Annotated in this window: 29 protein-coding genes and 6 pseudogenes (1 of these 35 running past the window's edge); 14 read left to right on the top strand and 21 right to left on the bottom strand. The window is 68.6% G+C overall.

Annotated features, from left to right (window positions below):
* Nucleotides 1-199 precede the first annotated feature (199 nt).
* Both ACFCZ1_RS26170 and ACFCZ1_RS26165 read left to right on the top strand, forming a co-directional pair.
* A pseudogene (locus ACFCZ1_RS26170) lies at nt 200-364 on the top strand (helix-turn-helix domain-containing protein); the annotation flags it as partial.
* Nucleotides 343-741, top strand: coding sequence for a hypothetical protein (locus ACFCZ1_RS26165; protein WP_376680700.1), 399 nt, complete (start codon nt 343-345; stop codon nt 739-741). The pseudogene ACFCZ1_RS26170 and the gene ACFCZ1_RS26165, both read left to right, overlap by 22 nt.
* 45 nt (nt 742-786) lie before the next feature.
* Here ACFCZ1_RS26165 and ACFCZ1_RS26160 read toward each other — a convergent pair whose 3' ends face one another.
* From ACFCZ1_RS26160 to ACFCZ1_RS26145, 4 genes are all read right to left on the bottom strand, one after another.
* The gene (locus tag ACFCZ1_RS26160; RefSeq protein WP_376680699.1) at nt 787-2,283 is read right to left on the bottom strand and encodes an FAD/NAD(P)-binding protein; all 1,497 of its coding nucleotides are present in this window, start codon (nt 2,281-2,283) and stop codon (nt 787-789) included.
* A gap of 995 nt (nt 2,284-3,278) precedes the next feature.
* Entirely contained in the window at nt 3,279-4,601 is a 1,323-nt protein-coding gene (locus ACFCZ1_RS26155) for an MFS transporter (protein WP_376680698.1), read from the bottom strand.
* A 620-nt stretch (nt 4,602-5,221) separates the two neighbouring features.
* Nucleotides 5,222-5,470, bottom strand: coding sequence for an acyl carrier protein (locus ACFCZ1_RS26150; protein ID WP_376680697.1), 249 nt, complete (start codon nt 5,468-5,470; stop codon nt 5,222-5,224).
* A gap of 271 nt (nt 5,471-5,741) precedes the next feature.
* Nucleotides 5,742-8,792 carry an AMP-binding protein gene (locus tag ACFCZ1_RS26145; protein ID WP_376680696.1) on the bottom strand — a complete coding sequence of 1,017 codons (3,051 nt, stop codon included), beginning with the start codon at nt 8,790-8,792 and terminating at the stop codon, nt 5,742-5,744.
* 496 nt (nt 8,793-9,288) lie between these two features.
* Here ACFCZ1_RS26145 and ACFCZ1_RS26140 point away from each other — a divergent pair.
* Nucleotides 9,289-9,438, top strand: a pseudogene (locus ACFCZ1_RS26140) (transposase); the annotation flags it as partial.
* A gap of 128 nt (nt 9,439-9,566) precedes the next feature.
* On the opposite strand, the gene ACFCZ1_RS26135 reads toward ACFCZ1_RS26140, so the two are convergent.
* The 4 genes and pseudogenes from ACFCZ1_RS26135 to ACFCZ1_RS26120 all read right to left on the bottom strand — a co-directional run.
* The gene (locus ACFCZ1_RS26135; protein ID WP_376680695.1) at nt 9,567-9,809 is read right to left on the bottom strand and encodes a hypothetical protein; all 243 of its coding nucleotides are present in this window, start codon (nt 9,807-9,809) and stop codon (nt 9,567-9,569) included.
* Nucleotides 9,810-10,074: 265 nt separating this feature from the next.
* Entirely contained in the window at nt 10,075-10,380 is a 306-nt protein-coding gene (locus ACFCZ1_RS26130) for a 4a-hydroxytetrahydrobiopterin dehydratase (RefSeq protein ID WP_376680694.1), read from the bottom strand.
* Between the two features lie 256 nt (nt 10,381-10,636).
* A complete protein-coding gene (locus tag ACFCZ1_RS26125) occupies nt 10,637-10,960 on the bottom strand; it encodes an acyl carrier protein (RefSeq protein ID WP_376680693.1) in 324 nt (107 codons plus the stop codon).
* Between the two features lie 150 nt (nt 10,961-11,110).
* Nucleotides 11,111-11,290 (bottom strand): annotated as a pseudogene (locus ACFCZ1_RS26120) (ISAzo13 family transposase); the annotation flags it as partial.
* 136 nt (nt 11,291-11,426) lie between these two features.
* Here ACFCZ1_RS26120 and ACFCZ1_RS26115 point away from each other — a divergent pair.
* The 3 genes and pseudogenes from ACFCZ1_RS26115 to ACFCZ1_RS26105 form a co-directional block, all read left to right on the top strand.
* Nucleotides 11,427-11,954 (top strand): hypothetical protein, encoded by a 528-nt coding sequence (locus tag ACFCZ1_RS26115; protein WP_376680692.1) that lies wholly within the window; start codon nt 11,427-11,429, stop codon nt 11,952-11,954.
* Nucleotides 11,955-12,018: 64 nt separating this feature from the next.
* On the top strand, nt 12,019-12,273 hold the full coding sequence (locus tag ACFCZ1_RS26110) for a transposase (RefSeq protein ID WP_376680691.1): 255 nt from the start codon (nt 12,019-12,021) through the stop codon (nt 12,271-12,273).
* 715 nt (nt 12,274-12,988) lie between these two features.
* A pseudogene (locus tag ACFCZ1_RS26105) lies at nt 12,989-13,201 on the top strand (transposase); the annotation flags it as partial.
* Nucleotides 13,202-13,530: 329 nt separating this feature from the next.
* Here the strand turns inward: ACFCZ1_RS26105 and ACFCZ1_RS26100 are convergent.
* Entirely contained in the window at nt 13,531-14,655 is a 1,125-nt protein-coding gene (locus tag ACFCZ1_RS26100) for an SMI1/KNR4 family protein (RefSeq protein ID WP_376680690.1), read from the bottom strand.
* 168 nt (nt 14,656-14,823) lie between these two features.
* Here ACFCZ1_RS26100 and ACFCZ1_RS26095 point away from each other — a divergent pair.
* Nucleotides 14,824-15,456, top strand: a pseudogene (locus ACFCZ1_RS26095) (transposase family protein); the annotation flags it as partial.
* 93 nt (nt 15,457-15,549) lie between these two features.
* On the opposite strand, the gene ACFCZ1_RS26090 reads toward ACFCZ1_RS26095, so the two are convergent.
* Nucleotides 15,550-17,454: a hypothetical protein gene (locus tag ACFCZ1_RS26090; protein WP_376680689.1), complete on the bottom strand. Its 1,905-nt coding sequence runs from the start codon at nt 17,452-17,454 to the stop codon at nt 15,550-15,552.
* Between the two features lie 816 nt (nt 17,455-18,270).
* On the opposite strand from ACFCZ1_RS26090, the gene ACFCZ1_RS26085 reads away from it, so the two are divergent.
* From ACFCZ1_RS26085 to ACFCZ1_RS26065, 5 genes are all read left to right on the top strand, one after another.
* On the top strand, nt 18,271-18,960 hold the full coding sequence (locus ACFCZ1_RS26085) for a Crp/Fnr family transcriptional regulator (RefSeq protein ID WP_376680688.1): 690 nt from the start codon (nt 18,271-18,273) through the stop codon (nt 18,958-18,960).
* Between the two features lie 227 nt (nt 18,961-19,187).
* Nucleotides 19,188-20,012, top strand: coding sequence for a hypothetical protein (locus tag ACFCZ1_RS26080; protein ID WP_376680687.1), 825 nt, complete (start codon nt 19,188-19,190; stop codon nt 20,010-20,012).
* Nucleotides 20,009-22,240, top strand: a complete 2,232-nt coding sequence (locus tag ACFCZ1_RS26075; RefSeq protein WP_376680686.1) for a hypothetical protein — start codon at nt 20,009-20,011, stop codon at nt 22,238-22,240. The genes ACFCZ1_RS26080 and ACFCZ1_RS26075 overlap by 4 nt, the downstream gene beginning before the upstream one ends.
* A 116-nt stretch (nt 22,241-22,356) precedes the next feature.
* Complete coding sequence (locus tag ACFCZ1_RS26070; protein ID WP_376680685.1) at nt 22,357-23,334, top strand: hypothetical protein; 978 nt, start codon at nt 22,357-22,359, stop codon at nt 23,332-23,334.
* Between the two features lie 14 nt (nt 23,335-23,348).
* Nucleotides 23,349-23,735 (top strand): hypothetical protein, encoded by a 387-nt coding sequence (locus ACFCZ1_RS26065; protein WP_376680684.1) that lies wholly within the window; start codon nt 23,349-23,351, stop codon nt 23,733-23,735.
* A 135-nt stretch (nt 23,736-23,870) separates the two neighbouring features.
* On the opposite strand, the gene ACFCZ1_RS26060 is transcribed toward ACFCZ1_RS26065, so the two are convergent.
* The 11 genes and pseudogenes from ACFCZ1_RS26060 to ACFCZ1_RS26010 all read right to left on the bottom strand — a co-directional run.
* The gene (locus tag ACFCZ1_RS26060; protein ID WP_376680683.1) at nt 23,871-24,731 is read right to left on the bottom strand and encodes an immunity 49 family protein; all 861 of its coding nucleotides are present in this window, start codon (nt 24,729-24,731) and stop codon (nt 23,871-23,873) included.
* Between the two features lie 270 nt (nt 24,732-25,001).
* The gene (locus ACFCZ1_RS26055) at nt 25,002-25,856 is read right to left on the bottom strand and encodes an immunity 49 family protein (RefSeq protein WP_376680682.1); all 855 of its coding nucleotides are present in this window, start codon (nt 25,854-25,856) and stop codon (nt 25,002-25,004) included.
* Complete coding sequence (locus tag ACFCZ1_RS26050; RefSeq protein ID WP_376680681.1) at nt 25,853-28,726, bottom strand: hypothetical protein; 2,874 nt, start codon at nt 28,724-28,726, stop codon at nt 25,853-25,855. Before ACFCZ1_RS26050 ends, ACFCZ1_RS26055 begins: the two co-directional genes overlap by 4 nt.
* On the bottom strand, nt 28,723-29,136 hold the full coding sequence (locus tag ACFCZ1_RS26045; RefSeq protein ID WP_376680680.1) for a DUF6507 family protein: 414 nt from the start codon (nt 29,134-29,136) through the stop codon (nt 28,723-28,725). The genes ACFCZ1_RS26050 and ACFCZ1_RS26045 overlap by 4 nt, the downstream gene beginning before the upstream one ends.
* Before the next feature lie 112 nt (nt 29,137-29,248).
* Nucleotides 29,249-29,560, bottom strand: coding sequence for a pore-forming ESAT-6 family protein (locus ACFCZ1_RS26040; RefSeq protein ID WP_376680679.1), 312 nt, complete (start codon nt 29,558-29,560; stop codon nt 29,249-29,251).
* Between the two features lie 100 nt (nt 29,561-29,660).
* Nucleotides 29,661-29,993 carry a hypothetical protein gene (locus tag ACFCZ1_RS26035; RefSeq protein WP_030763942.1) on the bottom strand — a complete coding sequence of 111 codons (333 nt, stop codon included), beginning with the start codon at nt 29,991-29,993 and terminating at the stop codon, nt 29,661-29,663.
* Nucleotides 29,994-30,110: 117 nt separating this feature from the next.
* A complete protein-coding gene (locus tag ACFCZ1_RS26030; protein ID WP_376680678.1) occupies nt 30,111-31,529 on the bottom strand; it encodes a DUF6177 family protein in 1,419 nt (472 codons plus the stop codon).
* Between the two features lie 16 nt (nt 31,530-31,545).
* Complete coding sequence (eccCa, locus tag ACFCZ1_RS26025; RefSeq protein WP_376680677.1) at nt 31,546-35,520, bottom strand: type VII secretion protein EccCa; 3,975 nt, start codon at nt 35,518-35,520, stop codon at nt 31,546-31,548.
* Between the two features lie 66 nt (nt 35,521-35,586).
* Nucleotides 35,587-36,792: a MinD/ParA family protein gene (locus ACFCZ1_RS26020; RefSeq protein ID WP_376680676.1), complete on the bottom strand. Its 1,206-nt coding sequence runs from the start codon at nt 36,790-36,792 to the stop codon at nt 35,587-35,589.
* Nucleotides 36,793-36,852: 60 nt separating this feature from the next.
* Nucleotides 36,853-38,208, bottom strand: coding sequence for a type VII secretion integral membrane protein EccD (eccD, locus tag ACFCZ1_RS26015; RefSeq protein ID WP_376680675.1), 1,356 nt, complete (start codon nt 38,206-38,208; stop codon nt 36,853-36,855).
* Nucleotides 38,209-38,418: 210 nt separating this feature from the next.
* A pseudogene (locus ACFCZ1_RS26010) lies at nt 38,419-38,718 on the bottom strand (hypothetical protein); the annotation flags it as partial.
* A 260-nt stretch (nt 38,719-38,978) separates the two neighbouring features.
* Between ACFCZ1_RS26010 and ACFCZ1_RS26005 the strand changes: the two are divergent.
* Nucleotides 38,979-40,217, top strand: coding sequence for a serine hydrolase domain-containing protein (locus tag ACFCZ1_RS26005; protein ID WP_376680674.1), 1,239 nt, complete (start codon nt 38,979-38,981; stop codon nt 40,215-40,217).
* Between the two features lie 86 nt (nt 40,218-40,303).
* Nucleotides 40,304-40,679, top strand: partial view of a GNAT family N-acetyltransferase gene (locus tag ACFCZ1_RS26000; RefSeq protein ID WP_376680673.1) — the 5' portion only. The gene runs 149 nt beyond the window's last position; 376 of the gene's 525 nt are visible here — the first part of the coding sequence; its start codon is at nt 40,304-40,306; its stop codon lies beyond the right edge, outside the window.

Below are 40,679 nucleotides of genomic sequence, written 5' to 3'. Positions count from 1 at the left end.
TCACGTCACGGATATAGACCCAGCCCTCAGCACTCCCAGCTCACTCCGCTAACCAAACGGCTGCCAAACACCCCTGTTGGGACAAAACGCTCTTTGAGAGCGCGTTTGAGATTTCGGGAGGGTTCCGGCTGGAGGGGCTGACGCGGATGCCCTCGGCGCGGGCCGGTGCAGCGGGCGCGGACCCCGTTGCTGGCAGCCGGACGGCGTGTCCGACACGGACATCGCCGCCCAGCTGGGGATTTCGCGTCCGACCGTGCTCAAGTGGCGTGAGCGATATGGGACATCGGGCATCGGGTCGCTCGGAGACCTGCCGCGTACGGGCCAGCCAGGACGGTGGGTGAGGTGGCCGCTCGCCTGGGGGTGACGCACTGGCCGTCGCGACTGCTTGGCCGGGAACTGGGGCTGTCCTTCTCGGCTGTTCAAGGTGTGGCGAAGGTCTGCACCCAGCCGCACCGGGTGCAGACCTTCAAGTTCTCCACCGACCCCGAGCTGGAGTCGAAGATCCGCGACATCGTCGGCCTGTGCCCGGCTCCGCCGGAGAAGGCGGTCGTGGTCTGCGTGGACGAGGAGACCCAGATCCAGGCACTGGATCAGACCGCTCTGCCAGCAGTGGATGACATGGGCGTCGTACCCCTCGCATGCGGTGCTGAGGGCGTGCAGGGAAAAACTTGTGGGTTTTGGAACTTGAACGCCCAGGTCAGCGCGCCGCGTGCCCGCATATTGTTCCCCGGCGTGCCCTGAGGCTGGTCCCGGTGGACGTGGGGTCGACGACGATGACGGGGCGGTTCATGCTTCTTGCTTCCTGGTGTGGGAGAGGACGGTGGCCGCGACGTGATCGGCGACCATTTCGACCCGGCGAGTGATCATGCCGAGCGAGCTGGTGTAGTACAGACAACCAGCTGCGAGCTGCCCCAAGGCGAACACCGGGGCGGGCTGGGACGAATCCGCCGGGATCAGCCGGTTGTCGGCGGTGTCGATGGTGAGGCCGCCGAACGGGTCGTACTTTCCCAGGCCTGCCCCGACCACCGAGGCGCACAGTGCGGATGCCGCGGTGGGCGGGGCAGCCTTCTCGCTCTTGGCCGAGTTGATGATCGCGTCCGTTGTGAAGCTCGTGTCCCGGCAGGTGACGGTGAAGCCGTCAGTGGTCGCCGTCACGTCCTCCACGCCGCCGGTCACCCGCAGCTGACCGGCCTCGATGGCCGAGAGCAGCCGGCCGGCGGTGGGCATCGGCATCGGGTGCACAAGGCTCTGGAACACATGGTGGTATTCACGAAGGTACCTGTGGCGCTCCGTGTCCGACCAGCGCGACCACACGAGTTCGATCAGATCGTTCGCGGCGTTGATGAGCAGGGGATGCCACAGTTCTTCGCGTTCGGCCAGGTCCAGATGCCGGGCGAGGCGGTCGGCCGGAGCCTCGGCCGGGTCGGCTTCCTGGCTGAGGATTTCGGGGGCGATGCCGTGCGCCTCCAGCTCGGCGCACATCAGGCGCAGCACCGCGGCGAGCGACAGCCCTTCCGGTGCGGCGGCGGCCTCGAGGACGGCAGCGTCGGTGAGGACGGACGCGGTGAGATCGCGGTAGCGCTGGCGAACGCCGGGCAGCAGGCCGCGCCGCGACACCATAGTGATGGGCCCACGATGGCCCCGGTGGAGCAAGGCCAGCACGATGTCCACCGCGGTCAGGCCCGTCCCGAGCACCGTGACATGCTCGTTGGGGTCGATCGTCTCGACGGTGATCCGCAGCGGATAAGGATCATGGGTGTAGCGCAGGTGACCCGCCAGGCCGTAGAAGTCCGCCGGTGCGGTGGTGCCCACGCACAGAGCCGCACCATCGTATTCCCGCACGCTGCCGTCGGCCGCGGTCAGCCGTACGCGTGCGCCGTCGGTGGCCAGCGACATATGAACGGCGCTCTGGGTGATCACCTCAATGGGCCGGCCGTTGGCATGCCAGGCTTCTTCGAGGTGCCCGAATGAATCGGAAACGTAGTCGCCGAAAAGATGGCGTGGGGCGAAGGAGCCGGAGCGGGCGTGTTTGCGCGCCTGTGGGTCATGATGCCGACTCAGCCATTCCTGAAAATGTCTGGGTTCGTTTCGTCGGATCGACATGAACTCAATCTCCCCATTCAGCAGGGACGAGCTCAGGTCGGGGCGGTAGGCGTTCCCCTGGCCTATTTCTTTCCCCGGTTCATATATGACCAGGTCGAGCTCGTGCGTCAAACCCCGGCGGGCCAGGGCGTCTGCCAGGCTCACGCCCGTGGCGCCACCGCCAATAATTGCGAATTTCACTACGTCCTCTACCTGCCGAGAGAATTCCTGTGGATCTCGCCAGCGTAACTCAATCTCCCCGGAGCGTGTCCGGGGCGGGATTTTGGCAACGTGAGTATTGGCTGCATGCGGCGAGATTTGTCAATCGCTTTCGCGTTCGGATGCCGGATCGCCGCGGGTGCCGGTAGTTCGCAAAACCCGGCGGTAGCGAAGGTTGACGATGCGATGGACTCGCCGTAGGCCGGCAGCGGGAGTCCAACTACCTTGCTGGGGGCTGTAGATGACCTCCCGAGTTCCGTGTCCGCCCGCGCCGGGTCCGTGGGGGCGGTACGCGGCCCGGTTTGACGATGTGTTCGCCACTCTGGCCCAGCGGCGGGGGTCTCGCGCGAGTGCCTTGCCGGGCTGCTCGCGCCATAGGACTGGAACAAGACGATTACGTGTCTGGCCGGGGCAGGACCGGGCGACGGCGCGGGCGGTGCGGCGGTACAGCGGCTGCAGTTCTTCATCTCGGAGTCCACCTAGGACGTCGACCGGCTCAACGACCGGCGCCTGGAACTGCTGGCGGCAGGTGGCAGCCGCTCTTCGCGGACTGGAGACCGCAGTACCGCAGGACTACGTCACGCTCATCGACCGCTGCAGGGAGGCCATTTGGAGTGACTGGCTGCGCTTCCTCACACCGCTCCGCACCTCCGACCGAGAGCAGCGTTTCCTCGTCACCATCGAGGAGGTCCTGGACGGCTACCGGCACACCTCAGGGCCCCCACCCGGACCAGTACCCCCTGGCCGTGTAGCCCGAGCCGGGCGGCTTCCTCCCTTTCGCCAACTCCATGGACGGGGACTACCTCGGCCGACTTGCTGAGGGCGGATGCACCGACAACCCGGCGCCCTCACAACTGAGGGCCTGCCCCGGGCCTCGACCAGGACGACGCCCCCGTGGAGTGCGCCGGATTCTCCGCCTGGGACAGCCACACCTATGGGTGCGCCCGTCCCTCCAGAGGAGTCACACCCAACTCAATCTAGGCATGCTCAACAGGGCGGACATTGCTGGATTCGGTCCTGGCAACCGCCTTGCCAAGCGAGCGTTCGGCGGCGCGTGCCACGGACGGGGTGGCGACGGCTGCAAGGCCGACGATGGCGGCGATGGTGAGCCAGCCCGACATGTGCCAGTTCATAGCAAGATAGGTGTAAGCGGCTGGCGCCCACACGGTACCGATCGTATGGCCGACTTGGTTTACGCCCTGGTATTCGCCGCGCCGAGCGGGATCGGACAAGAGCGCCGTGAATCCCCAGCCCGCCGCAGCCTGGAAGAGCTCGGCACCGGTCAATACGATGTGCGCCAACCAAACCAGAGCGATGGTCAGCCACTCGACGCTGCCATCAGTGAACACGACGATCACGCAGGAGGCGACAAAGCAAGCGGCGCTCCGGTATGTCGCCCGAATCGCCCCCGACAGTGTGTCGGTGCCGCGGGCAGTCATGGTCTGCAGAGCTACCGTCATGAGGGTGTTGGTCGCGAGCAGTCCTGCTAGGAGCACCCGAGGCGCGTTGGTGTCCTCCACCAGCCAGAGCGGAATGACGACGAAGAGGATCACTTGGTTCGTAGACAGCACACCGCCCAGGACGGAGAGGGCGAAAAACGGACGATTGGTCAGCGCGCCACCCCACTTCCGATGCTCGCGCCCTTCCGACTGGGTAGGATCCTGGACGGGGCTAACCGCCTTGGGCAGTCGGAAGATCACCGCTGAATTAATCAGCATCACTACTCCGACGAACAAGGGAAGCATCCGGATGGCCGTCTCGCTTCCCGTTGCTAGGGCCAGGCCGCCAAGTCCCGCGCCGATGGTGAACCCGGCGTTCACTGCACTTCGGTTGTAAGCGAGCCCCGCGATACGCTCCTTGTCGGTGTAGAGGTTGAGCACATACGCGCCATAACCTGCAGAACCGGCGGCGTTGCTCAGCCCGAGGGCTATGACGATCACCAGAAAGCCGGTGAACCCGCGAGCCGCCGGGTAGGCCAGGTAGCAGGCCGCCTCCGTGAGAGACGCCAGAGCCCACACGGTCTTCGGGCCGACCCGGTCAGCGGCCCGGCCCAACGGCACAGCAGCGAGGAAAGCGCCGATTCCGGCAATCGTCAGGCCCAGGCCGACAGCGGCAGCGGAGAGGCCTACAATTTTGGTGAAAAAGACTGCGTTGGTGGTGAGGTAGCTGCCGGTGCCAAGCCCGTAGAGCAGGCCCTGAGCACTGACTCGCCCCGCAGTCGGCGACGGCGGGGCTATTCGCCGGAGCAGGCGAGCGAACGAGCTGCGAGGAGGCGGTATGTCTGAGGTGCATCGAGGCATACGCGTACGGTAACGGAGAGGTTGGTGCGCGTCTCCTGACATGGGACAGGTCTCCGGCGTTGCGAGTGGGCGTCAAGGGCTCGCAGGGAATCAAGTGTTGCTTCCCGTGGACGGGCTCGTTCACGCGGTAGGCGCATATCTGATGAGACCCGAAATCAACTCGTCCTGAAGTTCGTGGTGTTGTTCCCGCATCTGGACGAGCGGTAGCGGCGGCTGATGATGGGGGCCGAGGCTCGGGTCCTGGGGCACGGAGGCAGCCGGTGCCAGCCTCCTCCAGAAAGGTGCCGTAGACGTCCGCGTGCAGCGCGAAGTCGTTTACGCCCAGCACCCGCAGGGTCGCTGCCGCCGGAGGCGGCGAGTGCATCGAATGGGACAGCACGCTCGTCCGCGACAGGGCACTTTCAGGATCTGCAGGGGCCGGGCGCCGCCGCGGCCGGCGAGCAGGACCCCGGCCATCTGCACCAGGTGCTGCAGCAGCGGACTGCGGCGCTGATAGCGCACTGTCAGCCCCTCTCGCACTTCGTCACTCAACAACTCGAAGCGTGGAGAACTGCCGCCCCGGCTGTTCCGGGGAGACCGCAGATCAGCAGGTCGGGTGACAGCCGAGGTGAAACACCAGGCTAAGCCTGGGAGCTGTCGATGAATGCCGCCAGACTCTGCGGCGAGGCGTGCGCGAAGACGTCGCGCAGCCGGACGTCCACACCGAGGACGTCGTAGATCTTGCCGACGATCTGAAGGAGATGCAGGGACGTACCGCCGCTGTCGAGGAGGTCCGAGGTCTCGTCGAGGTCCTCCTCCCCAAGGACTTCGCGCCAGATCTCCGTGAGTGCGGCTGTGCGGTCCGAGACGTTCTGGTATTCGGTCTTCATACTTGGCGGCTCCTTTGATTGTCGTCATCGAAGAGGTCTTCGATGCCCGCTTGCTGATGTCGGGGAAGTAAGAGTCCAGCTCCCGCGTCGCGAAACTCCTCGGCAAGGTCAGGTGCTTGCGCGGAGAGTTCGGCGTAGGTCGGCGTCGTGGATCCTGATGTGAGTGCGACGCCGTCCGGGCAGGTGCAGACATTGGGCATGCGCGGGGCCTCACTCCTCGTTTACTGCGAGGCCCACCGTCCCGGCGAAGCGCTCCGTCAGCTGCCCCTGCTCATACGCCACCTGACCCTCCGCTTCCGCTTTGGCTGCCACTCTCTTCCGTGAGCCGGGCGACCATACGCGCGCTGACGTTCCGGGCCATGCTCTCGGTCACCAGCGCGGTTTCGTAGGTGACCCGCACCGTCGACGCGATGCCGTCGTCCGCGAGCAGTTCGACGAGCAGGGGAGCCTGGAGGCGGATGTACGGCTGCTCGATCCCGTGCACCGCACAGCCGTCGAGCTGGAGCTCAGCGCTGGGCGAGTCCTGCACCGCGCCGATGACTTGATACAACTGCTGCCCTGCTTGCCCGGCGATCCGGGCCACCTCGGCGATGGACAAGTCGCTGTTGCGCAGGCCATCGAGAACTGCGCTCTCGGCCTGGGCTGCGGCATCGTGAGCTGTGGTCTTCCGCACTCTGACGCACATCATGTCGATCAGGCAGGCGATGGTGTCCTGCAGAACCGGGGTGGAACGCTGGTTGATCGGAATGCCGATCGCGACATCCTCGGCACCGGTGACCTCAGACAGCGTGCCGCCAAGCGCGTCGATGAACAGCGGGAGGAGGCCGCCACCGATGGAGTACCGACCCAGGAAGTCCACCTGCTCCGGCGTCAGGGGCACGTCGATCTTCGTCACGCCGGCTTCCGTGCACAGCGCGGGCGTGACCCACGGTGCAGGGTCGACCGGAAGCTCAGCCAGTTCCTTCGCCCAGTAGTCCCGTTGCGCCGCGAGGTCCGCCAAGCCCCGGATCCGCTCCATCTCCGCGTATATCTCCGACGGTGCGGCGACCAGATGCGCGAACCGTGGCTCGCGCCCCTCACACCGCGCGCGGTACGCCTCGGCCAGATCCTCCGCGAAGATCCGCTTGGACCATCCGTCGAACGCGATGTGGTGAACGGACATGCCGAAGATCCATCGCTCGGGCTCCTCGAGCTCGCAGAGCACCGCGCGCCAGACTTCTCCTTCGAACAAGGAGAAGGTCCTGTCGAGTACTGCCTTCAACTGCGGTAGGGCCGTCTCCTCGTCCGGGGCCCTGAGGTGCTCGACCGTGGCCGGGCGGTCGGAGCGATTCCACATGGCCAGGTCCTCGAAGGCGTAACGGCCCTGGAGGTACAGGTGGCGGCGGTGGACGTCTTGCAGCGCCTCAACGAAACGGTCGGTGTCGAGCGCGCCCTCGATGCGCCAGGCCAAGTAGAGGTGATTGTGCGTGTCGTTGCCGTCGAAGTGCGGCAAGAGGAATCCGGCCTGCATCCCAGTCAGCGGTGACGGCGCGGCCGCGTCCGCGCTGTGCGCTGCGTCTGTCCCGTTCGCACCGTCCGGCCTCGCTACGGACTGCTTGGCGATCCAGTCCCGCATCTCGTTGACCGACGGGTGGCTGCGCACGACCGATACCGGAATGCTGAGACCGGTCACCCTGCTCAGGGCCGTGCACAGACGAACCGCGCCCAGCGATGTGCCGCCCAGGTCGAACAGCGAGGCGTCGGGATCCACCTTTGTGCCACCGAGAGCCCGGCTGAACGCGGCTTCGATCGGATCGCTGGAGTTGGCCTCTGCGCGAGCCATGGTCAGCTCTACGACGGCGGAGTGCAGCGCGACCATGTCGAGCTTCGCGTTGCGGGTGAGCGGCAGTGCCGCCACCCGGACGACCGTATCCGGAGCCCACCCCGGAGGCAGGCCCGCCGCCAACGCAGTCCTCAGGCCCTCCTCGTCGAAGTGGTCCCTGGCCGAGACCACAGCGAGGGCGAGTGACTCCGGCCGGCCGGAGAGGCCGAGCATCGGGACCACGGCGCACTGTGCGACTCCGTCGAAAGCGGCTGCTGTTCGCTCGATCTGGCCCGCGTCGATCCGGTGTCCACGGATCTTCAGCTCGCGGTCGCGTCGCCCCGCGTACGTGAACAAACCACTGGCGGTCCTGCTGCCGTAGTCCCCGGTGCGGTACACCCGCAGACGTCGGCCTCCGATGAACACCTCGACGAACTTGGCCGCGGTCAAAGCCTCGTCACCAAGATATCCAGGAGACACTCCGTCGCCTGAGATGCACAGCTCCCCGATCTCGTCCGGGCCGCACTCCCGCTCGCCGTCCAACACGTGCACGCCGGTGCGGGGTATGGGCTGGCCCAGCGGGATGGCGCCGCGGGTGTCGTCGAGCGTTACTCGGTGCATCAAAGCGATGCACGTCGACTCGGCGGGGCCGTAGCCGTTGATGAAGGGGATGTCCGGGTGCGCGGCCAGGAAGCGCCCAACATGCGCGGGGGAGAGAGCTTCGCCGCCGGCCATGGCGACGCGCAGTCCTTCGAACGCGGACACGTCCTCGTCGACCAGAACGTTGAACAGCGAAGAGGTGACGAAGAGGGTGTTCAGGCCGTGGTCTGCGATCTCGTGACGCAGCTCGTCGGGCGTGAGTGCCCGATGCTTCCGGAGCAAGGAGGCGCCTCCGCGCAGGAGCGGGCCCCACACCTCGAACGGAAGCGCGTCCCAGTTCGAGGAGCCCAGGTGCGCCAGCACGGTCTCGCCGTCGATGGAGGCGATGCCCTCCCCGGTGAACATGCGGAGGGTTGCCTCGTGCGTCGAGAGCACCGCCTTCGGCTCGCCGGTGCTGCCCGAAGTGAAGAAGACCGTTGCGACATCGGTGCCTGCAACGGAGACCGTTTTCCAGACGTGGTCCGCAGAGTTCTCAGAAGGCTTGTCGAAGCCGGGCAACTCGATCTCACGCCGGAAGCAGCCGCTGGACCGGCCCGGCGCGGCGACCGCGAGGGCGCCGCCAAGAATCTCGTCGATCCGCCGCAGACGCCGCGCGTTCCACTCCAGATCCATGACCGCGTAAGCGGCGCCGAGCTTCAGCACACCGAGGGCTGCGGCGATTAGTGCAGTTGATGTCTCCATCTGAAGGGGGACGATGCTGCCAGCTCGGACCCCCTCCGCTGCCAGCCACTCGGCGATGGCGTCTGACCAAGCATCGAGCTGACCCCGGCTGACGACCTCATCGCCGTTGATCAGTGCGGGACGCGCAGGATCCGCCTGAGCAAGGTCATACAGAACCATATGGATGGACACGGCGCTCATGACTCAGCCAGCTTCCTTCGTCAAAGTGGAGACAGTTCGTGCACTGAAGCAGCAAATGCGAACGGGTTGGCTACATGCCGGGAGCAAGGGCGCTTCCCTTACACCACTAAGTGACGAATGCAGATGCAACCTAAGTAAGGCACCAGGGCCGCGGCGCCCTTTCGTTCGCCCGCTCTTTCGTCATCCTGCGGTAGCCAAGCTCGTCCGGTCGGCGCTGTGAGCACGACGGAGTGGCTGCAGGCGCCCGATGCAAAGCAGACAATTCGTCAGGGGGTCGGGTTCCTTGGCCCGTCGAGAAACTAATGGCGTACTGCTCCGACGTGCAGCGATACGGTGCAACATCCACCACTTAACTTATCGACGGGCCACTGAGTCTAAGCCAGGTCGTCCTGCGTCGCCCCTGACATATGGCAGTGACCGAGCTGGCACGCCTTGGACCTGTCCCGCGCCTCCGTCGACGGCTCCCACCTGCGGGCTCTGAAGGGCGGACGTCCTCGGCATACCCCTGGCCGCCACCGTGACCGGTGGCAACCGCAACGACGTCACCCAGCTCCTGCCCCTGATCCACGCCGTACCGCCCATTCGCGGCAAGCGCGGACGCCCCTGTCAGTGCCCCGACGTCCTCTACGCCGACCGCGGTTACGACCACAACCTCGTGCAGTTCAGCGGCGCGGCCGCCCCCGATACCTGGACGATCTACCTCGACGAGGGATGGGTCTAGCCAACTCGTTCAGGTCACCTCGCCGACCAGATAAGTGGCGTCACTTCTCACATTCAGATCGCGCCCTTGAGGCCCCTGAACGGAGTCAGAGGTGACCTCCCGCTGGAGTCAGTTATCACTGACACAGCCAATGCGGTGTAGGCCCGATCGAAGTCCCCGGTCCCCTCCAGGCCGGCGCGACGTAGGAACTCAATGAGGTCTCTGTCGTTGTGGGCCAAGCCGAGGATCTGGCCGTGAGCAGTGACTCGCCGGCCGCCGCTGGGGGAGGGCCGGTGCACGACTATCGGGGCTGCCATATCTCCAGGGTGCTGAGGCGGCCTGGAGATGTCATGTTGACCTACTCGCCGTCGAGATGCGCGCGGGCACCGTCACGGCTGCAACGTCAACGACCGCGGTCGGGTTCCTGCCGATGTCCGCTCGCCATACGAGAAGGCCAACGCCTAACCTGTACATAGGAGAAGGTCCAGGCCGAGGATCGTGTCGGCGGCGGCCAGGGCGCGGGGTTCGCCGCTGCGGGTCGCGTCGCACTGCGTGGCTTCCTGGTCGTAGTCGAGCACGCGGTCAGACCGCCGCGTGGGACTCGGACAACTGCTCCACCCGCTCGGCGAGTTGGAAGTCCTTCGCGGTGACGGCGCCGCCCGCTTCGTGCGTGTTCACGGCCAGCGACACCGTGTTGTAGCCCAGGGCCACCTCGGAGTGGTGGTCCAGCTCCTGCTGGATCTGGGCGATGTGGACGACGAGCGCGGTCGCGGCGAAGTGGTCGCCGAGGCGGTAGGTGCGGGTGATTCGGTCGCCGTCGAGGGACCAGCCGGGGAGCTCGGCGAGGCGGTCCTCGATCTCCTTCTGGGAGAGCGTTTCTGTAGGCATGCCTCCAGCGTGCCACCGATGCCGGGTTAAGGTCTCCCCATGACGACTGCGGGCGCGCAAGAACACGTCCGAGATGGGCCGTGTGCTGCGGGGCTGGCGCGAGCAGCGGCGGATCAGCCAGTTACCACGCGTCCGTTGACCACCCTCGGCCTCAACTGACGACTTTGCCGGAGCCCTGGCCGTCGGGCGGAGCTGCACCCCCCCCAAAAAATCGAGGACCCGGCATAGCCCTGACCGCCGATGCGCCGGAATCGCGCTACCGGCCGCCCTGCTCTGCGATCCGCTCGTAGAGCAGGGCCGACTCCACCTCGAGTTCGCGCGGGGACGAGAACTTGAACAGGAGACTCACTGGCGGCCGCCAACCCGAAAGCGACTCGTAGCGCAACAACAGCCTCGGGACCAGCAGCGAATGGCCGCCCGCCTGGAAGAAATTGGTGTCCTCATCGATGTCGGCGGAGTCAAGAACCTCACGAAATACTTGGAGCCAGGCCGATTCGGAAGATTCTGCACTGTCAGGCTGTGGTGTGCCAGGTGTGAACACGAGGTCTCCCAGGTAATGCGAACGATGCTGAGCAGGCATCCTCGAACGGTGGCCGGAGGGGATGGTGGAGCAATCGGGAGCGACCCTTTAGCGGTCAGTCGCCATGAACTGATTGCTGAGGCTATGGCACCGACCGGACGCGTACGTACTGGCACCAGTCAGGGTCTCCTCCTAAGGGCTTGCAGATCATTAACACGTAGTCTTGATCTCGTTGTTGGGTTCGCCGGTCTGGGAGAGGACCCTGGCCTGGAGGGCCGCGAGGGGTTCTGCGGCCAGGGCGGCCCGCACGTGTAGCACGGTGGCCAGGATCTGTTCGGGGAAGCCGAGCCGGGGTGGGCGGCGGCGTCGGGCATGGCCGTCTGAGGCCAAAGCGCCACCAGTTCCAGGCCGCCGCCTGTCACCGCCGCTGGAACGAGGTCACCGCAGCCGCATGACCGGAACAGCTGCCGTGTCTGAAGCCCTATCTCTCTTGAGGGTGGCTGCGGCGGTCTCCTAGAGTGATCGCATGATAAACGATGAATGTGCGACTCGGTCCTCATTTTTCAGTGGCCTGTATCCACTGTCAGCGCCCCGGCCGATGCTGGTGGTCCCGGGTCGGATCTGGTCCGGCGATGAGTGGGCGCGCATTAGAGCTGGGCACGTCTCTAAGGGCAGCGGAGAGAAATGGAACGCATACGTCGAGGGAGACGTTCTGCATCTCCACCGGAGCCAGACCGGTTACGGAATCTACAATGCGTTCTTCGGCCCGACCGAAGGCGGCCAGTGGAAAATAACCCATGCCCTGATAGAGAGCGATGGATCACGCTACCTGCCCCAGACCGACGAATACGACTGCCTGGTACTAGAGCTGGTGATCAGTTCGATCCTGCTCAAAGAACCGTCAGACGAACTACGCTCCGTCCTGACACGTTTGACGCGCGAAGCCGCAGGAGTACCCGACATGCCGTCCGATGTCGTGCAGTACAGCATTCTGGGCGTGCCCCAGTCGCCGTCAACTGCTTACTCTGACGCCGCAACTGCCAGCACTTCGTGATGTTCCTGCGCGCTGACCTTCGCCTCGTAGCGTGGAGTCCGTGACCAGGCGGTAGTTGAGGGTCATGGCACAGAAGCGCCGGAATTTCGATGCGGAGTTTCGCGAGGGGGCGGTGCGGATCGTGAGCGAGACCGGGAAGCCGAGCGCCGAGGTCGCGAAGGATCCGGGGATCAACGAGATGACCATGGCGAGCCGGGTCTCGCGGGCGAAGCGGGACGCGAAGAGCACGCCGGCGGACAAGGTTGCGGTCATCACACGTCTAATGGCGGAAAACACGGCGTTGAAGAAGGACGACAGGGAGCTGAGGGATGGAGCGTGATGTCCTCATCCGAAAATGAATCACTGCGGCGGGCAGAGGGGCGCCCAATTTTGGAATGAAGATCCTTTAAGAAATAGGTGGCGGACATGGAATCTGATGGTCCCCCGAGAGCTGCGTTTCAGGTACCCGTCACACGAGGTGCCTACCGGCGGCGTCATCGGCGCTGCGTGTTGGCGCTCATCGCGACAACTACTTCACTATCTTCTGCGCCAATACTGAAGTACGCGCTGAACCTATCGGCCACCTCTGGCGCATTGGTGGCATATGTTGGCATTTCCCTAGCACTGTTCTATCTCTGCGTTCAGGAATTAATTACTGCCACGCTAATTAAATTTAGGCTCTCTCGCTATCCATGGCAGTCGTATTCGATGGTGCTGAATATGTCGCCTGAATTCTATGGAATCGGGCGACCGGTCGTCACTGTGAGTGGCGCAGAAGCTGGAATGGATGTCAAGTTCTTCGTATCTGGATGGTCCTGGCATTCAAGCATGAGGTCGGTAGGTGAAATTTGGATTGCGGGAGACCTGCGGCGAGGGTGCGTTGCTTCGCCACCAGGAGGTGAAGCAACGCTGTGGATGAGGCCCGAGGCCGTAACGCCGTTGGCGATGCTCCGGAACGTAATGCTCCGCGGTAGGCGGTGAGTTTGTTCCGTATTGGCGGTAGGCGTTCCGGCCATCGACGGTCCCCGAGCAGCCGCTCTGTGAGCACCGAAATCCGCGGCTTCCAGGTCCAGCCCAAGCGGTGGGCGGTAGAGCGTACGTTCAGCTGGATCACTATGCGCCGGCGCCTGGCCTGCGACTACGAACGCAGCCCGGCCCACTCCGAAACCGTGATCCGCTGGGCCATGACCGACGTCATACTGCGACGGCTCACACGCGGCAGGCCCGCCTTCCGGACCGGACGACGACCACTGCAACGCATCCACTGAGCGTTTTTCGTCCTCGGTCTGACTTGGCCAGATGCAAGTAGGGACGGCCTGAACCAGGGGGCGATGCGATGATGGAATACCGCAGGTTTCGCAGCCGCCAGCCCTTCAGCGTGGCCGTGGCCTGCTCGCCCAGGGCCCGGATCTTCCCATGGGGGACGTTCACCGCCTACCGGTACCTTGGTACGCCTTGTCGGCGAAGCAGATTGCCTCCGGTTCCACGACTGGCCGCGCACCGAGATCGAAGAAGCCTGCCGTGGAGCGACAGCGACAGGGTGGGTTGTGCTGATGAGTCGGCTACCTACCTCGAACCGGACCGATGAGGCGGTGAGTTATTGGTCAGTAGCGGCTGGTTCTGGGTCGTAGGGCTCGAATTCGATGTAGTCGAGGGGGTCCTCGTCGCGGCGTCCGAGCGGGGGTAGGCCCTCGGTCGCGAACCGACCGCGCAGCCACTCCAGCAGGGTTTTGGTGAGGTCAGTTTGGAGCGATGGACCTTGGTCGGCATGGCGCGGTACAACGATCAATGGCCAGTCGTCCGGCGTGGCACCTTCGGTCAGCCAGCACAGTTGGTCGCCGTCGATGGAGTCGGCGAAGGGCAGGAATCCCCCGGGCTCGGGATAGACGGCCAGCGGGTGATACTCAGGGAACTCGGCTCGCTGCCCCTGGTAGGTCTCCGTGTACCACTCGGCCCACGGTGCGAGCGCGTACTGGTCGTCGTCGAAGGGGATGTTGAAGCGCAGCCAGCCGCACCAGGAGCCGGCCCCGTACCGCTCCATCAGTCGTACGTACTCGCCGGGCAGACGAGTGCCCAGCCGTTTGTACAGCCAGTCCCAGTTGTGCTTACCGAGCACGGGTATCTCCGGCGGCGGGACGAGCGTGATCAGAGTTTCCAGCCCGCTGCCTGTGGTGAGCGCCGCCCGCTGCTGAGCGGTTGGTTCCGGTCGCCGGGGCGGCGGTGTCCACGGGGTGTCCTCCAGGTCGGTTTGCATGCCACTTCGGGCGGCCACCGGGTGCATGCCGTCGGCCACGAGCTGGGCCAGCGTCGGCACGAGCGGGGTCGCGAAGCGCCGCCAGGGGTCGCGGCCCGCGTTCTCGTCGTCCTGACAGTGCATGACGACCGGCCACTGATCGGGGTCGTCGGATGCTGTGGTGTCCCAACAGAGGGTGTCGGCGGTACGGGTGGCGCCGAAGGGAAGGACGCCGGGGGCGTTACGCCGAGTCTGCTGGACCCAGGCTCCGTAGTCGAACCAACCGCGGTTGACGCAGGGCACGTGAAGCCAGAGCCGGGCGCCAATGTCGAGTGGGCCGTACGCGGCAGCGATGGCCTTGTAGTCGGCGGGAAGGCTCGTCCCCAACCAGGACTCGACTGCCGCCCAGTCGACAGGTACGGCGAAGTCGGCTGGCGGATCGCCGAAGATCTCGGCGAATGCATTGACGTGCGGGTCTGAAGCATTCACGGGTCTGTAGACCTTTACCGGGAGCGAACGGATGTTGACCGGGAGGGCGGGGAAGCACGTGAGTACCCTCCAACCTTCCTCAAGGCAGGGCGGTTAGGCTGACAACGTGGTAAAGCCCCTGGTAGATGGGTTTTCGACCAAGAGAACCGTCTCCATCAGAGGCTTCGCATGCTTGTCTACCCGTCGGGTGCCGACGTGTCCAGTTCTGCCCTGCGCCTGCTGTCTACCCGTCTGCGGCAGCACCGTCACGCGATCGGCTCGCGCTGGCGGCGTCTGAGCGCTGGCCGCCAGGCCCTGCTCACGCTCGCCCACCTGAGCGTCGGGATCACGACCGCCTACCGGTACGTCACCCAGGCTGTCGAACTCCTGGCCGACCTCGCGCCCACCCTGACCGACGCGATACGGACCGCGTCGACGAAGGCGTTCGTGATCCTCGACGGCACCCTCCTGCCGATCGATCGCATTGCCGCAGACCGGCCTTTCTGCTCTGGGAAACACAAGAAGCACGGCATGAACGTGCAAGTCCTCACGGATCCCTTCGGCCGACTGCTGTGGGCCTCACCGGCCCTACCCGGCGCCGTCCACGATGTCCGTGCGGCTCGCGAACACGGCATCGTCGATGCCCTCGCCGAGACCGGCGTCCAGTGTTGGGTGGACAAGGCGTATCGGGGCGCCGACGGCACGGTCCGCACCCCCTACTGGGGTCGCTGGGAAATCCTTTCCGCCGGTCAGAAAGCCGTAAACCGGTCCCACGCCAAAATCCGCGCACTCGTCGAGCAGGCCATGGCCACCCTCAAAGCCTAGAGGGCTGCGAGGGCCTTCTGGAACTGCGTGGCTGCCGCTCCTGCCTCTGGTTCCACGTTGTTGGCTCCCTCGTCCCCAGCTGCCCACACTCTAGGGGTGGGCGCCGCGAGGGGGCGGAGGGACGGAGTCATCGAGTGCTGTGAGCCACGGCAAGCGAGCTGGCGCATGCCTCCGTAGGACCCGATCCGCCGGCACGAACTCGTGGACGAGCTCGAAGGCGCGAGCGCTCTGCAGCCGGTGGCAGTCGCCGGCAAGAACTTCAGCGAAGGCCAGCAACTTGCGCCGGGCTTGGCCCTCGAGCACGTGAGCTGCCGCCTTGGCGCCGCCGCTGATCAGCTTCGTGGTGCTGATCAACTCGTCCTTGGCGGCCGCATCACCCTGTGCAAGGGCGGGCAATAGGCGGTCTCGTTCTCCGACCACATGGGCAGCGGCCAAGCAGAGAACCGATGAAGCAGCCGTCTCGGCAGGTTCTCCGGCATTGGTCATGGCATTCGCCAGGAGAGGGAGAACGGCGAAGGGGAGGGGGTCGGAGAGCTCCCAGAGGGGTGCCGCGACTTGGAGCCCGGCATGTGTTCCCCTACGGTCCACGCACAGAGGCGGCCGGCCAAGAGAAGTCTGACGTAGTTCCCAGCGCTCGACGCTGGGGTCCGTCAAGGCGGCCCTGAGAAGCGCCCGGCACGCCGCGCTCAGCGTCTCAACGGAGATGTCAGGCACGTCCAACCGTACGAGGCTGCCGTGGCGTCGGATGTCCAGCACCGGGTATCTGGCTTCTCCAACTGCCTGAAGTACGGAGAGGTCTCGGCTGACGTAGTTCGGGTCTTCCGCGCCCCAGGTGATCAGCGCTGCATTCTGCGCGTAGGCCAAGGCAACTCCGTGCTCGAACCCGTGGCAGATGGCACGAGCTCGGTTCGCTGCGTCCAGTACCTGATCCAGATCCGTGGGTTGTCCGCCTAGGAGGAGCGTGCTGTTGACGGGGTCCCAGCGGAAGTCTTCGTGTGCGTTCGCGTTGCGCCACTCAGTGCGGATCGTCGAAGCCAGGAACTTGCACAGCGGTTCACCGTCTTCAGCCGCCAGCAGGTCCCGTACGGTCGAGAGCGAAGCGCCTTGCGGCACCGCCCTGCCCAGCAGTTCCATGACCACGGCAGCCGTGCGCTTGACATCACCTTCCAGCACAGCCCTGTGTAGGTCCATGGCCGCACGCGCCTTTTCCTCTTGGTGTGCCGCGCGGTTGTAGGCGTCACGGTAGGCAATCTGTCCGCGGTGGGAGGACAGCATCTCCGGCTCGCGAGCGACGTGTCGTGCAATCACCGAACACGTCAGTTCCGGTTCGGCCTTCAGATGGGATGTCACCAGATCACGCGCCAAGAATGCGGCGCGATGCGCCACCAAGGGGCGATCGGACAGGGCGAGGGCGGCAAGGTGATGGAGCAGTTTCACCGTCAGCGGTAGCGATGCATCGACCAGATGCCTCATGCTCCGTCGCAGCCGGCGATCGAGCGCCCTCGGAGCCTTCGCCCAAGCGGCCAGCAAGCGGGCCCGCGACGCCACACCCGACCCGGGACGCAGTTGCTCGGCCGGCATCCCGAGCGTTCGCTGATAGACGTCCTCGTCGGGAAGGCTGGCGTGATCAGCCTTGGCGGCAGCCTCCAGAGTTCGTCCAGTTGCTTGGGCCGCGAGAGCATGCCTCCGTACCTCAGACCAAGCGAACTCCGCCCATCCCTGTTCCAGGCACGTGAACAGCGCTCGCGCCTCGGCCCGATTCGCATTCGCCAGGTCAGTCGCTAACCGTTGCTCTGCCGCGCTGGTGCGGGACGGACTGAACCGGGTGACCTCTTCCGCGACAGCGCCCAGGGCGACCACCGACGCGCGGAGACGCCGCAACAGCTCCGGAAGCTCCTTCCCCACGATCCGGCCGGAAGCGGTCCGCAGCCGCAGAATCTCCGCGACCGTCTCGTCGGTCTCCCGCTGAAGCCCGGGTAGGTCGGCGTCCCTCAACACTGACTTCCATTGCGCACGGGTTACCGGAACAAAGGCCACGTCCTGCTGCCCCGTGATGTGTGCAGGAGGCGGGGAGAGATTCAACTTTCGGATCACCGCTGGCGCTGCGGAACAGGACTCTCGTTCTACTGCGCCCAGTTGGTCGGGCAGGGGTGCGTCCACCAGTACAGGATGGCACCGGCGCCCTGCCCGAGCGTGTTGTTTTCCTCGCTCCTGTCGGTGCCCACGTACGCGACGATGCTGGTGTGGAGCGCGCCGTTTGTGTCGGCCAGATACCCGGTCTGCGTGAGCGCTGCGTGAGCGGACGGGGTGGCACGGGGTGGACTGTGCGGCATGCAGGGGTTGGGCCGTACCTTCCTGACCTGGGGAAACAGGATTTGGTGGCACGGCCCGGCAGCACTCGGGATGATCTTGTGGGGCTTCGTGATGCGTAGGTCTCGGGTTCGAATCCCGAAGGCGGCTCTGTGGAAGCCCCAGGACTCACTCGCCGTGACCTGGGGCTTTTGCTATTTCCGGGGCGGCAGAAAGCGATCTTCGACTTTCCGTGCGTGCCCCTCGCGTGCCCGTCGGCGACCTTGGACGCTGCTCCGCCGTGTCGTGAAACAGCCCCTGCGCCCATCGGATTGCGTCAGAATCGTCAGACGCACGAAGGAGCCGCGAGGGGGAGACGGCCGAGGATTCCTTCCGGAACGCCCAGGCGTCCGTACACGGGCGGGGCGTCGGCGCCGAGTGCGTCCTCGTGCGGGGAAGGACACTACTGTGGACAGCGTTTCCGGCAGGGCGGCTTCAGGCGGCCGGGGGGTGCCGGGCCGGGTGGCCGAGCCGGTTCTGGCCGACATCCGGGTTCCCTATCTGGCCCGTCTGGCCGAGAGCAGCCGTACGGCACTTCGGGCAGCGGGCGTGGAGCTGAACTACCCGGCCCGGACCGTCGTGCTCAGGAAGGGCGAGCCCTCTTCCCACGTCCTGCTGATCCTCGACGGCTGGCTGAAGGTCACCGACGACTCCGCGAGCGGGCACGAGGCGCTGCTCGCGCTGCGCGGGCCCGGGGACATCGTGGGGGAGAGCGCGGCTCTCAACGGCACGCCGCGCTCCGCATCGATGACGGCACTGGAGCCGGTCAGTGGAGTGGTCGTGGCGGCCGACCGATTCACTGCCTTTCTGGACGACCATCCCGCGGCGGCGCGCCAGCTCATGGCCGTGATCAGCGACCGACTGCGGGCGGGTGACCGAAAGAGGCTGGAACTCGCTTCCTGCAGCGTCAAGGAGAGGCTGGCCCGCCTTCTCCTGGAACTCGTGGAGTGGCACGGTGAGCGGGTGCCGGAGGGGATTGCGGTGCGCGTACCGCTGACGCAGCAGGAACTCGCCGGATCGGTGGGCTCATCGCGCGAGGCGGTCACCAAACTCCTCGGCGAGCTGCGTGCACGCGGGGTGGTGGCCACCCACCACCGGACCCTGGTCGTCATGCGGCCGGCGGTTCTGCGGCGCATCGGCGGCTCTGCGTAATCCGTCACATTCGACGTGTGGCAACGGCCCTCCCGGCGCGAGCCGCCCTGCCGCATGGTGGGACGCGGGAACGAGGCGGCGCAGGCCAGGTCCGCCCGGCCGGCTCTCCGCCCCACCGGCACCGCCCCACCGGCCACCGGCCACCGGCCCACCCACCTGACGCCGGCCCACCGGCCCACCTGACGCCGGCCCGCGCGCGGCCGAGCGTACACACGAGGAGAAGTGCGATGGCGGAACCCAGCACGAAGACGATTCTGCTCATGGACATCGAGGGATCGGGGAGGCGGCTCGACAGCGAACAGGCTGTCATCCGCCGCATGTTGTACGCGGTCCTGCGGGAGACCCTCTCCGCCGCGTCGGTCGAGCCGACCGAATACCGCGTCGAAGACAGGGGCGACGGGGTCTTCGTCCTCGTCGACCCCTCTGTTCCCAAGCCGGCGCTGATCAGAGCGCTGCTGACGACGACGCCTACGCGGCTCGTCAGCAACAACCGGCTTGCCGCAGAGGGTGCCCAGGTCCGGCTCCGGATCGTCGTCCACACCGGGGAAGTGGCGCTGGACGGGTTCGGGGCGGTCGGCTCCGATCTCATCCACGCCTTCCGGCTGCTGGACGCACCGGAGTTGAGGGACGCGCTCAAGGCCACGCAGGAGCCGAGTGTCCTGTGCGTGTCGGAGGCCGTCTATCAGGGGGTGGTGCGTCACGCCCACCACGGGATCCGCCCCGAGCACTTTCAGCCGATGGCGGCGGCCGGCAAGGACGGTGTCGAGCGGGCGGGCTGGTTCCACGATTCCGCCGCACGGGACGGCGGGCGGGCCCAGGCGCCTGCTCACGACCCGGCTGCCGCCGCGCCGTCCCCCGCCGCGCCGGCTCCGGCCCGCGGGCAGACCCCGACGGCAGGGGCCGGTTCCGGTCCCGTCCTTCACGCGCAGACCGGCAACTTCTTCTTCGGGACCACCCGGATCGCCGGGGACGCCATTGCCGGGGACAAGTACGTCGGCATCGACCCGTCCGAGCGGAACCGGCTTCGCAACTCGGGGGGCGCTGACCGATGAGCAGCCAGGAAGACAGGGGCGGGGCGGCTCGCGACGGCGCGGGGCGCGACGAGGACAACGGCTCCGAGCCGGAGACTGACGGCCCGGCGCAGCAACCGGCCCCGGAGCAACCGGCCCCGGAGCAGGAAGAGGTGCCCGCGCCCGGGGCGTGGGAGGCTGTCGAACAGCTATTCGCCCTTGCGCCGCACCTGCGGGCCGGCCGGGCCAACGTCATGGGCGACACCCGTGTGTCCGGCGATGTCGTCGCCGGTGACAAACACATCGGGGTGCACCTGCACGGCGAGGCGTCGGCACGGCTGCGTCCGAGCGGGCCCGTGCCCGGTGCGGACCTGGAGCGGGTGGTCCAGACGTTCGCGCCCAGCCGACGGTACGACGAACTGTGCGCCGAGCTGGCCGAAAGCCGCGTCCTCGTCCTCCGGGGGCGCCGGGGCACGGGACGCAGGACAGCCGCGTTGCGGATGCTGTCGCAGGTCACCAAGGGTGTCGGCGACGTGATCGCGCTGGATCCCGGCACCGAGCCCGCAGATTTTGCAGATCACGTCCTGCCCGGCCGGGCGCATTTCGTGACGGATCCGCCCGCGGTCGAGGACGGCCCGCTACGGGACGTCCACCTGCACGCCGTTCGCCGACGCCTGGCGGATTCAGGAGGCTTCTTCGTCGTCGTCGCGAGTCCGGGCGCCGTCCTCGACGGGGTGGAGGGACGCGACTGGGTGCCGCCGCGGCCCGCCGATGTCGTACGCGCCCACCTGGAGCACATGATCGGATCCGCGGGCCGGTCCCCGTCGGCGGAGCCGGCCGAGATCCAGCGGCTCCTGGAGATGGAGGTGACCGTAGGGTTCTTGAGCGCCGGTCCTGCACCGCACGAGGCGGCCGGGTTCGCCCGGCTGCTCGTCGAGTACGTGAACGGCAGGTGCGGAACCGAGGAGCTGGCCGGATACGGCCGTACATCCGCCGACCGGGTGGTCGACTCCTGGTTCGGCCGGGGTGGACCGGGCGGCGAGATCGAGCTGCGGGACAAGGCCTTCCTGATTTCGCTCGCCGCCTTCGACGGATCGCCGTACCCGCTGGTCGCCGACCTCGGAGACGGCCTCTACCGGCAGCTGCTCGGCGCCGAGGAACCCGACCGTCCGGCGGGCCACCCGGTCTTCGGCACCTGCAAAGGGGACCGGCTGGCGCTGGCCGGGGCGCTCGAATACGACGACGAGACCGACACGCGGTGGGGCCGGGTTCCCGAGCCGGTCGTCGCCTTCGAGAACGGTCACCTCTGGAGTGCGGTCCTGCGCCACGTGTGGACCAGCCATCCTGCTGTCAGGAGTCCGATGCTGGACTGGCTGGACGTCCTGGTGGCAGACCGGCGGTCGCTCGTACGGCTGCGCGGGGCGGTGACCGCCGGGGTGCTGGCGGCCGCCGACTTCGAGTACGGGTTCGATGCGTTCCTCACCCGCTGGGCCTCCTCGAAGAGCCTGATGGAGCGCCAACTTGCATCCTGGGCCCTGTACACCGCGGCGGAACACGGCATGGACACGGTGGTCAGGCGGTTGCTGAGCGGCTGGAGCCGACAGCACGACCAGGGGCGCCGATGGACGGCGGCACGGACGTACGCGCTGCTCGGCGGCGCCACCGCGGCGACGGCGCTGCGGGACATCGGCCGGATGACCGCGGCAGGCCCGGCGCCCGATGCCGCGCTTCAGACGGCACTCGAACAGACGGTGGACGCTCTGCTCCAGGGACCGGCTGGCCCCGCGGTGGTCGAACAGCTCGTGGAGTGGCACGGCGGCCGCGGCCCGCTGCGCGAGCTGGCGGCCGCGGGATTCCTGCGTGGCACACGGCGACGCCGGTACGAGCCGGGATCCCACGGGGCCTGGCCCCGGTTGTTGCGGCTGGCGGACCAAGAGGCCCCCGCGCGGCGGCACATCGTCGCCCTGTGGCGCGGTCTGCTCGGGGACCGCGTCTCACGCGACGCCGCCCGGGAGGGGCTCACCCGATGGGTCCGCGCCGCCGAGACGGCGTCCGCCAGGTCGGCCGCCGCCGGGCACACGGTGCCTTCGGACATCGAGCAGGCGCTGGGGCGGCTGCTGCCGGAGCTCGTCACCACCGCGAACGAGAGGGAGCGGCTGGACTACCTGCTGCGCCGGTACGGAGACGGCACCGGTCTGCCGAGCGCCGCCGCGGCCCGGCTCCGGGCCGCACTGCCCGGCCGGCCCTCCGATTCGCCCCTGACCATCTGACCCCGGGCACACGGCCCGGGCCGCACCGGTCGGCGCCCGCTCCTGGCAGCCGCCACTTTCCGACAGCACAGACATCGCCGCAGGCGAATTGAGAACCGAAGCAGGAGAAGAAGAAGATGACGTCGATCGTCAACGATCCCGTACGCCACGTACGGAACCTGCACCGATTCGAGTACGTGCGCAATCGACCGCCGACGTACGCCGAACGGGCCCTGGTCTTCCTCGCGCCCGGGGGGCGGCCGCAAGCGTATCTGCCCCACCAGCAGCCCACCCGCGGCGAGTTGGTGAGCAGGAACTTCCGTACCTTGTACGAAGTGGAGATGGGCATTCAGCACATGTCCCTGGAGCACCGTCTGCCCAGCGACGGGGATGCCGCGTTCTTTTCCGCGGAGACGGACCTGACGTGGCGGGTCACCGACCCCGCCGTGATCGTCGAACGGCACATCCGCGATGTCCGCGCGCTGCTCGAACCGCGTCTGCTGACCCGGATGCGCCGTGAGAGCCGCCGGTTCGACATCGAGCGCAGTGCCGAGGCGGAGATCGCGGTGATGGAGGCACTCGCGGCCGAACCACTGGCTCTGGCCCAGGGGCTGGAGGTCTCCTGTGATGTCCGGCTCAGTCTCGACGAGGAGGCGATGCGTCAGCTCTCCTCCCTCCGGACCATCGATTACAGCAAGGTCCGGACGCGCAGCGAGCACGAGCTGACCCGGATGCGCACGCACAACGAGCACGAAGTGATGGAGGAGCGGACCAGCTTCTACGCCACGTTGCTCGCGGGTGGCGAGATGGGCCGTTGGGGAGCCCATCTCGCACAGAACCCCGGCGACATCCCGCTCGCGATCTCTGCCATCCGCGACGACGAACGAGAGGCCAGCGGCAACCAGATCCGCATCATCGAAAAGCTCCTCGACTCCGGCGTCGTGGAGGACCACATGGTGGAGGAGACCGCGCGGGCGGCTTTGGAGAGCGTGAAGGCGCGGCTCGTGGACGCTGGACAGGGCCGCACCCGTAAGCAGCCGATCTACCGGGAGCAGTTGGAGCGGGCTCCGTTGGACGGGGATGCCGAGTGGGAGGCAGCGGGGAAGCCCGAGTGAGTACCGTGACCACTGTGACCACCTACCCGGAGGTGGTGCGGGCCGTCGTGTCCTTCCTGCTGCTGGCCGCCAGCCTGTACGTGGTGTGCAGATGGGTGACCGCACCCCTGTTGACGCATCTGGGCACCGGGGTCGAGTACGCGGTGAACGTGGTCGCTGTCGCGTTGCTGCTGCCCGAGTACTGCTGGACCCGGGCCCGGCGCCGCGTATCGGGTCGCGCGGGCTCCTTCGCCTACGCGTACGGGGACGCCGTGTGCGCGCTCGCGGGAGCCGGTCACCGGTGCGCGGGTACCGTGCTGTCCGCCCTGCACGAGGCGTCCCTGCGGCTGGGCCACCGGGGTTCCCTGTGGACGGCCTCCCTCGGCGCCGCCGCACTGGTGGTGGTGCCCCGCTTGGTGTGATCGCGACCGGGTGGGCACGCTGCGTATCGGATGGGTCTTCACCGCCATCGGCTGGACGCTCGTGCCCACCTCGAACGCCGGCGGGAGGACGGTGGTCATGCGTACCGGGCGCGTGCCGCACCTCGCGGCGCGCGGTTACGCGTCGAACTCGCCGCGCCAGGCGAAGTCGAGCAGGGCTTCGGGGAGGTAGCCGGACTCGACCTCGACCGGGATGCCGTTGGCCTTGGCCAGGCAGGCGATGGCCAACGGGCCGAGGGCGACGACGCCCAGGATGTTCTGGGCGCGGTCCTCGTCCGCGGTCCAGTACTCCTTGTGCCAGCGCACGGCGTCGGCCAGGGCCTCGTTGAAGCCGGCGGCGTCGTTGCGCAGGTAGCGGTAGAGCATCATGATCGGCGGGTACCGGAGCTTGGACATCGTCTCCGCGTCGAGGACGCGGGCCTGCTCGGCCGCGCTCAGGTCCACGGCGTTCACCAGGTGCGTGCGCAGGTCGTCGCGGTGGAGCCAGAAGCTCTGAAGGGTTTCCACCCAGGCGTAGGTGTACTCGTCCAGGGCTCCGCCGAAGTCGCGCAGCAGGGACACCGGGATCCGGGCCAGCATGTCGAGACGGGCTGCCTCGCGGCAGATGATCGCGAGGTAGAAGGCGTCGAGCCAGGTGTCCGCGTTGAGGTAGGTCTGCGGTCCGGTGGTGGCGAGATGGCGCTCCTCCTCGCGGATCTTGCAGGTGACCGTCTCCTGGTCGGTGGAGGTGGCGGCGAAGACGGCCGAGTGCACCTGCATGGCCAGCAGCCAGGACTCCCAGGTCTCCAGCATGACGGCACCGGGGTCCCCGACACAGCGGACGAGGGCGACGTTCAGCGACCTCATGACCGCGCCCGACCTGGAGTTGTGCGAAGTCTCGATCTCCTCCAGCGAATAGGACAGCGACCCCTCCATGACGGGAACCACCGCCGCCATCTCGTCCTTCCGGTAGTCCTGGCGCGGCACGATCACGGTCATGGGCGTATCCCGGGGACAACGGTGGTCATGAGGTCCTTACGTGGGGAATTCGCCGCACCAGTTGCGTCCCAGGAGGGTGGCGGGCACATGCTCGGACTCGACCTCGATCGGGAGGCCCACATCGTGGGCGGTACAGGTCATGGCGAGCGATGGAGGGAAGATCGAGGCTCTCGGGTCCAGCAGGCGGTGCCCCTTGGCGAAGGTGAGCGCGGTCGTCGACCGCCGGGACGGAATGACGGTTCACCACCACCGTCACGTTTCGCGCACCTGTTATGTGGGGAACTCGCCCACCCAGTCGCGGGTGAGGAGGTGGTGGGGAAGGTATCCCGATTCGACGTTGATCGGCATTCCGCCGTCGCGTGCGTGGCAGGCGAGGGCCAGAGGGGCCAGGGCGAGGTGGCCGTCGGGCTTTTCTGCTCGCTGTTCGTCGACGGACCAGTAGGCCTTGTGGAGTTCGAGGGACTGGACGAGGAACTCGTTGAAGCCGCTGGGGTTGTTGGTAATCAGCAGGTAGAAGAGGTTGATGGGCGGGGCGAGCACAGTCTGGAGCAGGCCGTGCGGGGTGAGCGTGGCGACATCGGGCCGGGACATCTCGACGGCGAGGGTGAGCTTCTCCACCAGGTCGGGTCCCTGGAGCCAGTAGGTCTGGAGGGCGTCCACCCAGTGCCAGACGAAGGTGTCGTAGCCGCTGGATGAGATGCGGCTGAGCGGGACTTCCGCAAGTTGGGTCAGGCGCTGCTGGTCCCGGCAGACCATGGCGAGCCAGAACGTGGTCAGCCACGCGCCCAGGTCGGCGAAGGCTGCCGGGCCTTCGGCCGGAAGCGTGCGCATCTCACGGTTGATCCGGCACTCCACGGTGCCCTCGTCCGCGCACACGGTGGCGAACACGGCCGAGCCCAGCTGCAGCGTGTTGACCACGGCCTCCCACGTCTCCAGCCGCTCCGCACGCGGATCCACGGTGCAGCGCGCTCCGAGGTGCAGCAGCGCGTCGTTGAAGGCCGTGGGGAGTGAATGCGGGTACTCCTCCAGCTCGCCGATGTCCCGGGCCAGACTCACCCAGAGACGCTCGGCCCATTCTTCTTCCGTGGCCCCCGGGGTGAAATGCCGACTCACGATGACGGTCACGGAAGGCTCCTCTTGCTCAGGTCGAATCGCTGGTAGTGGTAGCCATTGTACGCAGGCGCGTTGGCGTCGCCCTTGATGACCACATAGTCCAGCTCACCCTTCTTGAGGGCTGTCTTCAAGGCTTCCGCGAGATCGTCCTCGCTCTTGATCGTCTTTCCTCGTTCCTTCATTTCCCGAATGATGTCGAGGAAATATTCCTGCGACCCCTGGGAAACTCTGCGCCCATTGGGCAGGTTCCGGCCTCCGAGTTGCGTTTTGATACTGCTCTTTGCTTCGACGACGACGTACCTGCCGTCCGGCCGGCGCCACACCTGGTCGAACTGGTCGTTGCCGTTCTTCGGCCCGTGCAGGGTCTCCTTCACGGCACCGGCGTGGTTCTCCGCGATGTAGTGCTGCTCCGCGACGAACTCGCCGTAATGTTCGGTCACCTTGACCATCTGCGTGTGGGCTTCCCGGTACGCACCACGGCTCTCCGACCACAGACCGAGTGTTTCATCCGTGCCGGTTAGCTTGTGGGTATCTGCCGCTTCCTGCTTGAGCCTATCGGCAAGTTGGTCCCACTCAATGGTGAAATAACGGTCCTCAGTGGCGTTCTTGAGCCTGTCCAAGCGTGCCGGATCGGTAACCGTTCCGGCGTCCCTGTGAATGAGCTTGGGGTCGATGTAGTGAGGCTTGGGCGGGTCGGGTGCATCCTTGGCCCTGATCCAAGGGGCGTTCTCACTCTCCCTGGTGAGCTGGGGCGGATTGTATCCGCTCTCGTCCAGGTAGCTGAGCCTCAGTCGGTTTCCGTTGTTCTTGTAATAGGCGTCGAAATATCCGGGCTCTGCATTGGCCCGGTAGACCTGAATTTCCTGGATCTGGTCCACGGTGAGACGCCCGGGACGGCCGTAGGGATTGTCGCCGTTGAGCATGAAGCTGGGACGTTCCACCGGCTTGCGCGGGGTGGCGGGAGCCGCTGTTGCCGCGTCGCCCGTGGCGCCGGTGCCCGGGGTATGCGTGGCCGCGTCGTCCGCGCCGTGGCCGAGGCCGTCCAGGCCCCCGGTGCCCGGCGCCTGCGGGTGGCCGCCGCCCGCGCCGTGGCCGCCTGTGCCGGTGCCGTCGGGGTGGGTGGCTCCGGAACCGGGGCCGTCCGGGTGGGTGCCGCCGCCGCGCGGGGTGTCGGGGCCGTGGGTGGTCGGGGTGTCCGGGTGGCCGCCGCGCGGGGGCTGGTTCAGGTCGCCCCGCGGCATGTTGTCGGGGGCGTGGCCGCCGGGGGTGTGGTCCGGGGCGTGGCCGGTCGGGGTGTGGTCGCTCCTGTGGAGCGGGTCGGAGATGTCGGAGCCGAGGCGGAACGCGTCGTCGCCGCCGCGGCCGCCGACGCCTTCCAGGACGCGTTCGGGGACCTTGACCGTGGCGGGGGAGTCCACCTTCGGGGCGTCGACCCGTGGCGTGTCCGCCTTCGGGGTGTCCACGATGTCCTTCGGGGCTTGGTCCGCCTTCTGGATGGTCTTGCCGGCGTCGTCGTAGATGTTGCCCTTGGGGTCCATGAACTGGGCCGGGCCGTCACCCGGGATCTTCACCGAGCCCGGCGGCAGCGTGGTCGTGCCCTCGGGCAGCTTGATGTTGCCGTCCGGGAGCTTGACCGCTCCGTCCGGGATCGGAGTGCCCTCGGGGAGGTGGATGGCGCCGTCGGGCAGCTTGACCGCACCCTCGGGAAGGGCGATCGCGCCGTCCACGTTGATGTTCGGGATTTCGACCTTGCCCAGGCCCTTCAGCCCGGCCATCACGTCGCCGATCTTCGAGATGCCCGCGCCCGCGCCCTTGAAGACGTACGTCATGGGGTCGACGATCCGGCCCGCCTTGCCCGCGACCGACAGGGCCTTGGCCACCGCGCCGGCCTTGCCGGCGCCCGAGACCGCGCCGCCCGTGCCGCCCGTGGCGATGGTGGTGATCACGTTGAAAGTGACCGCACCGGCCGCGCGGCCCGGGTTGGAGCCCCACTGGTCCCACGCGAGGAGGGCCTTGCCGGTCTCCTTCATCGCGGTGCGCGAATCGCGCAGCCAGGAGGGGAGTTTGTCGTCCGGGACGGCCATGAACAGGGGGCCGACGCCGGGGACGGAGACGATCGCGAGGCCGGTCGCCAGCTTGGCCAGACCGGTCCAGGACTGCTTGAAGGTGTCCCAGCCCTGGAGACCGACGAGGCCGCCCAGGCCCTTGAGGGTGCCCCAGACGCCGTCGACGAAGAAGCCCTTGGTGAACTCCCACGCGTGCTCCCACACCTGCCAGCCGGGGATCGACTCCTCGACCGCGTCACCCCACGGCAGGGACTTGGCCTGCTTCAGGGCCTCGGCGTCGTAGCCGTACATGCCCTTGCCGTGCGAGCCGTCGTCCTTGATGAGCCGCTTGCCGCCCACCAGAGCGACGATCTTGGCGTGGGCGGCCGTCTCGACGTCCTGGAACTGGGCCCAGACCTCGGCGATCTTGTTGCGGCGCTCGAGGTTCTCGTCGATCAGATCGCCGTCCTCGATCCAGTCCTTGTCGTCGGCGACCTTCGCCCGGAACGCCTCGGCTTCCTTCTTCAGCGAGTCCAGCCGCTTCGCGATCGGCTCCGCGTCCCGCGCGTACGTACCGAGGGCGCCCGCGATCGTGCACATGTCGGAACTGATCTTCAGGCCCAGGTCGGAGACGGGCTTCGTCGTCGCGAAGAGCTGATCGGCCTCCGGCGCCTGGTAGAACGCCTGCAGCCCGCCGAAGCTGCTGTGGACGTCGCCCGCCGCCGTCGAGATCGCCGCCCCGCCCGACGAGATCGCCTTCACCTTCCCGTCCAGCAACGCGAAGTCCCCCGTGAAGACAGGTACCTCGGCCGGATCGACCGGCGCGTTCCCGCTCACTTCTTGTCCCCCGAGTGCTCGCGCAGATACTGAAGGTTCACGGAGCGGGCAGCGTCCTGGGCCGCCTTCGCCTGGTCCAGATCGCCTTCCAGGTATTCGTTGGTCGCCGTCGCGGCACCGCGCATGCAGGCCTCGATGCGCTCCGTCATCGACTTGAGTTCCTTCTCGCGGCCCTTCAGGTACTCACCCAGAGCGGCCGCCACCGGACCCATGGCATTGCGTGCCTGGCCGGGGGCCAGCGGACCGACAACCTTCGCCGCCGAACCCGGCACCGCCGTCCCCGCATACTCCGCCGCCTGCGACATGTCCGTCAGCAGGGCGTTCAAAGCCTTCTCCAGCTCACCGGCATGCCCGCCGACGGTCTTCAACTGCCCCTGCACGCCCTGCGGCTTGATGTCCCACGACGTCATCGACGACCCACCCCCGTGTACCCCGCTGCCCTACCGACCCGCTGCCCCACTGACCAACCGACCCACCGACCTGCTGACCTGCTGACCTGCTGACCTGCTGAAACGATCCTGCTCAGCCGATGTTGTCGACCGCGGCCTTCGCGCGCTGAAGCGTCTGCCGCGCCGTCGCATCGTTCTTCTCCAGCGTCGTGTTCAGCAGCCGGATGATGTTCTTGACCTCCTGGGAGGCGTTCTTCCACCGCAGTTCCTTGGCGTGGTAGTCATCCGCCACACCGTCCGCCGCGAAGTCCGACATCGCGGCCGACACCTGCGCCTCACGCGCGGCGATCACCTGCTCCAGCTGGCCGATCACCGCCTTGATACCGCCCTGCACCTCGGTCGAGGCGCCCACGTCGTACGCACGACGGTCCGTCCCACTTGCCATCACAACCACACTCCCCGTGAAGAACGAAGACCCGGAAGACCCGGAAGACCCGGAAGACCCGGAAGAAGACCCGGAAGACCCGGAAGATTCGGAGCCGGGCTCAGCGGCCGCGGAAGCGGGCCGCGTCGAAGTTCGCCGAGCCCTGCGTCTGCCGTGCGTTCTCGCCCTGCTCCTGGTCACCCGACCCGAACGCCTGCTCCATGCCCGACTGACCGCCCAGGATCGCCGCCAGGGAGGCGTTCAGCTCCTTCGCGATGCCGTCCGCACGCAGCTTGAACGAGTCGAACGCGACCTTGCCCTGCCCCTGGAACTTGCCCTCCAGCGGCTGCGCCGCGGCCACCAGCTGCTTGATCAGCGAACCCAGATCGGTATTCGAATTACGCGACCCCGACATCAGGTTCGTCAGAACCTGCGTCCCCATGTCGAACTTCATCCCACTCCCCCGCACTCTCGATCGATCGTAAATATGTCCGGTTCTATCAACTCACATCGCTCCTGCAACGGGCAACGGGCCACCTGTGACCCACCTATGACAAACCGCCAGGCATCTTCACGAGCCCTTCAGATGCCTCATCAGCTGCTCGAACGCGCTCCACCCCGACAGGTCCGACGGATCCCCCGGCAGCGGGTAGTAGTAGGCGGGACGGGCCTTGGGGCCCAGCCGCAAGGGCTGTTCGGCCAGCGGCGTGCGCCGGGCCCGGTCGTCCGGCATCCGCCGGACCTCCTCCGCGCCCAGGACGAAGGCCAGCGGTACCCCCGGCCCCTCGAAGCGCGGCGGGACCAGCAGATCGCGGCGCGCTTTGCGGAGCTGTACGAGCATCGACTGGAGGTTGTGGCGGATAACGAGCGCTTCCGCGGTGCGCTGCAGGGCCTCCAGCGGCAGCTCCTCGTCCGGGCCGTAGCCGAACGCCAGCGTCACGTCCTCCTCCACACCCGCCTTCGTACGGCTGATCCGCACCGTTGCGAGGGCGGGCCGCCCGGGGCTGCCCACCACCACGAACCACGTCGGCTCGGGGGCCCGCGTGAACGCCACATCGGTCAGCCGTCCCGGCGACCAGGGCAGGTTGGCCGGCTCGGCCGTCCCCCACCCCGCCGGGGGTTCGCCGGTCAGCTCGCGCCACACCGTCTCCAGGGCGCCGCCGAGGACCAGCCGTTCGTCCGCGGGGTGGATGGTGCGGAAGGTGAGGGCCAGCTGCCGTTCGCCCGTGTTCACCGCCTCCCGGTACGTGGCGGCGACCGGGGTCCGCGGGTCGTCCTCGGTGGCGTCCGGCGCCACGACCGTGGCGAACATGCCGTCCTGCCAGCGCAGCACCGCGCCCGACAGGCCGTCGAAGTAGCCCTCGCGCTCGTCCTGCACGACCCACCGCGACGGCCAGCCCGGCAGGTTCGCCAGTACCGCCGGGGACAGCGCCGTCCCGGGCGGCGTGACGATCTGCAGGCCCCGCTCGGCCGCCGCGGCGGCCCGGTACGCGTCGGAGAGCCAGGCCGTCATGGCGACGACCGGGCGGTCCATGATGACGACGGCGACGTTGCCGGTCAGCACGTCGACGGCGGGCTGCGCCGCCGCGGGCGTCGGCGCCACGCCGATCCCGGCGCTCTCCACCACCGCCACCGAGCGCGCGGCCTCCGGCGGCCAGGCGGTCCCCCCGCCCAGGGAGGCGATCCGGGCCGCGAAGGTGCCCGCGAGGCGCTCGGCCTCGGGGACGCCGGTGGTGGCGCGGGCCTCGGTCCACCAGAAGGGGACCCGCGGCGGGGTGGCCCCCAGCAGCCGCTCGGCCTCTCCCTCCACCTGGACCAGCAGCGGTGCCTCGATGGAGACGAGCGGTCGCCCCTGCTCGTCGCAGAGCTGGACGACCGCGCCCTCGCCCGTCGTGTCCACCAGCTTGTCGGGGCCGCCGGAGAGCAGGCCCGCGAGCACGGTCCAGGGCTCGGGCATCCGCGGCGTGAGGGCTATGACGTCCTTGGTCATGTGGTCCTGCGGTCCTTCACTCGGGGGTGCAAACGGTCTGGATCAGACGGTTGGGCTGGCCCCTGCGGATGAGCACGCCGCGTCCTGCGGGCTGCTGGGAGGCGTACACCCCCGGGAACAGCTGGCCCTCGCTGCGGTCGCCGGCCATGACGACCGCCGAGGCGCCCGATTCGCGCAGGCCCTGCACCAGCGGCTCGTACATCCCGCGCGAGGCGCCCGCGACGCGGCGCGTCAGGACGAAGTGCAGGCCGATGTCCGCCGCCGACGGGATGTACGGCACGAACGGGGCGAGCGGCGACTGTCCGGCCGTGGTGAGTACGTCGTAGTCGTCGACGAGGACCACGATCCGCGGTCCGCCGCCCCAACTGCCCGGCTCCAGGTCCTCCAGGGGGGCGCTGTCGTCGGGCAGCCGCCGCTCCAGCTCGGTGGCGATGCCCGCGGCCAGCCCGGCGCACATCTTGGAGTTGTACGCGTAACCGCCGTTGAACTCCTCCGGGACCACACCGCGCAGGCTGCGCCGCGGGTCCATGATGGCGAAGACCAGCTCGTCCTCGCCGTACCGCTCGATGAGGCCGCCGGCGATCGTCTTCAGCAGGTTCGTCTTGCCGCACTCGCTGTCGCCCATGACCAGCAGGTGCTGGTCGTGCCGGAACAGGTCGATGAGTACGGGCGCCAGCGCGCTCTGGTCGAGACCGATCGGTACCCGCTTGGGCTCGGCGACCGGGCCGGGCAGCAGATGCGGCTCCAGCAGGTGCGGCAGCACCCGTACCGGCTGGGCCGCGTCCCCGCTCCAGGTGGCGCGGATCGTACGGGCCGTGCGCTCCAGGACCGCGCCGAGCTCGGAGGTGTCGCGGAGCCCGTCGGTACGGGGCAGCGCGACCTGCGCGAAGAGCTTGCCGTCGGTGAGGACGCGGCCGGGCTCGTCGGGCGACAGGGTTTCGGCGAGCTTGCGCTCGATGCTGGACTCGCTGGGGTCGTTGAGGCGCAGCTCCACACGGGTGCCGAAGTTCGACTGGGTGGCTATGCGGACGTCGTTCCAGCGGAGCATGCCCGCGACGACGTGGATGCCGTAGCCGCCGCCGCGCTTGAGGATGTCGACGACCGCGTCGTCGAGTTCCTCGAAGTCGTCGCGCAGCGCGCCGAAGCCATCGATGACGAGGACGATCTCCGCGGAGGCCAGCTGCGGCAGCCGGCCGGCCGCGTGCAGGGTGCGCAGTTGCTCCACGGAGTCGATGCCGTGTTCGCGGAAGAGGTCCTCCCGGGTCGCCAGCATGTTCCGTACCTCTTCGACGGTACGGGCGGCGCGCTCGCGGTCGGCGCGGCCCGCGATCCCGCCCACGTGGGGCAGGCCCGACAGGGCCTGGAGGCCGCCGCCGACGAGGTCGAGGCCGTAGACGCCGACCTCCTGGGGGGTGTGGGTCAGCGCGAGCGAGAGGACCAGGGTGCGCAGCAGGGTGGTCTTGCCGGACTGCGGGCCGCCGATGAAGGCGGCGTGGCCGCCCGCGACGGTGAGGTCGAGGTACCACTCGCCCTGCCACTGCTTCGTCGGGTCGTCGAGCAGGCCGAGCGGCACCACGAGCCGCCCGCGGCGCTTGGCCAGCTGCATGCCGCGCGCGCCCACGTCGAGGGGGCCGGCGACCGAGTCCAGGCTGAGCGCGTCGGGCAGTGGCGGCAGCCAGATGCGGCGCACCCGGCCGGCGGCGTTCTCCAGCTGCTCGACGATGACGCCCATCTCCGTCGGCCCGGTCTCGCGGCGCCGGGCCGTGGGCTCCTGGGTGCCCGCGCTCTCGGGCTTGGACAGGGTGTTGAAGGCCTCGTACTCCAGGGCGAGCGGACCGCTTTCCTCCTCCTCCGCACGCTGTACGGGACCCCGGTAGGCGCCGGAGACGTAGCTCGCCTTGAACCGCTCGTAGTGGCTGGTGTCGACCTTGAGGAAGCCGAAACCGGGCAGCGGCGGAAGGTGGAAGGCGTCCGTGGTGTCCAGGACCGTACGGGACTCGTCGGCGGAGAAGGTGCGCAGGCCCAGGCGGTACGACAGGTACGTGTCCAGGCCCTTGAGCTTGCCGCCCTCGATGCGCTGGCTGGACAGCAGCAGGTGCACGCCGATGGAGCGGCCGATCCGGCCGATGGACAGGAAGAGGTCGATGAAGTCGGGCTTTGCGGTGAGGAGTTCACCGAACTCGTCGATGACGACGAAGAGGTGCGGGAGCGGGTCCAGGTCGGGCCGGCGGTCGGCGCGCAGCGCCGCGTAGTCACCGATGTCGGCGATGTTCCCCGCGTCCTTGAGGACCTGCTGGCGGCGCTTGACCTCGCCGGCGAGGGAGGCGTGGACGCGCTCGACGAGACCGGCCTGGTTCTCCAGGTTGGTGATGACTCCGGCGACGTGCGGCAGGTCGGCGAACGGCGCGAAGGTCGCACCGCCCTTGTAGTCGACGAGGACCAGGGCGAGGTCCTCCGGCGGGTGCGTGGCGACCAGGGCGAGGACGAGGGTGCGCAGCAGCTCGGACTTGCCGGAACCGGTGGCGCCGACGCACAGGCCGTGGGGGCCCATGCCGAGCTCGGAGGATTCCTTCAGGTCCAGCAGTACGGGCTCGCGGGCGTCGCTGATGCCGATGGGCACGCGCAGGAAGGCGCGTTCGCCGCGCGGGGCCCACAGGCTCGCCAGGTCGAGGCGGGCCACGTCGTCGATGCCGAGCAGGTCGGCGAAGTCCACGGGCCCGGACAGCGGTGCGTCGATGAGGGACTCGGCGGACAGGCGCAGCGGGGCGAGCATCCGGGCCAGGCCCTCGGCGAAGGGGATGCCGACCTCGTCCACGGTGCCGTGGGCGCTGACGGGGGTGTCCTCGCGCAGGTCCTCGATGAGGACCCGGTCGCCGTCGACGGTGATCCGTACGCCGACGTGCCCCGGCTCCTGGATCCGCTGTTCGAGCAGGTGGAGGACGGTGACGCCCATGTCGCGCAGGCCGACCGCGTCGTCGGGGCGGGGCAGTTCGACGGCGTCCTCACCGTGTCCGTCGGTCACGACGAGCAGCCGGGACGTCATGGACAGGGCGTCCCTGCCGGACAGCCCGCGGCGCACCTCGGCGGCGTAGGAGGCGCGGCGGCGCAGTTCCGGGCCGATCTGCCGGGCGAGCTGGGCCGCGGAGGGGGCGATCCGGCGGGCGGCGACGGGGCCGTCGAGCTGCTCGGTGTCGAGCAGGTGCGGCATCCACTTGGCCCACTCCCAGTCGGCGAGCCGGTCGCCGGGGACGGCCAGCGCGATGGCCACGTCGTCGGGGGCGTGCAGCGCGGCGGCCTGGACCAGCAGGGCCCGGGCGACGCGCAGGCAGTCCTCGCGGGGGCCGATGACGCTGATGTTGCCGACGCGGTCGAGCGGGACGGTGAGCGGGAGTTCGGTGCCGTTGCGGAAGCGGGAGGTGAGCGCGGAGGCCTCGTTGAGCATGAAGAGGTCGGGCGGGGTGAGGACGGAGGAGCCCTGCTGGCCGATCTGCAGATCGCGTACGGGCATCTCGCCGGTGCCGACGCGCACGCGCAGGAAGTCGCCGTCGACGCGCCGGCGCTCCCACAGCCGGGCCGGGTCGCGGACGATGTCGTACAGGGCGTGCGGTGGCGGGTTGAGCACGTCGGCGTGCTCGCCGCGCTCGCGTTCCTCGCCGGCGAGTTCCTCGCGCAGGTCCTCCAGGTAGGCGAGATAGGCCTCGCGCTGGGTACGGCGGGTGCGCTGGGCCTTGCCGCGCTGCGAGAAGACGAGCGCGAGGGAGCCGACGACGGTGACGACGAGGATCAGCGCGCCGAGCGCGGCGAACTGGCTGTTGCGGACCACCGTCATCATCACGACGGACGACATGACTCCGGCCACGGGCAGCAGCGACATCGCGATGTTGCCCGCCTTGCCTTCGGGGAGGTTGGGCGGGGCCTCGATGGTGCGTGCGGCGGGGGCGGCCGGGGGTCTGACGGTCCTGGCCGGGCGGTGGATCAGTCGGGTGCTCATCGGGTGCTCATCGTCGTCGTTCGCCAATCACGATCGGTCGCGTCACGGTCGGGCCCGGCATCTCGGTCAGTGGCGCTTCTGGGAGAGCTGGAAGACCTCCGCGGCGAGCCGGGTGGCGGTCTTCCTGGTCGAGTGGGCGAGCAGTTCGGTACGGATGGGGCCGCCGGCCGCCAGGTGCCGGTCGTACGGCAGGACGTGCACGCCCGCCCCGGTGGCCTGGAGGGTGCGCACGGCCTCGGTGAGGTCGATTCCCGCGTGCGGCGCCTGCTCGGTGAGTACGACGACCGTGCCGGCGATGACGTGCGGGGGCAGGCCCTGCATCCACTGGAGGACCGCGTACGTGCTGGCGACGCCGTCCAGGGTGGCGGGGGTGGTCAGGACGCGGGCCTGGGAGGCGGAGAGCGCGACCCGGGCGACCTCGGCGGGCAGTGTCTCGCAGTCGACGACGGTCACGCCGAAGTAGCGGCGGAGCGCGACCATGGCCCGTTCGTAGGACCGCAGGTCGAGCATCGCGCCGATCTGGCCCTGGCTGCCGGGCAGCAGCCAGGCGTTGTCGCGGAGCTGGACGAGGTAGCCGGTGACGTCGAGCAGCGACATCTGGGGTTCGACGATGTCCGCGACGTCGCCGGTCGTCCAGCGCAGCGTCTCGGCGCCGAGGCGGATCGGCAGCGAGCCGAGGGCCGGGTCCGCCTCGACGAAGAGGACGGGGTCCTGCCGGTAGTGGGCGTAAGTGGTGCCGAGCAGGGCCGCGACCGTGGACTTGCCGGCACCGCCGCGGATGGACGTGACGGCGATCTGGCGGCCGGTGGTCACGGGCTGCTGGAGCATCTCGGCCGCACGGGTGGCCTCGGCGACCTCGCGGGCGGCGGATGAGGAAACGGTTCGGCGTACGGCTCGTACGGCGCGGGCGGCGAAGGGTTCACCGCGCCGGGGCCCGCGCACCGCGCCGGCGAGGTTCTTGTCGACGGCGGGCCGGGAGTCGGGCGTACGGACCGGCTGGGCGCCGGGGGGCGCCGGCTGCGGCGGGACCTGCCCCTGGGGGTAGCCGTAGCCGGGAGCGGGCTGCGGTGCGTGGCTCTGCGGTGCGTGGCCCTGCGCGGGCACGCCGGGCTGCGGGGCCGGGGCTCCGGCCGGACCCGGACCCGGACCCGGGCCCTGGGCCGACGGCTGCGCGGGCTGCTGGGCGCCGGGGCCCTGCTGGGCGCCCTGGGCCGGCGCGCCGGCCCTCAGGTCGCGCAGGACGTCTCCCTGCCAGTTGTCTCCGTTCGGCATGTCTGCCCCTGCCCCTCTTCTTCCGACCTGCTGCCCCGCCCGGAGCGCCTGCGCTTTGACTCAGAACTTGTTGAGCAGTTGCCCGTACACGCCGAACACCCCGACGGCGAGGGGGAAGAGTCCCACCATGCCGACCGATTCGATGAGGTCGGCGGTGCGCCGCAGCCGGACCTGCACGTGGTCCGGCGGCTGCACCGCGAGGACCAGCAGCGGCAACAGCGCTGCCGCACCGAGGACGGCCAGCGGTCCGGTGCCGCCGGCGTGCTCGGTCCACAGCATCACGAGGCGTACGACGAGCAGGGCCGCGGCGGCGACCAGCGCGACGACCTCGGCGACCAGCGGGAAGGCCCGCGCCCTCGACAGCAGCACCACGGCGACCAGCGCGGGGAGCGCCACCGTCCAGACGGTGGGCTTCTCGGCGAGGGTCAGCAGCCAGCCGGCGCCCGCCGCCGAGACCGCGGTGACGATCGTCGCGAGGGAGAGCCCGCGGTGCGTGGCGGCGAGCGCGTTGCCCACCTCGTGGCGGCTGACGGAGGCACCGCCCGAGCGCCGGTCGTCGAGCGCGGTGAGCCCCGAGGCCATCAGGGCGAGCCGCGGCAGCAGCCCGAGCAGCACCACGGAGAACAGGACCACGACCGCGCCGAGCCGGGCCGGATCGCCCTGGACGGCGGCGACGGCCTCCCACACGGCGGTGATCACGGCCGTGGCCACGGCGCCGATGAGCCCGCCGCGGCCGAGCGGCGAGAAGTAGCCGAGCAGCACCAGCGTCAGCACGATCGCGCCCGCGACGGCGGCGAGCCGCGCGGTTCCCGGCCAGTGGTGGGCGTCCGCGGCGGTCCACGCGGTGAGGACGCCCAGGCTGCCGGAGGCGAGCAGGAGGGCGGTCGCCAGGCCCCGGTTGGCCTGCCCGATCCGGGCGACGAGCGCGCCGGCCGCCATCAGGACGAGCGTGACGGCCGTGAGGGCGCCGGCCAGGGCGTCCAGTGCGAACTCGCGGCGGGCGAGCAGCGCGGCGGTCACCATGAAGGCCACGGTCGCCACTCCCGCGCTGCCCCTCCGGGCGGCGGGACGCCAGCGCCAGGCCTGCAGGTCGAGGTCGTCGGCCACCAGGTCCGTGACGTCGTGGACCACGGGTGCGGGCGGCGCGGAGTGGGTCCGGACGAGCCGCAGCACGGCGCCGTCGGCTATCCCGGCCGAGGCGAGCGTGCTGTCGTGCGGCAGCGCGGAACCGTCCGACGTGATCAGCTGACGGGTCATCGGGCGCGATGCGGCCCGGTCGTCGAGCAGATGCAGGATGTCGGGGAGCAGCTGCCCGATCGGAGTGTCGGAGGGGAGGACTATGTCGGCCCGACGCCGCTCGCCGACCAGGGTCACCCGGCTCAATTGCGCCCGGGAAGTCGTTGCTGTGCTCACCACTTACGGGAACCTATCATCGCGGGATTGCGACCTTTCGGGGCCAAGGGGACGTACGTCTGCTGCCGGACTGTGAAATCTCCCGGATCTCCACGCGTTCTGCTCCCGTCCCTACGACTGCGACGGCTTGGGCGGCTTGGGCGACTTGGACGCGTGCGAGGGCTGCGGGGAGGCCGGTGCGTTCGGTGACGACGGCGACTGCTTCGGCGACTTCGGTGATTTCGAAGGCGTCGTCGACGGTGACGGCGGCCCGGGCTGCTGTACCGGGCCTTGCTGTTGCTGCTGCTTCTGCTGTTGCTCGGCCTTCTGCTTTGCGAGCGTGTGCTGGACGAAGGACCACCCGACGCAACCCGCGCACAGGACAGCCGCGATGGCGATGCCCGCGAACAGCTTCCCGAGCCGTTCGTCGGCCGTGCGCCGCGCCCGCTGCGCGCCGAACAGCAGCGCGTCCCTCATCCTGCGGCGGCGTACCGCCACCGACTCCAGAAGCTGGCTGTCGTAGTCCCGTGCCATCCGTCGTCCGTCGCCTCAGTTCCGGCTCGTCGTGGGCCAACAACCGCTCCGGGGCGCGGCCGTGTGCGCGCGGTATGCGAAGCCCCCTGTTTTTTGCCTCTGCAACATAGAGCATGGACCGGCGTCCAGCACACCCAGGCCGGACGTGAGTACGACCGGTCCGCGGGTGAGCGCTCCTGCGGTCGCCCGGGCGGGCAGCCGGGTCTACGTTGGAAGGACCGGGGGCCGGGGCGCGGGCGTCACGTGCGAGGAGGCCGGTCATGGCGACACGGTTGCGCAGGACAGCGGTCGGGGTGGCCGCTGCGGCCCTGATCGCCGTACCGCTGGGGCCCGGGGCGGTCCACGCCTCGGCCGCGGCGCCGCCCGATCCTTCGGCCGCGGCGCCGCCCGATCCCTCGGCCTCGGCCCCGCCCCGGGCCTCCGACGAGTTCCCGCTGCTCACGCCCGCCGTGACGGCCCGGCTGGACGCGGCCGTCAGGAAGGTCATGGCCGAAGCGCAGGTGCCCGGGGTGATGGTGGCCCTGTCGGCGCCCGGCAAGGGCACGTACGTACGGGCCTTCGGCGTCGCGGACAAGGCGACCGGCGCGCCGATGATGACCGGCCTGAACATGCGGATCGGCAGCGAGACCAAGACCTTCACCGTCACCGCCCTGCTGAAGCTGGTGGACGAGGGCAAGGTCGGGCTCGACGACCCGATCGGGAAGTACGTGGACGGGGTTCCGAACGGCGACCGGATCACCCTGCGCGAACTGGCCGGGATGCGCAGCGGCCTGTTCAACTACTCCGAGGACGAGGACTTCTTCAAGGCCCTGACGAGCGATCCCGACCGGCCCTTCACCCCGCAGGAGCTGCTCGCGTACTCCTTCAAGCACCCCGTGCTCTTCGAGCCGGGCACGCAGTTCCAGTACTGCAACACCAACTTGATCCTGCTCGGGCTGGTCGTGGAGAAGGTGAGCGGCGACGCGCTCGCCGACTACATCGACCGCGAGGTCGTCGCCGAAGCCGGGCTGAAGCACACGCTGTTCCCCACCGGCGCGGAGTTCCCGAGCCCGCACGCCCACGGCTACACGGACCAGACGGCCTCCGGGAAGACCGAGGACGCCACGAACTGGGACCCCTCCTGGGGCTGGGCGGCCGGAGCGATGATCTCGGACCTCGCCGACCTGCGGAGCTGGGCGAAGACCCTGGCGACCGGGACCCTGCTGACCCCCGCCACCCAGGCCGAGCGGCTGAAGGTGACCCCGGCGCTCCCGGGCACGGGCTACGGGCTGGGCATCTTCGACGTCCAGGGCTGGATCGGGCACAACGGATCGCTGCCCGGCTACCAGTCGCTGACCGTGTACATGCCGCAGACGCAGGCCACGCTGGTGGTGCTGCTCAACACGGACACCTCCTACAAGGGCTCCGAGCCGAGCACGCTGTTCGGTGAGGCGATCACGAAGATCGTCACCCCCGGCCACGTGTTCACGCTCCCCGCCCAGCCCGTCACCGGTCACTGACGCACCGGGCCGCCCCTCCCCGGGCCGGCCGGGCCCGCCCGCACAATGGTCCCCGTCAGCACGGGAACCGACCAGGGAGACGCCCAATGACCGGTCAGGGACAGGCGCAGGGGCATGCGCAGGGGCAGGCGCAGGGGCAGGCGCAGGCGGCGCACGACGGGGCCGTCACGGTCCGCGCCGCGGGGGAGGGGGACGTCGAGGCGGCGGCCGCGCTCTTCCGCGGCTACCTGGACTTCTACGAGGTGGACGTCGAGGACCCGGACCGCCCGCGCGCCTTCCTGGCGGAACGGATCGCGAAGGGCGAGTCCCTCGTCCTGCTCGCGGAGATCCCGGGAGCCGGGGCGGTGGGCCTGGCGCAGGTCTACCGCACGTTCTCGTCCCTCGCCCTTCGGCCCGCCTGGGTCCTCAACGACCTGTACGTGGACCCGTCCGGCCGACGCACCGGCGCCGGCCGCGCGCTGC

Source organism: Streptomyces sp. NPDC056224, from assembly GCF_042267665.1.
Lineage (GTDB): Bacteria > Actinomycetota > Actinomycetes > Streptomycetales > Streptomycetaceae > Streptomyces.
Note: the sequence above shows the minus strand (reverse complement) of the source record. Positions and strands in the feature narration are given on the sequence as shown.

What these genes read in the sequence shown, in the direction of transcription:
- ACFCZ1_RS26155 (WP_376680698.1), bottom strand. Translation starts at nt 4,601, where the DNA reads ATGCCTCGATGCACCTCAGACATACCGCCTCCTCGCAGCTCGTTCGCT.
- ACFCZ1_RS26075 (WP_376680686.1), top strand. Translation starts at nt 20,009, where the DNA reads ATGAGCAGCCAGGAAGACAGGGGCGGGGCGGCTCGCGACGGCGCGGGG.
- ACFCZ1_RS26110 (WP_376680691.1), top strand. Translation starts at nt 12,019, where the DNA reads ATGGCACAGAAGCGCCGGAATTTCGATGCGGAGTTTCGCGAGGGGGCG.
- ACFCZ1_RS26080 (WP_376680687.1), top strand. Translation starts at nt 19,188, where the DNA reads ATGGCGGAACCCAGCACGAAGACGATTCTGCTCATGGACATCGAGGGA.
- ACFCZ1_RS26040 (WP_376680679.1), bottom strand. Translation starts at nt 29,560, where the DNA reads ATGGCAAGTGGGACGGACCGTCGTGCGTACGACGTGGGCGCCTCGACC.
- ACFCZ1_RS26045 (WP_376680680.1), bottom strand. Translation starts at nt 29,136, where the DNA reads ATGACGTCGTGGGACATCAAGCCGCAGGGCGTGCAGGGGCAGTTGAAG.
- ACFCZ1_RS26020 (WP_376680676.1), bottom strand. Translation starts at nt 36,792, where the DNA reads ATGCCGAACGGAGACAACTGGCAGGGAGACGTCCTGCGCGACCTGAGG.
- ACFCZ1_RS26130 (WP_376680694.1), bottom strand. Translation starts at nt 10,380, where the DNA reads ATGCCTACAGAAACGCTCTCCCAGAAGGAGATCGAGGACCGCCTCGCC.
- ACFCZ1_RS26145 (WP_376680696.1), bottom strand. Translation starts at nt 8,792, where the DNA reads ATGAGCGCCGTGTCCATCCATATGGTTCTGTATGACCTTGCTCAGGCG.
- ACFCZ1_RS26030 (WP_376680678.1), bottom strand. Translation starts at nt 31,529, where the DNA reads ATGACCAAGGACGTCATAGCCCTCACGCCGCGGATGCCCGAGCCCTGG.
- ACFCZ1_RS26135 (WP_376680695.1), bottom strand. Translation starts at nt 9,809, where the DNA reads ATGGCAGCCCCGATAGTCGTGCACCGGCCCTCCCCCAGCGGCGGCCGG.
- ACFCZ1_RS26150 (WP_376680697.1), bottom strand. Translation starts at nt 5,470, where the DNA reads ATGAAGACCGAATACCAGAACGTCTCGGACCGCACAGCCGCACTCACG.
- ACFCZ1_RS26115 (WP_376680692.1), top strand. Translation starts at nt 11,427, where the DNA reads ATGATAAACGATGAATGTGCGACTCGGTCCTCATTTTTCAGTGGCCTG.
- ACFCZ1_RS26070 (WP_376680685.1), top strand. Translation starts at nt 22,357, where the DNA reads ATGACGTCGATCGTCAACGATCCCGTACGCCACGTACGGAACCTGCAC.
- ACFCZ1_RS26005 (WP_376680674.1), top strand. Translation starts at nt 38,979, where the DNA reads ATGGCGACACGGTTGCGCAGGACAGCGGTCGGGGTGGCCGCTGCGGCC.
- ACFCZ1_RS26125 (WP_376680693.1), bottom strand. Translation starts at nt 10,960, where the DNA reads ATGCCTGCTCAGCATCGTTCGCATTACCTGGGAGACCTCGTGTTCACA.
- eccCa (WP_376680677.1), bottom strand. Translation starts at nt 35,520, where the DNA reads ATGAGCACCCGACTGATCCACCGCCCGGCCAGGACCGTCAGACCCCCG.
- ACFCZ1_RS26035 (WP_030763942.1), bottom strand. Translation starts at nt 29,993, where the DNA reads ATGAAGTTCGACATGGGGACGCAGGTTCTGACGAACCTGATGTCGGGG.
- ACFCZ1_RS26060 (WP_376680683.1), bottom strand. Translation starts at nt 24,731, where the DNA reads ATGACCGTGATCGTGCCGCGCCAGGACTACCGGAAGGACGAGATGGCG.